This window comes from Paenibacillus mesotrionivorans (assembly GCF_046098205.1).
GTDB lineage: Bacteria > Bacillota > Bacilli > Paenibacillales > NBRC-103111 > Paenibacillus_AR > Paenibacillus_AR mesotrionivorans.
In genome coordinates this window covers 1-57,671 of the sequence record NZ_JBJURJ010000016.1, presented here as the reverse complement: position 1 = coordinate 57,671, position 57,671 = coordinate 1, and the positions used below count along the sequence as shown (strand labels likewise).

Genomic DNA, 57,671 nt, shown 5'->3' with positions numbered 1-57,671 from the left:
GTCACCAATGCCCGTGAGGAAAAGAACACCAAGATCAACCAGGCGCAGAAATATGTCAACGACCGCCTGCCCAAAGCCCGCGGTGAAGCCCAGGCGCTGATCGAAAAAGCCGAAGGGGAAAAGCAGTCCCGGATCTTGAATGCTCAAGGGGATGTATCCAAATTTGATGCCGTATATGCGGAATATGTAAAAAGCCCCAACGTCACCAGCAACCGTCTGACGCTGGAAACGCTGGAGAAAATCCTTCCGAAGGCAAAGGTGATTATCACCGAAGGCAGCGGCAATACCGTGAATTATCTTCCGCTTAACGATCTCCTCCGAAGCTCGACTACAGGCAATAACGCAGCAGGTACAGGCGGCACAGCCGGGACTCAAGGAGGTGGCAACCGATGAAACGTTGGATTGGCATAGCAGTTGGAGCATTGGTGCTGATTATTCTTGCGGCAAGCTCCCTCTTTATCGTAAAGGAAAGTGAATACAAGGTTGTACTGAAGTTCGGCGAAGCGGTACGCATTCACGAAAATCCGGGGATCAAGATCAAGATTCCGTTTATTGAAACAGTCTCTACGCTCCCCAAGTACCAAAAGGTCAGTGACAGCCAGCCGACCACCATCATGACCAAGGACAAAAAGCCCATTATCGTGGACAATTATACCGTATGGCGGATTAACAACTCACGCAGCTTCCTGCAGACGCTGAAGACGGTCACCACCGCAGAGAGCCGCATCAGCGACGCCGTGTATAACACCGTTCGCCGGAAGCTCTCGGAAATCGATTATGGCAGCATTATCAGCGAGGACTCCTCCCGCGGCAACCTGAATGACGATATCACCAAGGAAGTATCCGATATTGTCTCCCGTCAGAATTACGGCATTGAAGTGATCGATGTCCGCATCAAACGGACGGACCTGCCGGAGGAGAACAAGGAAAGTGTTTACAAGCGGATGATTTCCGACCGGGAATCCATCGCAGCCGGATATCTGTCCGAGGGCGATGAGGAATCCAAGAAAATCACTTCCAATGCTGACCGCCAGGCCCAGGAGCTTATTGCCCAAGCCGAGGCCGACTCCAAGAAGATTATCGCCGAGGGTGAGCAGGAGGCTGCACGGATCTATAATGATTCGTACGGCAAGGACCCGGAATTCTACAAGCTGTACCGGACACTGGAAAGCTACGTAACCACCTTCCAGGGCGAGCCTGTGATCCTCCTCCCCATCGATTCCCCGTATACGCGTATTCTGCTGGGACAATAAAAATCCAGCCCGTATAAAAGAAGAAGCCTTGACAGAGCGGTGCTCTGCCAGGCTTCTTCTTTGTTATTAGGATTCGAGTATGAACCGGTTCCACTTCTGCTGCCAGGCCTTATCCTGCCAAAAAAGATGGTGAGGCGCACAATTGGAGCATAGAATCATCCCCCAGAAGCCAAGCGCCATCCCCTTTTTGATGGCATATTCGGCAATATCCTTGCCCACCGGCCCCTCTTCAAAATAGGTTTGCCAAGGCGTATAACCCACATAACCTTCACCGATGACCATGGGCAGCCCCTTGCGCTCCGCCCACTCCGCCGCTTCCTCCAGCCGCTGGTCGATCTTCTCCCGCATGGCCACCCGGTGAGCGCCGTACCGGTCATAGAGGAACAGATCCCACTTCACCGGATCGCACCAGTCGTGCAGGTACAACAGCTTCAGGCCAACGGGATTGCCGTGAAGCCGCCATTCCTCCCCTTCCGGCAGCGTATATTCCGAGAACGGGGGTGCATCATCCCGAAGCAGCGCAGCTGCCGCAGGATTAGGGAACGCCTGGTCCACACGGTGCAGCGCCACCGCATCCGCCAACTCTTGCAAAACACCATTCAGATAAAGGTGGAAATGGGCCACCTGTTCATTTTCCGCCACATGCTCCTTGGGATAGGATTGGTTCAGGGTATAACAGCCGGTAATGAGGATATCCGGATGCCCCTTCTGCAGATAGGCCAAAGCCTCTTCCACATAAGGCTTCATATACGCAATGGTTTTGGGCGCGTTGCCGTCGGGAATCCCCGCATCCAGCGCCACCTGCGTCATCCGGCCGAATTCCAGCTCATTGTGCAGCTCCGCATAGGCAATCCGCTGCCCATAGCCTGCCTCCTTGACGGTGGTGATCAGACGGCTCATGGAGCGTGCGATGGCCATAAAACGCTTCTCGGGGGCAATGGCCAACAGTTCGTCGAACAGCTCTCTTGTCTTCAGGAAGCTGGGGCTTTGCTGGTATTCCCATGAGGACAAGATAATAAAGCAATTGTACTTGTCCGCCAGCCGGAACAGCTCCAGCAGATGGGCCACACCGTCCAGCTCGGCTCCCCCCTTGCAGTTATACCAGCGGGTCCGTACACCAACCTGGCCCAGATTACCGAAGGCCAGCTTGCCCGGTCTTGGTCCTTCCTCTGTAAACAATAGATAAGGCATGGCACAGATGCGGATGGTATTGTACCCAAGCTCAACCGCTTCTTGGAACCGCGCCTCCATATCGTGATAGGGCTCGCCGGGCATGGTCATGGTGTACCAGGAGAAGTCCCACATAGTGATGGTCAGTCGTTTCGGCAAATGGCCGGGAATGGATGTTTTCACGTTGTCTTCACCCTTTTGGACAAGTATTGTTATCCTCATGGTACCCTCCGCGGCTCCGTGGCGCAATGGATGATGGGCGTCTTATGATGGAGGATGTGTGGATTGGCTGCTCCAAACCAAATAGAAAAACGGGCCTTCATCAGAAAGCCCGCAAGGGTATTAAGAATATGATAAGTCCGGGATTCGTTCTTACAGCACTCTGCGGGCGGACACGTAATGGGTGTCCCAATACCCGGAGGTGATGGAGGAAATACCGACACCGTTCATGGACGGTGTATTATGTATGATTTTTCCGTCTCCTATGTAGATGCCCACATGATCAATGACTCCGGAGGAGCTTGTCCAGAAAAAGATCAGGTCGCCCTTTTGCAGATTGCTCCGGGATACCGCTGTGCCGGCATCCTTCTGATACTTGGTGCCCCACTTGAGGTTTACCCCTTCGATACCGAAGACAAATTTGGTGAAGGAGGAGCAATCCAGCAGAGTCGGCGGAAGATTGGAGCCGTACTTGTATTTGGTTACACCGATGAGATTATTGGCGTGATGGATCACACGGTCGGCAATGTTGGAGGCTTGCTCCGGCGGCGCTGGTGTTGGGGTTGGTGCCGGTGCCGGATTGGATGGCGCCGTAGCTCCTAAGCTGACATAATCGGTGGAGAGATACCCGATCTGACCGTTGATATTTGCCTTGACCCAGTATGAGTTGACCTTTTCCACGATCTGGAATGTGGTGCCTGCTTTCACCAAACCGATGACGGAGCTGGAGGTTGACGGGCCGGTGCGGAAGTTAACGCCTTTTTCCACCACACCCTGACCGGCAGCTGCGTTTCCGGGGGAGCTTGAATCGATCTTCACATAATTTGTGGAGAGATAACCGACTTGACCGTTGACATTCGCCTTGACCCAGTATGAATTAACCTGATCCAGCACTTCAAAGGTGGTGCCCGCTTTAACTAAACCGATAACGGAGCCGGATGTGGATGGGCTGGTCCGGAAGTTGACGCCCTTCTCCACCACACCTTGTGCGGCCAAGGCCGAAGATGAGATCGACAATGTGAGTACAGTTGCTGCTGCCAAAGTTATCAAAGTTTTCTTCATAACATCTCCTCCTGCTACAATTGTAGCCTCCGAAGGAAGATTATGCATTGAATAAATATTGGTAAGGTATAATTTTACAGGGCCTCTGCCGCTGCAGTGTCTTTTCCCGGCTGATGGACCAGACTGTACCGCTCCCAGCGCCTGCTTTTCCACCGGTGGATCATAATGACGGCGCGGGTCCATTCATCAGCCGCAATGGCCAGCCATACGCCGGCTACACCCAGGTCCAGGACAAACACCAGGAAATATCCCAGGGACAAGCTCATGCATACCATGGAGAAAATCCCGATCCACAGCGGATATTTGGCGTCTCCGGCAGCACGCAGCGAGTTGATCACCACAATATTCAGCGTCCGGCCCGTCTCCAGCACAATCCCCAGCAGCAGGAGCTGCGCGCCCAGGCGGATCACCTCCGGATCATCGGAAAACAGGCTCATCAGCGGAACGCGGACAAGGACGATCAGCACCAGCATGGCGCAGGTTGCCCCCTCCGCCCACCGCAGGCTGCTCCACACCCGGGAGTAGGCTTGGTCCTGGCGCTCCGCCCCCACCAGCCGCCCGACGATAATCGAGGTCCCCATACCGATGGCAATAGCGAACAGATAGATGAACATGGAGATGTTGGCAGCATACTGTCGGGCGGCCATGGAGGTTTCCCCCAAAAAGGTCACATAAAACAAAAAGGTCATCTGGCAGGCTTGGTACATAATTTGCTCGAAGGCCGACGGAATGCCGATTTTGAGGATCTTCACGATCCGTTCCTTGGTTAGACGGATATAGTCCATCCACTCCGGCTTCACTTCCGTTACCTTATAAAGCAGCCACAGGAAGGTGACTAGCGCCAGAGTCCGGCTGAGCACGGTGGATACCGCCGCGCCTTGAACACCCAGCTCAGGGAAGCCGAGATTCCCGAAAATCAGCGCATAATTCAGGAAAATGTGGACCACGTTCATGCCCAGGGATACCAGCATGGCCTGTTTGGTAAAGCCGTGCACCCGGATGATGGCAGACAAGGAATTGATAATGGCCTGCAGGAAGATGGCGCCGCCCACGATGGACAGATAACTCTGGGCAAAGGTGTAGATCTCACCGGTGAGATTCAGCGTACGCAAGAGCGGGCCGTTGAATAAGAGGAACAAGGCGCTGATGACAATGCCGATCAGGGTGTTCAGGGTCACCGCCAGGGCGGATATCTTCGCTGCCTCACGGGGCTGCCGAGAGCCCAAGAATTGCGATACCACGATGGAGGCGCCGTTGCCGATTACCTCCAGCACCAGAATGGCAATGTGCAGGTAGTTGTTGGCTGCGCCCACACCCGCTACTGCTTGGTCGGATATGGCACTAAGCATGAAGGTATCGGCAATGCCCAGGAGCATAAACAGGGAAATTTCCAAAAAAATCGGCCACGTCAGGCCAAATAAGCGAAACTCCTTGGCGGAGTCCATTTTAATCACCCGTTTCCTTAGGGCGTGTCTGAAAACTCGAGTTTTCAGACACGGCCTAATCTCGCTATCGCAAACACGGGAATCGTATCATTGAAAGCGTTCCGCATACTACAGGAAATTGATCACGGTTTTTAATGGGCTGAACTTATTTTTGAATAGGCAGACCAAAAAAAAGGACAACCGTAAATTGAACGGCTGTCCCGGAATTCCTGTATGTAAGTTACACAAACTTGATGCCCAGCACCTCATATTTCAGGATGCCTACAGGCGCTTCCACACTTACGGTATCTCCTACCTTTTTGCCCAGAAGCTCCTTGCCCATGGGGGATTCGTAGGAAATCTTGTTGGCGGTCACATCCGATTCCGCCGGTCCGACAATGGTATATTCCACATGCTCGGCAAATTCAATATCATTCAAGGTTACCGTTGAACCGATGCTGACTACGGATGTATCGATGGAGGACTCGTCCAGCAGCTTCACGTTGGTGAGCATTTTCTCGAGTACCTTAATCCGGGTTTCCATAAACCCTTGCTCTTCCTTGGCGGAATGATATTCGCTGTTCTCCTTCAAATCCCCGTAGCTGATGGCGACCTTCAGACGTGTGGCCATTTCCCGGCGTTTCACCGTTTTGAGCTCTCTTAGTTCATCCTCAAGCTTTTGCAAGCCCTCTTTCGTCAATAAAATCTCTTCGTCTGCCATTTGCCCATACAGCTCCTTATCCACTTCTCTGATACCCATTCTACCTGATTTCCGGACAATTAAAAAGACCCTCCCCTGAATACAACAGGGGGAAGGTCCTTTCCGTTCAAATTAATCGAAGATTTTCCCCGGGTTCAGAATATTCCGGTTATCCAGGGCAAGCTTAATCTGCTTCATCGCCAATACGGCTGCAGGATCGGCCGCCTTGCGGAAATACGGCTTCTTGGAGAGTCCGATGCCATGTTCACCGGAGGTTAGGCCGCCCAGTTCACGGCTTTTTCCATAGATTCGCGTCATAACTGCATGCAGGTCCCGCTTCCAGACTTCCGTTTCCCGGCCGCCACGCACAACGCACAGATGCACATTGCCATCGCCCGCATGCCCAAAGCTGATCAGCTGCACGCCGCTCTCCTGCTCCACCTGGTTGGCATACGCGATGAATTCAGCCGTCCGGTTGATGGGCACCACAATATCGACGGGCTCCTGCTCGGAGACGGCCTCCACCGCCTTCACCAGGGCACCGCGCACCCGCCACACCTCATCCTGCACCTGCTTCTCCTCGAGGAGAAGGAAGTCCAAGGCGCCGTTCTCCAGCGCCGCCTGCCGGGCCCGCTCCGCACGGGTGCGGACCTCCCCTTCCCCTGCTCCGTCAAAGGAAAGCAGAATATAGGCTCCTGCCTCCGGAAACGGAAAACGCAGGTTCATATACCGTTCGCCCAGCTCCACCACCTTGCGCTCCATAAACTCCATGGCGGTTGGCCCTGTATTCTCATGAATCAGACGGATGACGGCATCAATCCCCGTCTTCAGTGAAGCGAAGGGCACCAGGGCGCCCAGCACATACGCAGGCTTGGGCACCAGCTTCAGTACACACTGGGTGATGATGCCCAATGTTCCTTCGGAGCCGATAAGCAAATGCTTCAAGGACAGCCCGCTGCTGTCCTTCACGACCTTGCCGCCGGTGGTGATCACTTCTCCGTTGGGCAGTACCGCCGTGAGGCCCCGGACATAATCCCGGGTCACCCCATATTTCACCGCCCGCATACCCCCGGCGTTGGTGCTGATGTTGCCCCCGATGGAGGACTCCTTCTCCCCCGGATCGGGCGGGTAAAAGAGCCCCTGCTCCTCCACATGTGCCTGGAGACGGGAGAGCAGCACACCCGGCTCCACTGTAACCGTGAGCGTATCCGGATCCAGCTCCAGAATCCGGTCCATCCGGGATAGATCCAGCACAATTCCGCCCCGGTCGGGGACGGTGGAGCCCACCAGATTGGTGCCTGCGCCGCGGGGCGTTACAGGCACGGAATGGGCATACGCCCACTTCATCACGGCGCTGACCTCCTCCGTGCTGACGGGAAACACAACGGCGTCACACTGGCCCTTCAGCCTCCCCAGATTATCTGTCACATACGCTCCCGGAATGTCCGAGACCAACACCCGGCCAGGGTCGGTAATGATTGTTTGCAGCTCGTGCATACTGTTTTCCTCCTACCTCCGGGTAAACAACCGGGCGAACCAGTCTCCGATGAATTGGGCTCCTTGCACGATCACGATCAGCAGGATAACGGTCGCAAACATCACCCCGGTTTCGTAGCGGTAATAGCCATACTGAATGGCCAGGTCGCCTACACCTCCGCCGCCAACCAGGCCGGCCATGGCCGAGTAGCCGATAAGGCTGATGACGGTGACGGTGGTGGCCCGGATGAGCCCGGGCATGGCCTCCACAAACAGCACCTTGCGCAGAATTAAGCTGAGCTTGGCTCCTGTAGCGATGGCTGCCTCCAGCACACCTTTATCCACCTCGCTGAAGGCCGCTTCCACCAAACGGGCAAAAAAAGCGATGGATGCAAAGGCCAGCGGTACCGACGCCGCTACCGGACCGATGCTGCTGCCGGCAATAACCTTGGTGATGGGGATCAACAGCACCAGCAGAATGACGAAAGGAACCGAACGGATGATATTGACGATAATACCCATGATTGCATTTAATACCCGGTTGGGGAAAAACAGCCGGCTTGAGGTCAGATACAGCACCAGACCAATCAGCAGGCCAAATACCAGCGACGCCGCCATGGCGATGCAGACCATTAAGGCCGTTTCCCCCATGGCGTCCATTAATTCCAGGCGGAGAATATCCCAGGTGGTATTCATCGGCTTGCACCTCCATGTCCGTGGGCGGCAAGCTCCTCAATTTTGAACACCTGGCCCGCTATGTAAGCCTTGGCTTTTGCCGTTTCCTCCGGTGTGCCGCTCAGCTTGATCAAGAGAATCCCCAGCGGTTTGCCGTGGATATACTCAATCTTGCCGTGAAGAATGTCCACCAGCACGTCGAAGTCCTTGGACACCCGGCTGATCACCGGATCATAGGCCCGTTCACCGGTGTAGGTAATCTTCAGCAGCACCTCATCCGGACCGGTCACCAGATTCTCAGGAACCTCAATGTTCAGCACCCGCTCCACCAGTGAGCGTGTCATCGGATGCTGGGGCTCCGTAAATACCTGGTAGGTATCTCCCGTTTCCACAATTTTCCCCTCCGCCATCACCGCAATCCGGTCAAACAGCTTCTTGGCCACATCCATCTCATGGGTAATAAATACGATGGTGATGGGATTCTCCCGGTTGATCCTGCGCAGAATCCGGATAATCTCCTCCGTATTCTCCAGGTCCAGCGCCGACGTCGCTTCGTCGCACAAGAGAATTTCGGGATCGTTGGCCAGCGCACGGGCTATGGCCACCCGTTGCTTCTGTCCGCCGCTGAGATTAGCCGGGTATACCTGGGCCTTATCCGACAGATTCACCTGGGCCAGGAGCTCGGTGACCCGGGTATGGATCTTTTCCTTGGGGCAATTGTTGGCCTTCAAGGCAAAGGCGATATTATGGTATACCGTTGCCCCGCTGATCAGGTTAAAGTGCTGAAAGATCATGCCGATCCTAAGCCTCACCTTGCGCAGCTCCGCTCCCTTAAAGCGGGTAATATTCTGCCCGCCCACGATCACATTCCCGGAGGCGGGAGGCTGCAGCAGGTTAATCACACGGACCAGCGTGCTTTTGCCGGCTCCGCTGGGTCCAACAATGCCGAAGATTTCACCCTTGGCGATGGATAAGGAGGCATTTTCCACGGCGTTTAATTTCCGGCCCTTCTGCTTAAACACCACATTGATATTGTCCAGTACGATCAATTGCCGACACCCTTTCTTAAGAAGAAAGACTCAACTGTTCCGGTTGTCCGGTCACTTTTCGGTACGGCTCAAGGGAGTGGCTTCCACGAAGCTCCTGCTTCCGGCGGCCACTCCCTTGGACGTGCTGCACTGCAGCTTATTTGCCGTATTTGGCGGTATACCATTCCGGCTTGTCGAAGGCCTTGAAGATTCCGTTGGCATCCTCAATGGCCTTATGGAATTCCTCGGATTCCACGGCAGCCTTCAGATCCTTGCCCAACTGGCCGGTGATATCCGGGGTACGCACCGCTACCACGTTTTTGTAGTCCTCGGTCAGCTTCTCTACCGCAAGGGCCTTGGAGAAGTCCAGCTTGGCGGCGATGGCGAAGTTGCCGGGAATGAGCCCTACTGCCACACTGTCCAGGCTTCGGGAAATCTGTGCCGCATCCATGGTCACGAATTCCAGCTTGCGGGGATTGCTGGAGATATCATGTACAGTCGCTTTGGTGGCATCCACATCCGCCTTCAGATCGATCAGCTCCAGAGACTTCAGGAAACGTAAGGAGCGGGCCAGGTTGGAGGCGTCCACAGCGATGGCGACCTTGGAGCCGTCAGGGATTTCCTTCAGGCTTTTCACCTTGTTGGAGAATACCCCCATCCCGGCTGTAGGGACCGAAATCACCTTGCCGATATCCAGCTTGTTATCGGCTGCAAACTTGGTCAGATACACCGTATGCTGCATCAGGTTGGCGTCGATTTCCTTGCTGCCCAATGCCTGGTCAGGCTGGACATAATCGCTGAATTGAACCACTTCGATCTTGTAGCCCAGCTTCTCCATGTACGGGGCAATGGCCACCTTGATCATGTCGCCATAGGGCCCGGGGGATACGCCGATCTTTATATTTTTGTTGGCGGCAGGAGATGCTCCGGCTCCCGCAGAGGCTGCGGCATTGCCGGGTTCATCCTTTCCCCCGCATGCCGTCAGCAGCAGCCCGAACACGGATATCGCCAAAGCCAGAATCAGCCACCTGTTAGTCTTTTTCACCATGATGCTCTCTCCCTTATCTCTTTTTTGAAGTGGTCTAATAAGTGCATGTTTCTACTCTTAAATTCATACCTTATTAGTCGGTTTAATGTTTTAAAGTATAGTGGTCACCTTGTACCTTGTCAATCTTTTTTCTGAAAATAAAAAATCCCTCACGCGCGTTTTCCGCAGCATGAGGGAAGCTCAGCAGTGACTGGAACTTCGGGGATTAAGCCAGCCCCTAATGGCTTTTTATTACATGGGCCCATTTCGCCAATATTGCTTCGATATCCATCCGTCTGACGGGTTTACATATATAATCGTCCATTCCGGCCTCCAGGCAGATGGCCCTGTCCTCCCGGCGGGCGAAGGCGGTGATGGCAATAAATGTGGGAAGACTCCAGGGCAGCATCTCCCGTTTGATCAATGAAACCACCTCCAGACCGTCCATACGGGGCATCTGGATATCCAGGAGCACGATGTCATAAGGTGACTGGCGAATCCGCTGCAGCGCCTCCATCCCGTCCTCAGCCCAATCCGGATAATATCCCAGCCGTCCGAGGATGATCTTGAGAAGCATCCGGTTGGCCTCGTTATCCTCTGCCACCAGAATGCGCATGGGACCGTACAGTCCCTCCACCGGAACGGCAGGCTCCCGCCGCTCCGGCTTGGGCTCCGGACCAGCCGCAGGCCCCTCCAGAAAATCAAGCGGCAGTGTAAAGTGAAACACCGAACCCTTGCCTTCATCGCTTTCGACGCCGATGTATCCCCCCATCAGCTCCACCAGCTTCTTGCTGATGGCTAACCCCAGACCTGTCCCGCCGTATTTGCGGTTAATGGAGGGGTGCAGCTGGGAGAAGGAATGGAACAGCTGGTGCTGACGGTCCAGGGGAATGCCGATGCCCGTGTCCCGGACACGGAACTCAAGGAAGGCTTTGTCCTGATCCGTATGCATCAGCTCCACAGAGATACTAACGAAGCCGGAGTCCGTGAATTTTACTGCATTCCCCACCAAATTAATCAGAATTTGCCTTAGTCTTCCCTCATCCCCCGCCAATAGCTCGGGAATGGCCGGGTCAACTTCGGTGGATATCGTCAGGTTCTTGGATTCTCCCCGTTGCTGGAACAGATCCGCCACATCCGACAGAATCATAGAGACGGACATAGGTCCTGTATGGATGTCCAGCTTGCCTGCCTCCATTTTGCTGAAATCCAGAATTTCATTGACGATCTTAAGAAGGGAATGGCCGCTCCCGACAATGACGTCCACCAGCTCACGCTGCTCCTGCTGAAGGGACATCTCCGCCAGCAGCTCCGCCATCCCGATAATGCCGTTCATGGGCGTCCGCAGCTCATGACTCATAATGGCGAGAAACTCCGACTTCGCCTGGTCGGCCCGCTCAGCGGATTCCTTGGCCCGGATAATTTCCTGCTCCTCCGTCAAATCCCGGAAGACCACCACGACACCCCGGGCATGCTCCCGGTCCAAGGGGCTAACCTGATAGCTGGCGAAAAAGCTGGTGCCATCCCTCCGCCAAAAAATTCCTTCCTGGTTGCGTCTGGGAATGCCGTCCCGGAGTGCCCGGTCAATGGGAGTGTGGCCTTCCGGGAAAACGGATCCGTCGGGACCATGAACATTGAGCAGCGAGATCTGGCGCAGCGCCTCCTTCTCCTCGCCATGGTCGAAGCCGAATATTTTGGCCCCTGCAGGATTGATGAAGGTCATATTCCCGTTGGCGTCGAGACCGGCAATCCCTTCCGAAACCGCATTAAGCAACAGAGTCCGTTCGTCATTCAGCTTTTCAATCTGCTCCACATACCGCTTCTGCTCCGTAATGTCATTGGCAATGCCGTATACGCCGGCGACCTTGTCATCCACAATAATCGGCAGCAGGGTCAGGCTTAAATCGATCCAGCTGCCATTTTTATGCAGGATGGCGCATTCCGTGGTACAAGCGTTCCCTTCCCTTACCCGGATAAACTGTTTTTTGATCCGGTTGATCTCGCGGGGATGGATAATTTTGAGGAAGGAATGATCTTGAATATCGCTGACGGACCAGCCGGTCAGGGATTCCACATGGGGGTTGGCAGTCAGCATCCGCCCCGTCAAATCCATTTGGAACACACAAAAAGGATTATACTCAAATAATGACCGGTAACGCTGCTCGCTTTCCCGGAGCATACGCTCCATTTCCACCTTGCCGGTAATGTCTTGGGCGTAGCCGATGCAGCGGTGGGGCTTGCCGTCATCCTGCCACGTCATTTCCCATTGGACATGAATGACACGCATCTCATGGGCCGGCAGGAAAATGCGGTATGTGATTTCCCTCGGCACACCGGTTTCCGCTGTTTCACGCATACAATCCCGGAGACGCTCGCGATCCTCGGGATGCAAGACGGAGTACAAATGCTCCAGCGTTTCATCCTCCACCCGTTCTACCGCGTAGCCGAATATTCTGCGGGCTTCCTCGGAGAAATACAGCTTGCCCTCGGCAATATGCCAGTCCCACGATCCGATGTGGGCGATACGCTGGGCTTCGGCGAGGATATGCTCCACATTCTTGCGGCCGGTAATATCCCTCCCCATACCCAGCATAAGCTCCACATTGCCGCGTTCATCGAACATGTACTGGAAGGAAATTTCGAACCAAAGGTAATTGCCTTGCTTGTGGCGCAGACGGCGCTGCTTCACATCCCCGCCGGCATAGAACTCCTCCGGGGTTACATCCTTGAATTCATCCGGATGATAAAATTCGAACCGGCTTCTGCCGATCATTTCCTCCTGTCCATAACCCAGCAGCTCCTTGCAGGAGGGGGATATGTAGGTCAGGATTCCATCAGGAGTGGTAAAGGAAATCATGTCATGCTTGCTGTTGGTCATCAGCTGAGCCAATGCTTCGTTATTCTGGTTATTTTTGCGCTTCTCCCGTTCGAGGGTGACATCCCTCATCATAAAAAGCACTGCTTTTTCCTTCACTAGCGCGGACAATGCCCTCACCTGAATCCAAACGGGCTGCCCGTTTTTATGTATAAACTGCAGCTCTCCCCAATCCTCCTGCGGAAATGGGGCGCTGTTCTGTAACGCATTCAACCGCTCCGGCGTAAACATGCCCTGGTCGGCAGGGGCCAGCAAATCAACGGCGCGGCAGAGCTTCAGCTCTTCGCTGGAGTACCCAAGCATGGACAGCAGTGCCGGGTTGGCATCCATTAGCCTGCCGTTCACTGCAGAATATATCGAGATCCCTACGGGAACCTGCTCCCAAATCGCTTCCAGCATCGGTAAACGTTCCTCTGGGGGATAACCCATCGTATCTTCCTCCTGGCGGTTTCCCGCCTACGGCATGTATGTCTATTACTCTATTATAATAATTTCAATATAAAAGAACAGGTGAAATGATAAGAAAAAGCCCCGGATTGGGGCTTTTGTCTGCATATTGCGTTAGTATTCCGTCCGCTTCTGCGAAGAGCCGCGGACGATCAGCTTGGGGGCAAGCAGCTGCGGGGGAATGGGTTTGGTCGGGTCACCCATTTTTTCCAGGAGCAGATGGGCGGCTCTGACCCCGATCTCGAAGGTGTCGATATCCAGGCAGGTTAAGGCCGGTGTTGTATAGGGCGCAATGGGATAATCGTCGAAGGTGACCAGCCCAAAGTCCCGGGGTACGGCGATATCCGCTTCCTGCAGCGCCTTCAACGCGCCGAAGGCCACCAGATTGTTGATGCAGACCGCCGCATCTGGCGGCTCGGGAAGAGCCAACAGCGACTGCATCATGCTGTAGCCGCCGTTCTCATCGCTGGGTCCCGGCAGGCAATAGGGAAAAGGATCATCCCCGCCTGGGATCACCCGTTTATATCCTCTTAACCGGCTTTGGGCCAGAGGCTCGCCGAAGTCCCCTCCGATAAACCCGATCTTGCCGTAGCCTTGCTCCAGCAGATGTCGTGCCGCCATCTCTCCGCCTGTTTCGTTGTCCCCGTCCGTCCAGGCGATCACGCCCTCAGCAACGGGTTTCCCGATAACGGCATAGGGAAAGCCCAACCGCTCCAGCTCGTCGATGAGGGACTGCTCTGCGGTCAGCGTATGCAGGATCAGCCCGTCCATCCGGTTGTTGTAGACAAACCGCCGCAGGAGATCCATCCGGGTGTAGCTCCCCAGGCTGCGGATATTGGAGATGGCCAGGTCGTATTGATGGAGCCCCATCACACTCTCCACCCCGCCGATGATGCTGTAGAAGAACGGATTCAGGAAATCATCCTTACGGTCTATGTCAATCACCAGCCCCACCATAAGCGAAGCCCGCTTGGCCAGCTGGGTAGCCGCGCTGTCAGGGGTGAAATTCATGTCCTTCATAATCTGCAGGACCTTATTGCGGGTGGCCTCCGAGATGGTCGGTGAATTGTTTATGACCTTGGAAACTGTGGATTTGGCCACATTGGCGGCTTTGGCGATTTCGTTGATTGTAATCTTCATGAAACTGCTCACACTCCGTTTTTGAAGCTGCGTCTAAAGGCAGTACCGTTTTCATTATAAACATATTTCCCGCAAAACGGACAGTGTTTGACGAATCGCCGTTATAAATATTTTTGGGGGGGAGGATTGTATTGGAACATGAACTGTGCTATTCTGAAAGCGATTTAGGAAACCGGTTTCCTTATCTGAATCACATTGCGCTTATCACGTTAATGGGGGGAATTCCATGTTTAAAAAAACGGTTGGCGTTATTCTTTCGGCTGGTTTGGTGATGGCTCCGATTACAGCTTGCAGCTCTAATTCCGATTCCGCTTCTTCCCCGGCCGCATCCGGGGCCGCTTCACCCGCTTCCTCAGCCTCAACTGCCCCAAGCACCAGCAGCACTGCCGGTGCAGAGCTTCAGCCAGAGAAGGGCGCCGTCCTCACCCTGTGGGAAGACAAGGAGGCCAAACAATGGGCCACCGAGGTAGCCGCTGCCTTCAAGGCCAAGTATAACGTCGAGGTGAAGATCGAGGAGGTCCCGGCCCCAGACCAGGCAGGGCGCCTGACAACGGACGGACCGGCGGGAACCGGCGGCGATGTGGTGCTGTTTCCCCAGGATAAGCTGGGGGATGCGGCTTCTGCCGGATTGCTCCTCCCCAATGATGTATTCGCCAAGGATGTAACGGCCCGCTCCCAGAAAAACGCCATTGAGGCGTCCACCTACAAGGGCACCTTGTACGGATACCCCAAGTCGGTGGAAACCTACGCCTTGTTTTACAATAAGGACCTGGTTCCGAATCCGCCGAAAACCTGGGACGAGGTCATCGCCTTCGCCAAAATCTTCAACGACGAAAAAGCCCGGAAATACGCCATCATGTGGGAGGTCAAAACCCTTTATTACGACTATGCCTTTATGGCTCCGTACGGCGCTTACGTATTCGGCGGCAAGGGCACGGATTCCAACGATATCGGCCTGAACAACAGCGGAGCTGTCAAGGGCCTGACCTTTATGCAGTCGCTCCGGAGCATTCTTCCGCCCAAGGTCGCCGACCTGACCTTCGACATCAAAACCCAGCTGTTCGCCGACGGCAAGCTGGCCATGAATATCGACGGCCCCTGGTCCATCGGCAGCTTCAAGGATAAGATCAATTTGGGCGTAGCCCCCCTGCCTGATCTGCCGGAAGGCAAAAAGTCGGTTTCCTTCTCCGGCGTCCGGTCCTATTACGTGAATACGTACACCAAGTATCCGAAAGCGGCCCGGCTGTTGGCCAACTTCCTGACCTCCAAGGAGAACCAGCTGAGCTGCTATCAGAAGACGGGGATATTGCCTGCCAACCAAGAGGTTGCCAATGATTCTGCGGTCAAAGCGGATGCCTTGTCCAGTGCCTTCCTGACGCAATTCGCCAGCTCGGAGATTATGCCCTCCATTCCGGCCATGGCCAGTGTCTGGGCTCCTATGGAAGGTGCCGTCACCTCCATATGGGATACCAACGCGGATGTGAAATCCACCTTGGACTCTGCTGCCAAAACCATCAAGGAGCAGATCACCAGCGGCAAGAAGTAGGCTTGCACCGCATCGTGGAGTGCGGAATCATCCAACTCTGTGATTCCGCACCTCCTATCGAAAGGATGACTCGTTGTGCCGACCAAACATTCGCTGCGCGCTGCAGCCTTATCCGTTGTTTGTATGGGTTTGGGACAGTTTTATAACCGCCAGGTTGCTAAAGGACTCCTTTTTCTCCTGCTGGGCGTCAGCAGCATAGCGGCCTTCGCACTTTATTTGCTCCCGGGACTGCAGGGACTCATTACCCTGGGCACCACACCGCGCGGACTCATGATGGTAGATGGCATGTATCAGGCTGTGGACGGCGACCATTCCATCTATCTGTTGGTAGAAGGGCTGATCTGCCTTCTGGTGGCTGTTCTGCTGATTGCAGGATACGCCCTCAACATCCGGGATGCCCGGTTGAACGGGAAGCTGCGGGACCAAGGCAAAACCACCGAAACCTTCCGCTCTACCCTGTACCACCTGAATGAGCGGCATTTTCCATATCTGATTCTGTTTTTGCCGGGTGTGGCCATTCTGTTTTTAACCATTCTGCCCCTGTTGTTCAGCATTCTGGTAGCCTTCACCGATTTCGCCGCCCCCAATTTGCCTCCAGCTCATCTGATCAATTGGAACGGATTGCAAACCTTCGGTGATCTGCTGACACTGCGCACCTGGAGCCGCACCTTTTACGGCGTATTCATCTGGACCTGCGTATGGGCAATATTATCCACCGTGACAACCTACGCGGGAGGCATCTTCGTGGCGGTGCTGATTGAACAGAAGGGTGTGCGTTTCCGCAAATTCTGGCGCACTATCCTGGTCATCCCCTTTGCCATTCCCAATCTGGTGTCGCTTTTGGTCTTCCGGAATATGTTCAACGGCGAATTCGGTCCGATCAACCAGTTTCTTGGCTACCTGGGCATTGATAAGATCCCCTGGCTCACCGATCCCGTTTGGGCCAAAATCACCGTACTCCTGGTAAACGCCTGGCTGGGCATTCCGGTAATCATGATCCTGGTTTCCGGCATTCTCACCACCATTCCCCGGGATTTGTATGAATCGGCGGAAATAGACGGGGCTTCTCCCTTCAAAAGCTTCCGCATGATCACCCTGCCGCTTGTCTATTTCTCCACAGCCCCGGTGCTGATCATGCAGTTTGCCGCTAACCTGAATAATTTCAACGTCATCTATCTGCTTACGGACGGCAATCCGGTGAACCCCAAGTACCAATACGCGGGCTCCACCGACCTCCTGGTCACGTGGCTGTATAAGCTGACGCTGAACAACCAGCAGTACAATTTCTCTTCCGCCATCGGTATTATCATCTTCGTGATCGTTGCCGGCTTGTCCATCTTCAACTTCCGCCGCTCCAGGTCCTACAAAGAGGAGGATATGGTGCAATGAAGCTGCGGCTGACCCTTACCTATCTGATTCTGATCCTGCTTGCCGTGTGCTCGGTCCTGCCGGCACTATGGATTGTTATGTCCTCCTTTAAGGAAGGCAACAGCTTGTACAGCGAAACCTTCCTGCCCCGGCAGTTTACCCTGGAGCATTACCGGTACATGCTGGCCGGTGATAAATATCCGTACGTCAGCTGGTTCGCAAATACCCTGAAGGTGGCTGTTTCCTCCACGGTGCTGGGCACCTTTCTGACGCTGCTGGGCTCTTACGCCATGTCCCGTTTCCAGTTTAAGGGACGTAAAACCGGGCTGACTCTGCTGCTGGTTGTCAATATGTTCCCGAGCTTCATGTCCATGGTGGCCATCTACATTCTGCTGGCGCAGCTCAACCTGATGAACAGCCACTGGGCGCTGGTGCTGGTGTACAGTTCCGGCTCCTTCGCAGGCAATGTATTTGTGGCCAAGGGCTTCTATGACACGATTCCGAAAAGTCTGGAGGAAGCCGCCCGCATCGACGGGGCATCCCACTGGACGGTATTCGGGCGGATCATGCTCCCCCTCCTGCGTCCTATGCTTACCTATGTAAGCCTAATGATTTTTACAGGAGCATGGATCGATTTTATCTTCGCCAAGCTGATTCTCCGATCGTCGGAGAAGTATACCCTCGCCGTAGGGCTGTATGACATGGTCAGCCGCCAGAACTCCACGGAATTCACCAGCTTCGCTGCCGGAGCCGTGATGGTGGCCGTACCGATTTTAATTTTATTCATTTGGCTGCAGCGTTTTTTGGTTGCTGGCCTTACACAAGGTGCCAATAAGGGGTGATCACAATGCGGCTGGACTCCATCTTTCATACGTGCGATGCACCCTTTGCATTTGCCGTCAGTCTGCATGAATGGAAAGTAAGAATACGCTGCGCCAAAGGAGATGCGCAACGGGTATCCGTAGTGCATGCGGACCGCTATGCCGATCCGGGACGGGAAACCCCCATCCGGCTGGAGCAGGTTTTGTCCACCGGTCTTCACGATTATTACGAAGGAATCATTCCAACGCCAACCCGCCGTATCCGATACAGCTTTCTGCTGGAGAACAGCCAGGGAGAACGGGTGTGGTACGGGGAAAACGGCGCATCCGTCGAGCGCAAACATACCAATGTTTTCCATTGTCCCATTATTACTCCCTCCCAGGTACATAATCTGCCGGAGTGGGCGGCATCGGCCGTGGTATACCAGATTTTCCCCGAGCGCTTCCATAATGGGGACCCCATGAATGATCCGGAAGAAGCCCTGAATTGGACAGACGAAAGCTGCCCGGCTTGGGATTCCTTCTGGGGCGGAGATTTGCAGGGTGTCCTCGAGAAGCTGCCTTATCTGCAGGATTTGGGGATTACCTGCGTCTACCTGACGCCTATATTCCTCTCCCCCACCAATCACAAATATGATACGGTGGATTATTACACCATTGATCCCCATTTCGGTGATGAGGCGTTATTCCGCCGGTTAGTCGAGGAAGCGCACCGTTTGGGTATACGAGTGATGCTGGATGCCGTCTTTAATCATTCCAGCGACCGTTTCTTCGCCTTTCAGGATGTGCTGAAGAACGGGGAGGCTTCCCCCTACAAGGACTGGTTCTATATCCACGAGTACCCTGTGGTTCAAGAGCCCGTCGCCTGCTATGAAACCTTCGCCAGCAACCTGCCCTTTATGCCCCGGCTGAACCTGGAGCATCCCGAGGTCCAGCAATATATGCTGCAGGTGACAGCATATTGGATGGACCAGGCCCAGATAGACGGCTGGCGGCTGGATGTGGCTAATGAGGTGCCGCCTTCCTTCTGGCGGATGTTCCGGCAGCTGGTCAAGTCCAAAAATCCGGAGGCGCTGATTATCGGCGAGGTCATGCACGACGCCCTGCCGTGGCTCCGCGGCGACCAGTTCGACGGGACGATGAACTATCCCCTGCGGGATGTGCTGCTGGAGTTTTTTGCCCGGCAAACCATTGGCGCAGCAGCTTTTGTGGAGCAGATTTCCAACCTGTATATCCGCGGCACCGACAGCTCCGCTCTGGCGATGCTGAATTTGCTGGACTCCCATGATACGGAGCGGTTCCTCACCTCCTGCCGCAAGGGCGGCTGGGGCTGGCAGCCGGGGGGTGAAGCAGAGAACAGGCTGAAGCTTGCTGTGCTGTTCCTCATGACCTATCCCGGCATTCCGATGATTTATTACGGCGCGGAAATCGGCATGGAGGGCGAAACCGATCCGGGCTGCCGCAAGCCTATGGTGTGGGAGACGGCCGGCCAGAACCTGCCGCTACGACAATATGTTCAGCAGCTGACGGGACTGCGCCGGGAACGGACCGAGCTGCAAGCCGGCTCCTTTACCGTGTGGGTGGCGGATGAGTCGCAAAATCAAGCCGGGTTTATCCGGCGGAGCGGCGACGGGGAAATAGCTGTTCTGCTGCATAACAATCCCTGCGAGGCGGAGCTCGAGCTTCAGCTCCCCCCCTCCTTCCAGGGGCGCCGTATCCGGGATCTGCTAACCGGACAAACCTGGGAGGCGGCGGCTTCCATCCAGCTGCAGCTGGCTCCGTACAGCGGCTATCTCTTTGTTGCGGAGACTCCGGCTGGCGTCTAACGGCGGCCAAAGACCTTATTTAGCTAAATTATAGCCTCTTCACATTCTAACGGCGGCAGGAGACCTTATTTGGCCAAAACCGGAGTTTGTTCCCTCCTTTTGCCCCCAATAGCGTCTCTCACCGCCGTTAGGCTGCGAAGCGGTAATCTAGCTCAATTTCCTTCCCCTTTGATGTACCCCTTACCTGCCACAATAACCATGATTTGCGGAATTCCTGCCTGGTGAATAGCCGATTACACCATTCGCTTCCAGGTGTATACATCCAACGTGCGCGTTTTTTTCTGTTTGAATTATGCGGGACATGACAAAGTCCGAATTGAATTTGGTAATTCTTTTGCCCGTCTCTTTATCGAATCGATAGAGTTCCATTGATTTCCTCACTGGGGTTGTCGGATGTAAACCCTATTTTCCATTAAAAATATCAAGTTTTCTACCAATCGCACAAGAATTTTTTAGAGAAATAGAATAAATATGGAGGAGAAATAATCTGCATAAAAAACGGGGTGAGTTCATCCATGGCCATTCAATTACAAAACAAACTGTTAAATTGGAGCTTCGAATCAGGGCTTTCCTCGTGGTTTGGTGTTAACACGGTTATAAGTGCAAGGTCCAAGGAAGGGTTCAGCAGCGTGGAAATGATAGGCGGACAGGCAGCGACCTCTTTGCAACAATTGATAACTGCCGCTCCAGGTGAAGGATTGTTTATATCGGCTTCACTAGCGCGAAATCAGGCCGGACAGAGTCCCTTGGTTGCGATCTCCATTAATTTTTTCAACAACTCCGTTCAGTATCTGGGTACTGGTTTAACATTGCTTGTACGACCTAACTTTTTCACAAGCTTAGAGTGGCATACTTTCGAGGGCGTGACAACCATTGCTCCCCCCACTACCGCTTATGCCCAGCTATCCTTTAGTCTGGTGCAGATGGTGCCAGCCTGTAACATTCTGGTGGATGAGGTCATTGTGATGCAGGCACAGGATTTGAATGGAGGCAGCGGAGCAACGGGACCCACTGGAGCAACCGGGGCTACAGGAATAACTGGCCTTCCGGGCGTTTCTGGCAGTACAGGTGTTACGGGTCCTACTGGAGCTCCAGGCTCAACTGGGGTTACTGGGGTTACTGGGGCTACTGGGGTTACAGGCTCCACCGGACAGACGGGGGCTACAGGCATTGTCGGCAATATTGGGCCAACTGGCGCTACAGGGCCTACAGGAGCACCTTTTACACCGAACAACCGTATTTATGTTGCCAATATGGACAGCGATAATGTGACGGTGATAAACGGTTTGACCAATGCTGTGATTACTACCATTGCTGTAGGTGTACGCCCTTTAGGCGTGGGAATAAATCATTTAACCAATCGGGTTTATGTGGCAAACTCCGGCTCAGATAATGTTTCGGTGATTGACGGCTACTCCAATTCAGTAGTTGCGACAATTCCCGTCGGAAGCCGGCCATATGAAGCAGAGGTTAATCCCTTCACCAACCGGATTTATGTATCGAATAACAACAACAATACCGTTTCCGTGATCGACGGCTCTAATAATACCGTAATTGCAACGCTTACTGGCTTTGAGGCGCCGTTTGCCGTTGGAGTGAACACATCGACGAACAGCATCTATGTGACAAACCATTTTTTAGAGGTTGTAAGTGTAATTGATGGCATTACCAATACGGTCATCGCAACTATTCCCGTTGGTGATAATCCGGTAGGTTTAGAAGTGAACTCGGCTTCCAATAAAGTTTATGTAGCAAATTCGATCAGCAGCAATGTATATATCATTAACAGTTTAACAAACACCGTTGATAATATAGTTCCCGTTAACGGTGTAATAAGCTTAGGCGTAAATCCCTTAACCAATCGGGTTTATGCAGCAGGCACCAACAATATCGCGGTAATTGACGGGGTAACCGACACAGTGCTGACAGTAATACCACTCACTCTTTTTTCACCAGGAAACGAAGGAGTCGGAGTTAATCCGTCTACAAATTCCATTTATGCGTCCAATCAATTTGCGGATGCCGTATTGATTTTCAGCGGGTCAACGAATACGCAAATTTCATCCATCATGGTTGGGGATTCCCCTCAAGGAATAGGGGTTCTGCCATGAGGACATAGAACAAACCGCCTTCTGGCTTCAGCCCGGAAAGCGGTTTTTCTTATTTCTTGGATCTGCCGGCAGATTCTTTTCTAAGCCCCTCCCCCTCAAGCCTGCCCCGCCACATGGGGATCATAGTCCGCCAGGATCAGCATGTCGATATGCCGGGCATGGCGCAGGAGATAATGGATGAAGGTTTCCTTGAACAGCGTCCGCCATAGGGGCTTCCGGGATTGCCCGATAATCAGCTGCGTGGCCCGCACCTCGTTCATCCGTGCCAGCAAATGCCGGTGAAGGAGCTTGCCGCTGCCCGCCTCTGCCGTTTCCATCGTCCCCCCCAGCCGTTCCGTCAGCTGGCGCAGTGTGTCCAGCTGCTTCCGCTGTTCCAGGGAGAGCTCCCCGGTGCAGTGGGCATAATGGACAAACCATTCTGCCTTTAACCGGTGGGCAATGCGGAAGCCGCGGCGGATGAGCCGTTCTGCCCGGGGCTCCAGGTCTACACAAACGAAGATAACCTCCTGCCTGCTCCATGGCCCCCGCAAAGCGGCATCCCGCTCCCAAGCCTCCAGCCGTTCGTCCACATCATCGGCAATTTCCCTTAGAGCCAGCTCCCGCAGGGCGATGAGGTTGCCAATTTTGAAGAAGGATTCCAGCGCCTGGCTGATTTTCTCCGCCGCATAAATTTTGCCCTCCTTCATCCGCTCCTGTAGCATCTGGGGCGTAATGTCGATGAGCTCCACCTCGTTGGCCATCTTCAGGATATAGTCCGGCACCGTCTCCCGGACCCGGACACCCGTCAATTGGGCCACCGCGTCGTTCAGGCTCTCCAGATGCTGCACATTCACCGTGGTAATCACTGAAATCCCGTTCTCCAGCAGCCGGATAATATCCTCGTACCGCTTCCGGGTGGCGACTCCCGGAATGTTGGTATGCGCCAGCTCATCCACCAGCACTAGCTCGGGGTGCCGTGCAAGGATGGCATCGGTATCCATCTCCTCCAGCTGGACTCCCTGGTAGCCTACCTTCGCCCGGGGGATAAGGGGCAGCACACCGATCTGCTCCAGAGTCTCCTTCCGTCCGTGGGTTTCCAGAAGCCCAATGACCACATCAATGCCCCGCCCCAAAAGCAGATTACCCTCCTGCAGCATTTTGTAGGTTTTCCCGACACCAGGCGCAGCCCCGATATATACCTTGAAGGTGCCGTGGCGGATCGAATCCACCCGGTTCTGGATTTCCTGGGTGGTCAGCCGGTGGAAGCCAGGGGGCTTCTTGGACGTTGCCGACTTCACGGGCAGGATCCGCTCCCCTTCCTCCCTCGCCCGGTCAGCCATCAGGAACACATCGATATTGCGGGTTTTCCGCAGCACCCGGTTGGCAATGGAGCCCTGCCACTTTTCCTGCCAGCGGCTTTTTTGGGAATGGCCCATAACAATCCGCGTCACATTGTTTTCAGTGGCATACCGGACTAGAGCAGAGGGCAGGGCGCGTACACCGGGTAGAGGTAATTCCTCGAACCGGGCATCCACCCGCTTCACCAGCTTGCTGATGGATTGCCGGAATGCCTGCTGCTCCTTGGACAGCTTCCTCCCATCCAACACAAAGCTGACTACCAGCAGATCGCCCCCCAGCCTTTTGGCGATTTGCTGCCCCCTGCGGATATGCAGGGAGCCGTTCCAATGATACTGTGCTGAAACCAGAATCCGTTCCGTTGCCCCGGACGGGCCGATAAGGCCCTGCTCCTCCCTGTGCTTTTCCAGCGAATCGTTGACACCCTCCGCCACCAGGCGCAGGGCCACCTCCCGCAGCACCCCCAGATTGCCTCTGCGGGATAAGGCCGGATGCGCCTTGTCCCCCAGAATGCCGTCCTCCATCCGCTTCAGAATGGTTTCCGGGGATACGTCGATCAGCCGGATCTCGTCGGCCAGCTCCAGGGTGTTCATGGGAACCGTTTCGTCGGCCTTGATTCCCGTCAGCCGGAAAATCTCCTCACCCACACCCGCCAATTCATATACGTTGATGGTGGTAATCACACTGATGCCTTTGTCCATCAGATAGCGGATATCCTCCAGCCGGGTGGGGAAAAACGCCCCTTCCCGGTTGCGGTGGGCCAGCCCATCCACCAGCAGCACCTCTGGGTTGCGCTCCACCAGGACATCCAGCGGAAGATCCTTCTGCTCCTGTCCATCCTTCCACCAGTGAATGCTGGGCACCCGATCCAGCGCCTCCAGCTGCTGAACCGTCTCCGCACGCTGCATGGTAGAGACGGCACTGTATACCACATCGATGCCTTGCTTTTGCAGCAGCCTGCCTTCCTGCAGCATGTGATAGGTTTTGCCGGAGCCGCTGACAGGTCCGATCAGGATTTTCAGCCTGCCCCGGTGCAGGCGGTAGATGGAATCGAGAATTTCCTCCGGGGTCTTCCGCTTGTAGGGCGCCATCGGCTTAGCCTCCCATCCGGCGTTCCTGCACCTCAGCCAGCGAATCCAGAAACTGCTCCAGAAGCCGGTTAAACAGCTCCGGCTGGCACAGATTCCCCGGGGGGAGCGAATCCGGAAGCAGCTCCAGCCGCGCATGGGACAGCATAGCAGCCAACTGCTTCATATACAGCATATTCGGGCCGGAGTCTGCTGAAGCCAGACAAAGGACAGGCTGGCCGATTTTCTTCAGCTCCTCCCCGTAATCCACACCGGTCATCGCCAGTCTCTGCATATACAGCTCACCCGGCCGTTTCTCAAGCAAGCTGCTGCGGATCACACGGTATGCCTGCTCCCAACGCCGGTAAGACAGCCGGACAGAGGGCATAATCCAATCGCTTGGCGCGTAATAGGTCAGACAGCTGCAATAAGCGGCTGCCGTTTGCAGGGACCGGACCACAGCCGACGGATCATCCCGGTAGAAGCTGTCCGCCACCACCAGCGCTTTCACCCGATTAGGGTACGAATAGGCAATATGCTGGGCCAGCAATCCGCCATAGGAAACTCCGACGAATACCACATCCCGCAGATGAAGCTGGTTCAAGAGCATGATCAAATCGGCGCATTGGGTCTCAATGATCTCCTGCCGCGGCTCTGTGAGCTTGCCGGATTTTCCGTTTCCCCGCAGATCACATGAGATGACCTTGTACCGTCCCTTAAAAAAATCTATCTGGGGCTTGAACATGGCATGAGTCATTCCATGGCTGTGAATAAACACAACAGGCATCCCTCTGCCCTCGATTTCATAATAAATGGATGTGCCGTTCACATTGGCGACAGGCAAGTTAACGACCTCCCAACTCCAGCAATTCCAAGTTCAGCTTCAATACATTGACGCGGGGCTCCCCGAACAGCCCCAAATCGCGGCTTTCCGTATGGGAGGTTACCAAATGATCCAACTGCTCTTGGGAAATACCGGTTAAGGCGCTGATTCTCGGAATTTGAACCCTGGCGGATGCCGGTGTAATATGCGGGTCCAGCCCGGAGCCCGAATTGGTCACCAGATCGATGGGCAGCGTGCTAACGGCAACGTCAGGGTTGGCTGTTTTCCATTGTTCGATGGAATCCCTTGTCCGCTGCAGCATATCCGGATTGGAGGGCCCGTAGTTGTTGGAGCCGGAGGCTTCAGCTTTATATTCAATGCTGGAGACACGGCTTTGGAACAAGGCCGGATTCTCAAATTGCTGGCCGATCAGCTCGGAGCCCACAACCTGGCCTGCGCTGTTGCTCACCAGGCTGCCGTTTGCCCGTCCAGGCATTAAGACCTGGGCAAGCCCTGTCGAGGCCAACGGATATATCAAACCGCACAGAATAATAAATACGGCGCTCAGTCTTACCACTATGAACAAAAATGCCGATTTGGATACCGGATTATGGCTGATAACATCCGCCTTTGCATTTCCCATTGTTGTCATCCTCTCCCCTAAACTCCTTATTCCTACATCCAGATGTTGACGAACAGATCAATAAGCTTAATCCCGATAAACGGAACCAGAATGCCGCCCAATCCATACACGAAAATGTTGCGGCGGAGCAGTTTCACAGAGCTCATCGGCTTATAGGACACTCCCCGCATGGCTAACGGGATCAGCAGCGGAATAATGATGGCATTAAACACCAGCGCCGACAAAATCGCCGAGCTCGGGGAACCCAAACCCATCACATTCAGAGCATTGATCTCCGGAATCGCCAGGGTGAACATTGCGGGGATGATGGCAAAATATTTGGCAATATCGTTCGCAATACTGAAGGTGGTCAGTGCGCCGCGGGTCATCAGCAGCTGCTTGCCGATAGCTACCACTTCAATGATTTTGGATGGATCGGAATCCAGATCCACCATATTAGCCGCTTCCTTGGCGGCGGTGGTGCCGCTGTTCATGGCCAAGCCCACATCCGCTTGCGCCAGTGCCGGGGCATCGTTGGTCCCGTCGCCGGTCATAGCCACCAGCTTGCCTTCTTTTTGCTCCCGGCGGATCACCTCAATCTTGTCCTCCGGCGTGCTTTCGGCAATAAATTCATCCACACCCGCCTCCGCGGCAATGGTGGCTGCCGTCAAAGGATTGTCGCCTGTACACATAATGGTCTTAATACCCATCCGGCGCAGCTCGTCAAACCGTTCCTTCATCCCCGGCTTTACCGTATCCTTCAGATAAATCAACCCGTATATGCGGTCATTCACCGCCACCGCAAGAGGGGTGCCGCCCTTGCCGGCGATGCCGTTGGACTTTGGGTCCAGATCGGCGGGGATAATGCCGCCCTGGGATAATACCCAACGCTTCACAGAGTCGACGGCGCCCTTGCGGACCATCCGCCCATCTGTCAAGTCCATGCCGCTCATGCGGGTTTCCGCACGGAATTCAATGAAATCTCCGCCTTCCGCCAAGGTGCTGTCATACGGGTGCCCCAACTTTTTCACCAGTTCAATGACCGATCGCCCTTCCGGTGTTTCATCCAGGCCGGAGCTGACGGCGGCCCATCTGGCCACATCGGCTTCCGTTTCCTTGCCTACAGGCACAAATTCGCTTGCCATCCGGTTGCCAAAGGTGATCGTACCTGTTTTGTCCAGGATCATCGTGTTGATATCCCCTGCCGCCTCCACCGCTTTGCCCGACATGGCCAGCACGTTGAACCGGGTAACCCGGTCCATACCCGCAATACCGATGGCGGAGAGCAGCCCTCCAATGGTGGTGGGTATCAGACATACCAGCAGTGCGATCAGCACGGGAATTTCCAGGTCCACTTGCAGATAAGCTGCTATGGGGCGCAAGGTGACCACCACAATGAGGAAGATGATGGTCAGGCTGATAAGCAGCGTGGACAAGGCGATTTCATTGGGTGTTTTTTGCCGTTTGGCCCCTTCCACCAGAGAGATCATCCGGTCCAGGAAGGATTCCCCGGGGTCACTGGTGATTCTGACCTTAATCTGGTCACTGACCACCCTTGTACCGCCGGTGACGGAGTTGAAATCCCCGCCCGCCTCCTTAATGACGGGAGCCGATTCTCCGGTGATGGCTGATTCGTCAACTGAAGCAAGGCCTTCTATCACCTCTCCGTCGCCGGGGATCATTTCCCCTTGGCGTACAATAACAATATCCCCTTTGCGGAGCTCGGCGGAGGCAACCGTCTTTATGGCATCCCCTACCAGCTTGTTGGCCGAGATGTCCTGCTTGGTCCGTTTCAGCGTATCCGCCTGGGCTTTTCCCCGACCCTCCGCCAGCGCTTCGGCAAAATTAGCAAACAACACCGTAAACAGCAGAATGATAAAAACCGCCACATTAAAGCCTCTGGAAGCCTCCGCCCCGAATAATCCCGGCGCCAGAACCATCAGCAGCACCATAAAGGTGCCGATTTCCACTACAAACATAACCGGGTTCTTCATTAAGGTCAGGGGATTCAGCTTCACAAAGCTATCCTTCACCGCACTGCGGATAATTGGTCCTGTCAACAGCTTTTTCCTCGGTACCGTACTCATGGATGTTCTCCCTCTCTCTTAGGCTTAGCCTAACGTCAGATATTCGGCAACCGGTCCCAGCACGATCACCGGCAGGAAGGTCAATGCCCCGATAATAAGCACCGTTCCGATCAGGATCCCGGTAAACAGCCCGTTGTCGGTACGGAAGGTACCGATGGTTTCCGGCACCGGCTGCTTGCGGAGCAGGGATCCGGCCACCGCCAGCATGGCGATGATGGAAACATAACGTCCCAGCAGCATTACAAGCCCCGTGGTGATGTTCCAGAAGGGGGTATTATCCGCCAGCCCCTCAAAGCCGGAGCCGTTGTTGGCTGCAGCGGAGGTGAATTCATACAGCACCTGGGACAGCCCGTGATAACCTGGATTGGTAATAGAGCCCTGACCCAGATCCGTCAGGAAGGACAATGCTGTAGGCGCCAGGATAATAAACGGATGGACCAGTATGGCGATGGCGATCAGCTTCATTTCCCGGGCTTCAATTTTGCGTCCCAGGAATTCCGGAGTCCTGCCCACCATCAGGCCGCAAAGGAAAACTGCCAGAATGGCGTACATCAGCATATTGATCAGCCCCACACCTTTGCCGCCGAACACATTATTCAGCATCATCAGCGCAAGGGGAGTAATGCTACCCAGAGGAGTTTGGGTATCATGCATATTGTTCACACTGCCTGTTGTGGCAGCCGTGGTGACGGTTGTGAACAGAGAGGACTGCGGAATGCCGAAGCGCACCTCCTTGCCCTCCATACTGCCCTGCGACGCGTCAATCCCCATGGCATTGATAGCCGGGTTACCCTGGCTTTCCGCATAGAAATTCAGCGACAGCAGCACAATGAACAGCGTCATCATCGCAGCGAAAATCCCCCAGCCCTGGCGTCTGTTATTGGCAAACCGCCCGTACATGTAGGGAAGCGCCGCCGGCAGCATCCACATGGACAAAATCTCGATTACATTGGTCAGAGGAGACGGATTCTCGAAGGGGTGAGCTGCATTGGCTCCAAAAAAACCACCACCGTTGGTTCCCAGATGTTTGATGGATTCCAAAGAGGCTACCGGGCCGATGGCAATCTGCTGGGTGGTTCCCTCGAGAGTGGTGACCTGTAGCGTCGGCTTCAGCGTTTGCGGCACTTGAAGTGCTACAAGGATAAGGGTTACAACCAGAGCCAGCGGGAGAAATACCCGGACATGGGCCTTCACGAAATCCTCGAAGAAGTTGCCCAAATTCGGTCTTCCGGTTATCCCTCTCACAAAAGCCACCGCCACCGAAAAACCGCTGGCTGCAGAGGTAAACATCATCATCGTGATCACAGCCATTTGGGATAAATAAGTAAGGCCTGATTCTCCGCTGTAATGCTGGAGATTCGTATTGGTGATGAAGCTGATGACCGTGTTGAAGCTCAGGGTTTCCTCCATACCCCCTGCTCCGTTGGGATTCACGGGAAGCGCCCCCTGCAGCCGCAGGATAAGATACCCGAAGGCGACCAGTACCAGATTGGTTGCCAGAAAGCTGACCGCATATTTCTTCCAGGACATCCCCTCGCGGCTGCGCAAACCAACCAGCCTGTAAATTCCCCGCTCAACCCCGCCGAAAATCCGGTCCGTACCGTTGGCTTCGTTCGAAAACACATGATATAAATAAGTCCCTACCGGCTTCACCAGAAGCACGAGAATGGCAATGACTGCAATGATTTGTACTACGCCCACAACAAGCCCTCCCACATATTTACTTTAGAATTTCTCCGGGTGAATCAATGCATAAACCAGATAAAGAAACAGAAAGAGTGTGGCAATCAGCACCAAGGTCATGGCTCTTCCCTCCCCTTACCGTCCACCAGCGCTTCACACCAGCTGGAGAAGGCGTAAAACAAGCCGAATACCGCAGCCAATACAGCCGCCATATATACATCCATCATAGGGTTTGCTCCTTTTGTTTGATCTTCAACAAGCGTACCATTTCTCTCATTAATGAAGGATTAGGATATGCCGACAAGAATTAAGATCGCATTAAGATTCCTCCCAGAATCCTCATTCCTCCCGGTTCCGCTGTTCGTAAAGCTCCTCTGCCGTCAACCTGGACAGCTTTTTCCTGTCCATATAAAGCAAGCAGGCTTTGGCCGTGTTCAGCACAATCAGCCCCACACCGATAAACCCCGATACCCGCAGCAGCACATTCATTTTGGAAGTCTCCTCTCTTCGGTTCACATTATCTTGCTGCTTGTAAATCAGCTTAGCACTGTGGCCATAAGCATGGGGTTAGGGTTTGGCGCGGGGAATAAAGATGGCCTTAAGAATCACGAAACGCAAAAAAACCGCCACTCACGTGACGGTTTTGTGTATGGACTATGTTAGAGACTCATACATCCTCACTGACCTGCAGCATCCGGTAGCCGATACCGATATGGGTCTGAATCAGCTTCTGGGACGAACCGCTTTCAATTTTCTTGCGGAGTGTCGCCATAAAAACCCGCAGGGCGGGCACATCATACGGGTGGCTCCCCCAAATCTCATGCAGGATATAGTTATGGGTCAGCACCTTCCCCACATTTTTGGCCAACAGGCATAGCAGCTTATATTCGCTGGGGGTCAGATGAATTTCCTCGCCGCCCAGGTACACCACTCCTGCCGCATAATCAATCCGCAGATTCCCGTTGTTGAAGCTGGAGGCATCCTTCTGCAGCTTATCCCGGTCAAACTGAATACGCCGCAGACTCACCCGCAGCCGGGCAAGCAGCTCCTCCACACTGAAGGGTTTGGTCAGATAGTCGTCCGCTCCGGCATCAAGGGCTTCAATCTTATCCCGGTCCTCACTGCGCGCACTCACGACAATAATGGGCAGATTGGACCAGCTCCGCACCTTCCGGATGATCTCCACCCCGTCCATATCCGGCAGACCCAGGTCGAGAATCATCAGATCCGGCTGCCGCGACACCGCCTCCATAATCGTCATTTCCCCCGTAGACGCCTCCAGGTACTTGTAGCCTTGGGTCTCCAGTGTGGTTGTGATCAGCTTGCTGATGGGTCTGTCATCCTCCACCACCAGAATAACAGGCTTATTCATAGACACTCACCTCCGCAGCCGGCAGGGTAAAATAAAATACGCTTCCCTTCGGCCAATTATCCTGAACGCCGATCATGCCGTCATGGGCATGAATAATGGATTTGCACAGGGATAAGCCCAGACCCAACCCCCTGCGGCTGTCCCCGCGTTTGATCTCCGCCGTATAGAACATATCGAATAAACGGGCTTTGGCCCCATCCGGAATACCCGGCCCGTCATCCGCTACCTGGAGCCGGATCATCTGCTCCTCCCGTTTGGCGGAAATCCGGATCAGGGAGCCGTCCTGAGTGTACTTTACCGCATTATCGATGAGATTGATCAGCACCTGCACAATCAGCCTGGAATCCATCCGGGCCATAAGCAGCTCATCCTCCAGATCAACCTGTATCCGGTGCTCCTCCTTTTTCTTGGACACATGCTGCAGAGCCTCCGCAATCACATCCTCAATCAGCTCGCCCTGAAAGTTCAAATTGAGGGTTCCGTTTTCAATCCGGGTTATGGACAGGAGGTTCTCCACCAGATGGATCAGCCAAATGGAGTCATCGTAAATATCGGTATACAGACTTCTTTTCTGCTCCTCGTTCAAAACCTGGGAATTGCCGATGAGAATGCCCGCATTGCCCGAAATACTGGTTAAGGGGGTCCGCAGGTCATGGGAAATGCCGCGCAATAAATTGGCCCGCAGCTGCTCCTGCTGAATCTGCAAGGAGATTTCCTGCTGCTGCTCATTCAGCCGTGTTTTCTCCAGCGCTAATCCGCATTCACCCAGCATGGCGATCATAAGGCTCTTTTCGAATACCTCAATAGGCTGCCCCTCATCCAGCACCACGGCCACCACCGCAAAAACCGTCTCCCCGCCGCGTACAGCCAGATACATGCAGCGGGCACCGGAGAAGGTATCCGTTGTTGCCCCTGCCCGTTTATTGTTTTTGTACACCCAGTCGGCTACAGCCCGTTCATTCTCGTCCGTGAACATAACCATGCTCTCCGGCGGCTCCTGGCCGGTAAACATCCTCGGCTGTGACAACCGCCCATCCTCCGCCGTATAAAAAATCACGGTCCGGTCCAGCAGCTTCACCAGCTGGCGGGCGGTCTCCTCGATAATGGCTGGAGCGTCCTGCGCCTGCTGCAGCTTGCGGCTGGTCTCCAGGAGCGCCTCCGTCCGGTATGCCTTCTGGGCGGCTTGCCTGGCCTGCTGCTTCACCCGCATAGTCAGGGTGCTGGTCAGGAAGGAGGCCCCCAGCATCAGGAAGAAGGTAACCAGATAGTTGGAGTCGTAAGCCCGGAAGGAATAACGGGGATCGGTGAAGAAAAAATCGAACACCAGCACACTCAGAACAGAGGCCGCGGCGCTGTAGATCCGCCCTTGCGTCATCGTCGCCAATAACAGAATGCCGACAATGTAGACGGTAATGATATTGGCTTCCCGGTAGCCCATCCGGTGAAACCAGAATCCGATCAGCGTGGATACGATTAAAACAGCAGCCGTTTTCCCTGCGTCAGCCAAGGACAGCCGGGGTGCCTTCAAATATAGAAATAACCTTTTGCGGACGGAAGCCTCCGGATAAGGAATAATATAGGTTTCCACATGAGGTGCAAGCGCAATAAGCTTATCCACCACGTTTCCTTTGGAAAAACCCCGTTTCTTGGCCGGTGATCGTCCCAGGACGATTTTGGATACGTGGCCGGTTCTGGCATACTCTGCTATTTGCGCAGGCACATCTTCCCCGTATACGGTTGCAATCTGCGCACCCAATTGCTCGGCGAGGCGCAGATTATCCCGAAGCTCCGTCTTATCCTTCCATGCCAGCTCGTTGGATTCCGAGGTCTCCACATACAACGCCGTGAACCGCGCATGGAACACCTCCGCCATCCTCGCCGCTGTCCGGATCACCTTCCTGTTGGAGGCTGCGGCGGACAAACAGACCAGAATATGGTCCTTAACCTCCGATTCCTCCCGGTTCCCCTGGATCCGAAGCCGTGCGGCGATCCGGCTTAATTGAGATGCCGTGATCCGAAGCGCAATTTCCCTAAGGTGGGTCAGAATTTTCTCGTCATATTCCCCATTTGGATACCGGGAAAGCAGTTCCTTCGGCTCAATGTCCACCAGCTCCACGAAATCCGCATTATCCAGCACATTGTCGGGAATCCTCCTGGTTTCCGGAAAACCGTCCGTGAATGGGACCATATCGGTCAAGCTTTCCAGCTGCTGCACATTCAAGGTGGTATACACATCCATGCCCGCCCGGAGCAGCTCCTCCACGTCCTGGTAGCGCTTCTTATGCCTGCATCCCGGAGGATTGACATAGGCCAGATCATCCAGCAGGATGATATCCGGTTTGATGGCAAGGGCCCGGTCCAGGTCGAAGATCTCTTGATTGTCTGCCCCTCTTGAAGAGGCTCCCGGCGGCAGAAACTCGATGTTTTCCAGAAGGGTTAGAATCTCCCTACTGTTTTGTTGCTGAACAGAGCCAACCAGCACCCTTTTTCCTGCTTTATGCTCCTGGTTGCCAGCTTTCACCATCGCCAATGTCTTGCCTGCGCCCGGAGAATAACTCAGGAAGACTTTTAACGATCCCCGCCGTTTGGGAGTGGGATTATGATTTCGCCCGTTCACGCCGACACCATCAACTTGTTTGGCAGCCATGTGGGTTTCCCTGCTTCCTTCGTGTCTCCCCCCCAACCCCGGTTACGTCGAAGGCTGGAGGTTTTTTGTAAGTATATCATGTACAAAATCAGCTTCGCATTACAACTTTTGCTCCAGTATTAAGATTGCATTAAGATGGCTCTGCATTTAACCTATTACCTTAACCGCTTCTCCGCTGCATACAGCTGCCCGCAGGCCGCATCAATGTCCGACCCGAATTGGGTCCGAACCGAAGCATGAATACCTTTGGATGTCAGCATGGTAAGAAACCTATTGACCCGATCCGCCTCCGCTTGCCGGTAGCTGCTTCCGATGGCCTCCGACCGGTTAAAGGGAATCAGAGTAACATGATAAAGCTGCCCCTTCTTTACCCTATCCCGGAGTAAATGAGCGAGAGCTTTGGCATGCTCCTTGGAATCATTAATGCCATGAAGAAGAATATAGGCAATATACACCTTTCTTCCCGTGAGCCTGATGTGGCGGTCGAGGGCATCCATAACCTCCTGCAGCGGATACCTTTCATTAATGGGCATCAAGCTGCTGCGTTCCTCGTCAAAAGGTGAATGAAGCGAAAAGGTCACATTAACCTGCGGGAATTCCTCTGTTAATCTGGCTATCCCCGGCAAAAGGCCAATGGTGGATACGGTCAGTCTTCTCAGCCCCAAAGCGAACAGCCGCGGATCAGTCAGCTGCTTCAACGCTTCGAACAGATTGGGATTGGCTAATGCTTCCCCCATACCCATAAAGGCGACACTGTCTAAGGAATGTCCCTCAAGATGAAAATACAGCAGCTGATCGGTTATTTCATCGGCGGTCAGGTTCCGTTTGAACCCGATGCTCCCGGTGGCGCAAAACCGGCACGCGAAGCCGCATCCGCACTGGGAGGAGATGCAGTATGAGTCCCAGCCCCGCTTGTAGCTGAGCCTTACTGCCTCAATATGTTCACCCCCAGGGAGAGCAAACAGCAGCTTGCTCACCTGCCGGGAGAGCTTTTCCTGGGCAGGCTTAATCCCGAGGATGGTTTCACCCAGCTCTTGGATCAAAACGGTCCTCAGGGATTGCGGCAGCATGGTCATCCGGTCGAAGTCCCCGATACGGTGCCGGAATACGGCATCCGTAATTTGCTTAAAGCGGTAAGCTGGCTCTTTCAAACCGGACAATATATGTTGGATGGCTTCATATTTGGATATAGGCTGCATTTGTTTTTCTCCTTATCCAGCCCCGGAGAAAAACCCAAGAGAACCGGCCAGAACCGGTTCTCTTGGCATTCGGCCTTTTCCTGCTATCCGCTAAGCGGCATAATGGTTTATCATTCGCTGCTCATTCAATCGCCGACAGTCAGGTGAGGCTCCGGCGGCTGTGTATTGTAAATCGTGAACCGTCAACAGCAGCGGTGTCGGACAGCTCACATGATCATCTACAGCAACGATCTTCTCCTTCATTTCATACATCCTCCTCTATTCAACCAAATTTGCTAAAGAGTTACCGTTTTGGTAGCAATATTCTCCACAAACTCACGGTCATGCTCCACGAACAAAATGGTGGGCTGATGCTCCAGCAGCAGCTCCTCGATCTGCATCCGGGAAACCACATCAATAAAATTCAACGGTTCATCCCAGATATGCAGATGGACCTGTTCACACAAGCTTTTGGCGATCAATACCTTCTTCTTTTGGCCACCGCTGAAGGCGGACATATCCTTTTCGAACTGGAGCCGCGAGAAGTCCAGCTTCCGCAAAATAGCCTTGAAGAGGCTTTCGTCAATGCCATGCTCCACCGCATAATCCGTTAGATTGCCCCGCAGATGGGAGGTATCCTGGGAAACATATGAGATTTTCAGTTGGCTGCCGATCCGGCAGGTGCCCGAGTAACGGATATCCGCTCCACAAATGAGCTTGATAATACTGGATTTTCCCGAGCCATTTTTACCCGTTAAGGAAATGCGGTCCCCCTGCTCAATCGTAAACCCGACACCCTCACATACTGTTTTGTCCCCATAATAAATTGACACATTCTCCAGCTCCACCAGTTGGTTCTTATGGTACGGCAGCTGTGCAATCTTCAGGCTTTCAGCGGATTCGATGTTCTTCAGCAGCTTGGATTTTTCGTCTATGGCGCTGTGCTGGCGCTGCTCCATGGATTTGGAGCGTTTCATCATCTTGGCCGCCTTGTGCCCCACATAACCCTTGTCGACCTTCGAGCCGGAATTACGTGTGCCGTTCTTCGTCTTCTCCACCTCATCTGACCAGTGACTGGTCCGTTTGGCGGCTTCCGACAGACGTTTGATGTCTTTTTTCAGCTTATCGTTTTCCGCCAGCTCGAAATTATCCTGCCGCTCCTTGTTTTCCCACCACTCCGAGAAATTTCCCTTCTGGATCTCAATATTGGTTTTGTTGATGGACAGGATGTGATCCACACAATTGTCCAAAAACGCCCGGTCATGGGAAACCAAGATAAAGCCGCTTTTGCCGCGGAGATAATCACTGACCAGCTTACGGCCCGCCATATCCAGATGGTTGGTGGGTTCATCAATCAGCAGGAAGCGGTTTTCCTTCAGGAATAAAGCCGCCAGCAGCACCTTGGTCTGTTCCCCGTTGGATAAGGAATCGAAGGGACGGTATAAGGTGTCCTCCCCGATCTTCAGGAGCGTCAGCTCCCGCATCAGCTCCCAATGGACATAATCCGGATAGATCGCTTCGATCACATCCAGCGTATTGTTCTCCGGGTGGGGAACCGGGAACGGGAAGTATTCGAAGCCCACATTGGCCGAAATATGGCCGCGGTATTCGTATTTGCCCAGCAGCAGGTTCAGGAAAGTGGTTTTTCCTCTGCCATTGCGGCCTGTAAAGCCCAGCTTCCAGTCCGTATCGATCTGAAAGCTCACATCCTCAAAAATATTGTCATAGCTGCCGTCATACCCAAAGGTCAGATCGGTCACCCGAATCATAGACATACGCATAACCTCCACAAAAAAAATATGAGCTGCAAGAAGAACTTCTTCTCACAGCTCATACCTATACGCCAAACCATACCCGCACCGCGGCATATGGAAGAGGTTATATGGTCGTGAGTGAAAAGAAGAAGAAGTAACCTTCTTGCAGAAAGAACGTACGCAATAAAACAAGCGGCAACATCCGCATGCTGTTTTAAAGGCATTCCATCTGAGCAAGAACATTACTTCCGCATCTTTTCACTTCCAATCGATTTGTTAGTTGTACTATACCATAGCCTTTGGGAAATCTCAATTGGCAGTCCGGAAGTAATAAATCAATGATCTTCACATAGTTTTTTATAGTAGAAAGGGTCAAAGGAGGCAAACCACGGACAATGCCCAATCTTGACGAATCAAACGAAGAACATTTTTACCATTTTGGGACCTCCACAGCGATAAATGAAGATGGGATTTGGGAGCACCCGGAGCAAATTTCCATCGGCAATTCCGTTTTTTTGGAACGCGGCTACCACATGAAGGTCCAAGAAATGGAGAATTGTACCTCCCCCAAAATTATCATTGGAGAAAACTGCTGGTGCAACCGGTATTTCCGGATAACCGCCGCCAATCGTGTGGAACTGAAAAAGAATGTTCTGATCGGACCCCATGTAACCTTGACGGACATCATGGATGACGGGGGGACTGGCCGGATTGAATTGGGGGAAAGCTGCTGGCTGGGAGCCAATGTTGTCGTTAAGGGAAATGTGCGGATCGGCAAAGGAAGCGTAGTTGGCGCCCACAGCGCGGTGCTCCAGGATATCCCCGATTATTGTGTCGCCACTGGCAATCCCGCGGTTATCTCGCGGATTTATGATACTGTAAGCGGAGAATGGGTGCGTGTGAAGGAGTTGGATAAACTGAATCAGGTGCTGGCCAATAGACGCAGGCAGCCGCTGCTGTCCATTTGCCTGTCACCCTTCCAACATCCCGCGGCTCTGGAGCAATGCCTAGAATCCATTTATGATCAAATAGACGCTTGTGAGCTGTTTGAGATCTGTGTAGCCGAAGGTGAGGCCAATCCGGAGAGCAGAGTTTTGCTTGATCGGTTTCAAAAGCAATATGCTAATTTGACGTGTATATCCATAACGAACTCACCGGCTCCCCCTATAGTTCACCTCATGAATCAGGCAAAAGGCGCTTTTATTATGCCTCTATTTCGGCCATGCCGATTCGAACCGGATAGACTCATTCCATTCTTGAATGTCATTCATCACCACCGAACATGCTCCTTCATTTGGATCAATGGAAATCCACAATCCCCTCTTACACCCGTTCCGGTGACCCAGCAAATGCAGGGGTTTGAAGCCTTTGCGGTAGCCCTCTCCCGGTTTGGTGCGAAGTCCGCTTCCCTTGTATTGGAACGGACCTCATGGCAGAGATTGCAACCGCTTGATCCTTCCCAGGAGCAGGATGTTTCTCTTATCCCTTGGGTCCGGATTCTGCTCAATCTGAACCACAACTTCTGTTTGTATGACGGCTCTGCGTCCACCGGGGCCATATAGTCCATTTAGTCCAAAATCGACAAAAAAACAGGCAAGGACGGGAAAGCGCGTCCTTGCCTTTTGGGTTTGATTATTGAAGACGGAGGATTTGGATGTTGTAGTTGCTGAAGTACAAGGATTCGGCGTCATCATTGTCAAACCCTAATGATATTGTAGTGCCGGCAGGAACATTCGCCAATATAGCTCCACCAGAGAACGAAACTAATGTATCGACTAGAGTTGTGACAGATTCACTGCCGGGAATAGGAACTGTAGGTGCTGAGTTGAAATATCTTAAACTTATTGTTGTTGTCCCGGATCCATTGGGTTGACCGTTGAGGAAATAAGTGACAAGATAAGTTCCCCCTGCTGGCAGGGTAAAAGTATTGTTTCCTGTTAGGGTTATTCCTCCGCTTTGTTGGCCCTGAGTAGCGAAGGGAAGATTGTTAATTTCAACTTGCTCACCGGGATTTCCTCCAATTGCTGAAATAAACTCAAGGGCAAAAGCAGTTCCTGTTATGCCTGTCACACCTGTTACACCCGTGACACCTGTTACCCCTGTTTCACCCGTAACACCCGTTAATCCAGTCAAACCGGTTACTCCAGTTACACCGGTTACACCGGTTACGCCGGTTTCTCCTGTGGCGCCAGTTACACCTGTTTCTCCGGTAGGCCCCGTTTCACCGATGTCGCCGGTAACCCCAGTGGGACCTGTTACACCCGTCACACCAGTTTCGCCAGTGGGACCCGTTTCACCCGTCACACCGGTTTCACCCGTCACACCGGTTTCACCAGTGACTCCTGTTACGCCTGTTTCCCCGGTCACACCGGTTTCACCAGTCACACCGGTTTCCCCGGTTACACCTGTTTCGCCAGTCGCACCGGTGTCACCTGTTTCTCCTGTCGGACCGGTCAATCCTGTAGGGCCCGTTATTCCAGGCGTGCCCGTTTCTCCGGTTGGCCCTTGAATTCCTTGTGCACCAATAGGGCCGGGAGGCCCCCCTGGAGGGCCAGTCTGACCAGTTGGACCTGTAGGACCGAGCAAAGCAGTGGCGTTAAGAACGGTTTCCAGCTTGTTCGTAAGAATCCATTCTTTCTTAACAATGTCCCGCAGTGTATTCCGGACACTTTCGTTCACAGCAAGAACGTCGCTAATGGTTGCATCAGGCGCATCCACACCGGGAAGAGTCCCGAGAATATATTGCAGCTTTTCCCCTTCTGCATTAATAATATGACTGAGGCCCAATTCCTCCATTGCAATAGAGGACAGCAGCAAATTTACCGCATCGTCACGTGTGACTGTGATGCTTGGTGTAATATTGGGCATATTCGCTTGCGACATTCTCTCATCTCCTGTCTGGTTTTTCGTTGGATTGTATCTTCTAATCCAGCCTTACAATAATAATTTTGGCATTTGCATCTGTAATTTCTGCTGAAGCATTCCGTAAAGCAAGTCGGTTTGGATCTGTATTTGTCAAACGGAATATACTTCCACCTTTAACCAAATTAATACCTGCTTCAAGTCCTCCAATAGCAATACCTGCTGGAAGAGTAGTAGTTGTGCCATTTAAAGCAAGAGCTACCTCTAAAGTATTGCCTGCTGTGGTGGTAGCTTCAACCCAATAAAGGACAAGATATGCAGAGCCTACTCCGGGAGCGGACTCCGTATACGCTAATTCAAAATCCAAATTTCCCGCGTTATATACAACTCCTCCAAACTCATAAACAACCGTTGTAAATGGGATATCATCCCCAGTCGCTAGTGTTACTGGTGCTGTTGCCGGCAAGTACCTATTCGCCACATCAGGCGGGGGGCTTCCTGTAATACCCGTAACTCCGGTTACTCCGGTTATTCCAGTTACTCCTGTTTCACCTGTAACGCCCGTCACACCAGTAACACCGGTTACTCCCGTTTCACCCGTAACACCTGTTTCCCCGGTTAAACCAGTGACTCCTGTCAGACCGGTCACGCCAGTTTCACCGGTAGCCCCGGCTGTTAATCCGGTTTGCCCTGTCGGGCCAGTTGATCCTGTAATACCAGTAGCACCCGTTGGACCGGTAACCTCACTTGTTGCACCCGTAACACCCGTAACCCCTGTTTCTCCTGTCGGTCCCGTAGGTCCCGTAGCGCCAGTTAATCCGGTAAGCCCGGTCACACCGGTTTCACCGGTTACTCCTGTTTCACCTGTTACTCCTGTTTCACCTGTTAATCCGAGAATTCCAGTAAAGCCTGTGGGACCCGTCGGACCGGTGTCGCCGGTATCGCCTTGTTCCCCAGCCTCCCCCATCTCACCTGTCAGCCCACGTGGTCCAATTAATGGCCCCGTCGGACCTGTCGGCCCCGTCGGACCATAATCCACCGGAGCTGCGAAGATACTTTCAAGCTGATTAATCATTATCCATTCACTCTTCGCACTTTCCCGCAGGACATCCCGTACGCTGTCGCCTACTTCGAAAATATTAGTAAGATTTACAACAGGTGCGTCTACGCCTGGCAAGGTGCCTAGCGCATACTGCATCTTTTCCCCTTCAGCATTAATAATATGACTAAGCCCCAATTCTTCCATGGCAATTGAAGCTAATAGCATGTTTACTGCTTCCGCTCGTGTTAAGGTAATGACGGGAGTAATATTAGGAATATTGGACTGAGACAAGCAGCCTCGCTCCTTTCTTAAATGGAATAACATATTATATGGCCCCCTTCTATTTCGGTTTGGGCTAATACCACGTTGTATTAGGGATTTTTCAAAATCTTTGAAAACAACAAAAAAAAGCTGCCGGATTCGGCAGCTCAAATTGATTTTGCTCTTTTTTTTGTTAATTTAATGAAATGAAGGTAATTCTAGCTGTTTTAACTCCATTCATGAGTCCTGGGAAGTCACTTGTGATTCGGGTCCCTTCATATAGTACGGCCAATTGGAAAGTAGTGTCATTATACGAAAAATGCATATCCATACCCTCTAAAACAATGGCGTCAAGCGAAGCAGCACCAGGTACCTGTGAAGAGTATCTGGGAGTTCCATTCTTAATTAATTCAATGACTGGTGCAAAATCTGGACCAGATTGAACACAAGCCTGGAACAGAATTAAATAGTGATGGCCCGCTTTCAACGTAAATGTAGTATTTCCGTCATATGTGATCTGATCACCAAAGCCATTAATTAATATAAAGTCTCCGATCGGGTAATCAGGATGAGTCGCCACTTCATCAACGATTTGGCTGCTGTATTGCGCAAAGCTGTAACTCATGCTGCCGGTTGCTCCAGTGGCTCCACTTGAGCCACTAGCCCCGGTTACTCCCGTTTCTCCAGTTGCTCCGGTTACTCCGGTTGCTCCCGTAGATCCAGTAACTCCCGTTGCTCCAGTAACTCCGGTTGTTCCAGTAACTCCGGTTGCTCCGGTTGTTCCAGTAACTCCGGTTGCTCCAGTAGTTCCAGTAGCTCCGGTTGCTCCACGAGGGCCAACGGATCCATTGTTTCCTTCGTTGCCCTGTGGTCCTTCTGGTCCCATTGGTCCTTCTGGTCCTGTGTCGCCTTTGTCTCCAGTAGTCCCAGTAGTCCCAGTAGCTCCGGTAGATCCGGTCGGACCTGTTGGTCCTGTGGCACCTGTAGAGCCAGTAGCAGCTGTTACACTGCCAGTATCTCCGGTTGGACCTTTGTTGCCAGTCTCACCTAGTGCTCCTGTAGCTCCGGTAATCCCAGTAGCACCTGTTTCACCTGTAACGCCCGCGACTCCAGTTTCACCCGTTACGCCGGTGACGCCTGTTTCACCCGTGATACCGGTGACACCTGTTTCGCCCGTTTCACCCGTTATACCGGTGACGCCAGTTTCACCCGTTACGCCAGTGACACCTGTTTCACCCGTTACGCCCGTGACCCCAGTTTCGCCCGTGATACCCGTGATGCCAGTTTCACCTGTAATACCCGTGACGCCTGTTTCACCTGTGACACCTGTTTCGCCCGTTACACCCGTGACTCCAGTTTCACCCGTTATACCAGTAACGCCAGTTTCACCTGTAATACCCGTGACGCCTGTTATACCCGTAACACCAGTTTCGCCCGTTACACCGGTGACGCCAGTTTCACCCGTTACACCCGTGATGCCAGTTTCACCCGTTATACCGGTGACGCCAGTTTGACCCGTTATACCGGTGACGCCCGTTTCACCTGTGATACCAGTGACGCCAGTGACGCCTGTTTCACCAGTTATGCCAGTGACCCCAGTTTCACCTGTGATACCCGTGATGCCAGTTTCGCCTGTGATACCCGTGACGCCAGTTTCACCTGTGATACCAGTGACGCCAGTTTCACCCGTTACACCAGTGACCCCAGTTTCACCCGTTACACCCGTGACGCCTGTTTCACCCGTTACGCCAGTGACCCCAGTTTCACCTGTGATACCGGTGACGCCAGTTTCACCCGTTATACCAGTGACGCCAGTTTCACCTGTAATACCCGTGACGCCTGTTTCGCCTGTTATACCCGTAACACCAGTTTCACCTGTTACACCAGTCTCACCCGTTATACCGGTGACGCCAGTTTCACCCGTGATACCTGTAACGCCCGTTTCACCCGTGACGCCAGTGACCCCAGTTTCGCCTGTTACGCCGGTGACCCCAGTTTCACCCGTTACACCCGTGACGCCCGTTTCACCCGTGATACCGGTGACCCCGGTTTCGCCTGTGATACCCGTAACACCAGTTTCACCCGTTATACCGGTGACGCCAGTTTCACCCGTGACGCCGGTGACCCCAGTTTCACCCGTTATACCGGTGACGCCAGTTTCACCTGTGATACCCGTGACGCCTGTTTCACCCGTTACTCCAGTGACACCTGTTTCGCCCGTTATACCAGTGACGCCTGTTTCACCTGTGATACCAGTGACGCCTGTTTCGCCTGTTACGCCGGTGACTCCAGTTTCACCCGTGACGCCGGTTACGCCTGTTTCACCTGTAATACCAGTGACCCCAGTTTCGCCCGTTACGCCGGTGACCCCAGTTTCACCCGTTACACCCGTGACACCTGTTTCGCCCGTTATACCAGTGACGCCTGTTTCACCTGTTATGCCAGTGACGCCAGTTTCACCCGTGATACCCGTAACACCAGTTTCGCCTGTGATACCTGTGACGCCCGTTTCACCTGTGATACCTGTGACACCTGTTTCACCTGTAATACCCGTAACACCAGTTTCACCCGTGATACCCGTAACACCAGTTTCACCTGTAATACCCGTGACGCCAGTTTCGCCTGTAATACCGGTGACGCCAGTTTCTCCTGTTATACCGGTGACGCCCGTTTCACCAGTTTCACCTGTTACGCCAGTGACCCCAGTTTCACCCGTTACACCCGTGACGCCCGTTTCACCCGTGATACCGGTGACCCCGGTTTCGCCTGTGATACCCGTAACACCAGTTTCACCCGTTACGCCGGTGATCCCAGTTTCACCTGTGATACCAGTGACCCCTGTTTCACCCGTTACACCAGTGACGCCTGTTTCACCCGTTACCCCAGTGGCGCCCGTTTCACCTGTAATACCCGTAACCCCAGTTTCACCCGTGATACCTGTAACGCCCGTTTCACCCGTGACGCCAGTGACCCCAGTTTCGCCTGTTACGCCGGTGACGCCAGTTTCACCCGTTATGCCAGTTTCACCTGTTACGCCGGTGACCCCAGTTTCACCCGTTACACCCGTGATACCTGTGACCCCGGTTTCGCCTGTGATACCCGTTTCACCTGTGATACCAGTGACCCCAGTTTCACCCGTTACGCCTGTTTCACCCGTGATACCTGTGACGCCTGTTTCACCCGTTATGCCGGTGACACCAGTTTCACCCGTTACACCCGTAACACCAGTTTCGCCCGTTACACCGGTGACACCAGTCTCACCCGTTATACCGGTGACGCCAGTTTCACCCGTTATACCGGTGACGCCAGTTTCACCCGTTATACCGGTGACCCCAGTTTCACCCGTTACACCCGTGACGCCTGTTTCGCCCGTTACGCCGGTGACTCCAGTTTCACCTGTTACGCCGGTGACTCCAGTTTCACCTGTTACGCCAGTTTCACCCGTGACGCCAGTGATCCCAGTTTCACCCGTTATACCGGTGACCCCAGTTTCACCCGTGACGCCGGTGACTCCAGTTTCACCTGTTACGCCAGTTTCACCCGTGACGCCAGTGACCCCAGTTTCACCCGTTATACCGGTGACCCCAGTTTCACCTGTTACGCCGGTGACCCCAGTTTCACCCGTTATACCGGTGACTCCAGTTTCGCCCGTTATACCGGTGACGCCTGTTTCACCCGTTATACCGGTGACGCCTGTTTCACCTGTGATACCCGTGACACCTGTTTCGCCCGTTATACCAGTGACGCCTGTTTCACCTGTGATACCAGTGACGCCTGTTTCACCTGTGATACCAGTGACGCCTGTTTCGCCTGTTACGCCGGTGACTCCAGTTTCACCTGTTACGCCGGTGACTCCAGTTTCACCCGTTATACCTGTGACGCCAGTTTCGCCCGTTATACCAGTGACGCCAGTTTCGCCCGTTATACCAGTGACGCCTGTTTCACCTGTGATACCAGTGACGCCTGTTTCGCCCGTTATACCAGTGACGCCTGTTTCTCCTGTAATACCCGTAACTCCAGTTACACCCGTGGCACCTGTTGCTCCTGTAGGGCCGGTTCTACCAGTAGGCCCTCTATCGCCTGGGTCGCCTTTGTCTCCTGACAGCCCCGTTGGTCCTGTTGGTCCTGTTGCTCCTGTTGGCCCTGTTGGCCCTGTGATCATGATCTCACCTCCGAATTTTTCATTATACCCATGTCACTATTTCTGTCTTTGTGGCATGTCATCAATGAGCCGCGGATCTTTTTAAACTTGTTTGCCTAGAATCTTTTTATATTTGCATGTCGTAGTCTCAAAGAAATTAAATTTTAGATAAAAGAGGGAAAGGGTAAGGCACGACCCTTCCCCTCCCTGGAATTCCTTCGTTTAATCCAACGCTATAATCGTAATAAATGCTTTCGAAGATGCTGTTCTTGCACCAAGAATATCTTGCGAGGTCTCCACTCCCGCTTGCGCCATTGCAAGCTGTATCGAATAGTTGCTTGCTGTAACGTACAAAATCGTAGAGTTTCGTACAGGTATAGTCGGCCCCAGAGGTGAACCATAATCAGCTGTGCCCCCTAATGCACCCGAAAAAGTTAATGTCCTGCTGATGGGAGCACCATTTCTGGTCAACACAAGGCCCGGCGCATTCGTATTTTCCGGAAACGTAATATTGGCTTGGAAATCCACGTAATAATGATGTCCTGGCGCCAAGTTAAATGTATTTCCACTGGACAGGGAAATTAAGTTGCCTACTGTTGTGACAGCCTCAACGAATCCTCCAATAGGGAAATTGTCTGAATCTGCGGCCGTGACAGCATTAGAATAATAAGAGCCAAAGCTTCGGGAAAATGTTCCCGTGGCTCCTGTTGCGCCGACACCAGTAATACCCGTGGCTCCTGTTACACCGATCCCAGTAACGCCCGTAGCTCCCGTTACGCCGACACCAGTAACACCCGTGGCTCCTGTTACGCCGACACCGGTAATACCCGTGGCTCCTGTTACGCCGACACCGGTAATACCCGTGGCTCCTGTTACGCCGACACCGGTAACACCCGTGGCTCCTGTTACGCCGACACCGGTAATACCCGTGGCTCCTGTTACGCCGACACCGGTAATACCCGTGGCTCCCGTTACCCCGATCCCGGTAACGCCCGTGGCTCCTGTTACGCCGACACCGGTAACGCCTGTTCCTCCTGTAACCCCTGTAACTCCCGTGTTTCCGGTTGCTCCTCTGCCTCCAACTGATCCGTTTACACCATCTGTTCCGTCTTGTCCGGTTGCTCCTGTAGGTCCTGTAGGTCCTGTTATCATATATTTATTCCCTCCCACTGATCATCGTTTTGCAACTTAACCTTCCAAAACAGTCGCTCTGAAGTTGTAATATCTCATTGTTCCTCCACCTGGACTAGAGTTGGTTATTACTTGGAGTTCATACACCCGGGTTGAATTTTCCCCAATTTCATCCACCCAATTAACCAATATAGTATTGTCTAGAACGGCACGTCCCCAGCCATAGCTTATCGTATCTGAATGAACCACTACATTATGATCCTTATCCACAATTTGATATCTAAAATCATAGTAGTCAGGTCCAGTAGTACTGCCTAAATCAGTATGAATACTGGCAAGAAACTCAAGAAAAACCTTTTGTCCTGCACGGACAGGGAGTCGCGGAAGCGTCTGTACCGGCCACCAAAAAAGCCTTATTGGCACAAAATTCGACGCTGAATTTAGGTTTCCTCCAAACCGCTGTGGGGAATAATTCGCTCCCTTTGGCCCCTTGCTACCGCTCCTAGGATTGGGTGCACCTGTGGGTCCTGTGACACCCTCGCCGCTTCCTGTTGGACCTGTTGGGCCCCTGAGACCGGTTTCCCCTGTTGCTCCAACGCTGCCAACTCCGGTTGGACCCGTGGCTCCTATCCCAGTAGCTCCGGTAGCTCCTGTCCATCCATGTCCGGTAGGACCTGTTGGACCTGTAGCTCCAGTTATAGCTATCCCGCTGCCGGTTAAACTGGTCGTACCGGTTGGACCTGTATCTCCAGTGGGACCTGTAGGACCCGTTGGGCCGGATACACCGGTACCCACTGTCCCATGATCGCCAGGGTCGCCCCCTTCACCTTTGGCGCCAGTGCCCCCAGTAGGGCCGGTTGGACCGGTTGGACCTGTAATACCATCACCGATTACCGAAGTTTCCGCCGGAAATCTTGCCCCAATTTGCGGTTTTCCCAGAAGAGCATTGTCCGTAATATTGTTGAAGGCTACCACTTGAGCCTTCAAATTGTAGACATGGGTGCCTGCTCCGATGCTGTCGACGACATCAATGACCTCGCTTAGTAATTGCTCTTCTCCGGCTGGCGCAATAAAGGTCATGGGGGACACCTGCTTCGCCACTAAAACATCACCACGCCAAAGCTCCCATTCGATATACAATGCTCCAGCTCCAGATGCCTGGGTGGACGCCTTCACGGGGACCCGGAAGCTGAGCAGTGCGCCGGGTTGATCATTATCCGTTACCAAGGTGACGGTCAGATGAACCTCTGGACCCGGTCTTCCCAGCACAAGAGGTGTAAACGACATAGCTCACCGCTCCTCCTACAAAATTCCTTATTCTCAGAGACTTTGAATATATTTAGCTATTATCAGTGTTCTAGATTGTATACAGTTAAACTAAATGCAGCTTGGGTAACAACAACATCAAAGCTAGTCACTGGGTTATTATTTTGTATTACATAATAGAAATTCAGATCAACACCATTATATTGATTGGTAATGTCCATACGAATAGGCAGCACAATTTCCAGCAAATCCTGCCCGACTAACCCGTAGAATACTTCGTTAATTTGCCTCTCACCAGCGAATACCTCATAACCCCCTCTAAACAGAGCAGGCCCGGTATAAGGTGAGTTTTGCGGTTTGATTTGTACTTGAATATAACCGTCCAGGGTCCCAGGAAACATCATAAAACGATAGGGGAAGGCGAATAAGTTGGTAACCCCCTCTTGTGCTGTCACTGGAGCCGGCAAAACTGAAGAATACACGACTTGTATCTGTGGAAGTGCCTCTCCGGCAAACCCTGTGGGGCCGGTGGCGCCGGTTGGCCCTGTTGGCCCAGTCGGCCCCGTTGCTGAGGTGGTTCCATATCCAATAGGACCCTGGAGTCCAGGAGCGCCAGTAGGGCCGGTGAGTCCATATCCTGTTGGACCCGTTGGACCTGGTATCCCAATACCTGTTGGACCCGTGTTTCCTGTTAATCCAATTCCACTAGCGCCTGTGGCACCTGTAGTGCCTGGCAGTCCATTTCCGTAACCGGTAGGGCCTATAGGACCCGTAAGACCTGTGAGACCGCCTGGACCTGTACCTCCCTTTCCACTACCACCCTGGCTGCCATCAGGACCTGTATCACCTGTAGGACCTGTAGGACCTGTAGGACCTGTGGGTCCTGTGGGCCCGATGGGGCCGGCAAGAACAATGGGGCCCGGGCCAGTCTGCAGTAGCGGGGTTCCTGCAAGTACCTCTGAAGCGAGATTCACCGTCTGTCGGATGGTAGCTTGAATCTGATAGGTATGAAGCCCTGCTTCAAGAGGGTGCACATATTTGACAATCGCGTCTGTCTGAACCTGCTCTCCGGCAACAGCCTGCCCCTCAAGAGCCACATTACGCAGCAGCAACGGAACTCCATTCCTGCTGATGACATATTCCATAAGCAGCCGGTATCTCCCCGAGGACTCGGTACGCAGCAGTAACGGGAGCACAAAGGTCACCTCTGCAAGAGGATATGTCACTTCCGCCAAGAGCGTAACTTCTTCCAGAACTGCGCTCGCGCCGCTGATGACGGGAAGGGATATATAGTTCGGCATCCTGCACAACTCCTTCGCATACAGCATTATCAAAACTCCAAGAATCTGTATTGTTAATTAATCTGCGCTGTAGATCACACTTGCAGTAAAGGACTGTTTCTGAGTATACACGCTGTGCGGAATCCCTGACGCCAGTCCAGACCTTGCCTGAATAATATATTCATGCGCGCCTTGAGCTGCTGCCAAATCTACATGATAAAGAGGTAACCAGAAGTTGATATCCATAGCGGAACTCGGATTAGACCGGACATCATGATAACGGAAGGATTGAATTTCTGATCCGTCACGCAGAATACGATAATCCACAGTAACATCCACAGGAACATTTTCACTAACTAAATAGAGGATTCCAAAACTGCCCTTCAGAATGACCGCAGGTTGAAGTGGTTGTTGCTCCGGAGGAGCAGGAACTACGATGTTGGAGATTCGCCCAATTTCTGTCCAATTCCCAGTAGATAGATCAAACTGAGTATAGCCTTGAACGTAGCCTCCGGGAAATCCCGGTCCTGGCCCGGTAAAGGCGGGTCCTGTCGGTCCTCTCCAGCCCCAATCCGTACCTGTTGGACCTGTAGGTCCTGTGATTCCGCCGGGTCCGGTATCACCCCTAGCTCCGGTTACCCCTGTGGCTCCTGTAGGACCTGGCAAACCAACACCGGTAGGACCTGTGATACCGTCACCGGTAGGACCTGTAGGACCGGTAGCCCCTTCGCCTGTTGGGCCTGTAGCACCTGTCGGACCTGGATCACCTCCGCTGAATACAAACGGTCCAGTAGGACCGGTAACGCCCTTGTTGCCTGTTGCTCCCGTTGCCCCAGTACCAACATCACCCCTTGGCCCCGTAGCCCCGGGAGGACCTTTAGGGCCATCATCCCCGTATGGCCCCGGAGGACCGGGAGGGCCTTCAGGCCCCACATCATCCGCTTCAGACGACAAGTGAAGTGATGTAGCCGGATATCCCGCCTCCGGATGCGACTGCACATTCTGATAAGCCAATACCCGTACCCGCAGCTCGTATTGATGTGTACCTACTGCTAATGCCTCCAGAACGTGGAAGTCAATCTCACCAGCGACCGTCTCGTTGGCGGCTCCGGTTCCGGTATAGGGGTCTGTAACAGTCTTTATTATCTGGCCGTTTTTCAATAGCTCAAGACCCAGCACAAGCAAGTAGCTGCCTGAATTCTGAAGTTTGAAGCGAATGGGAACGGTGAAATTAATTTGTGTGAGCGGCTGATTTTCCGCCTGCTCTACACTGGCACTAAAGCTGATTGCCGCCCCTGGGTTCCCCAATAGAATTGGAGTAAATAAAGGCATCCCACACAACTCCTCTTCCAAGTGAATTTCTAAGACAATTGCCCTCCGGCTTTGGCAATCTCCTACAATGATCAGACCGGCGCATCCCCCCTTTCGTTGGAAAATACTTAACTGCTTTCTGACAAAGTGTTTAGTTGTTTCCTCCCCAAGCCCCGGTCAAACTGCAACCGAATCCCGCTTTCCTGCACCAATGCTCCAGGCGGCAGGAGGAATTCCTCCAGTTGGGGATTCCAATCCGCAATCGCAGCTTTGCGCACCAGCCGGTTGCGTGTAACCGTCCAACCCGTTGAATCGTCAGTTTCCGGATTGGGCCAGCTTAACTGGAATGAAATTGCATCCATTTTCCTGCCGTCTTGTGCATCCAGCCATTGCCGCAACGCATCCAGCTCCTGCGAAGCCTCCGGGGTCAGACGATCCGCAGGATGAAGCCATAGAAAATATTCGCAGGATGCTGTTTCGCGGAGAACGATTCCCGGTTTAGCCCATTCGGAATTACTGTTGTTGTAAACAACAAGTTGATGAGCATACCGGCGGGCAACCGCTTTTTCCTCCCGCTGCAGACCGCAGTCCACAATCAACCATTCATCTGCATAAGCATCCCATTCTTTCAGCCATTGATCTAACCGGTCCGGCCCGTTTCCCCCTGGAATTAACATTGTCCCTATGGTCAACCGGGCGGCAATAACTACAGGATAGGGGTCGGCTATGGGTTGCATAGAATCTGGTAGAAAAGCGGACGAGCTGGAATCAACTAAACACGATATGCTATGTTCTGAAGCTCTTACCCGTTCCAACTCCTGCCTGGCTTCCGAAAAATGGGGAGATCGCTCTAGGGCTTTTACGTACATCTGGCTTGCTTTGTGCGGGGCTTTCAATTGGGCATAGCACAAACCAAGATAGTAGAAGGTGTAGAAGGAACCGGCGCCTTGCAGGGTCATATAATGGGGATGTACATCGCCCAACCGCAAACATTCCTCAAACGTAGGAAGTGCTAATTCTGCCTTACCCAACTGGAGCAAGATGCACCCTTTGTAAAAATGTAAGTCCACATAATCCGGATAAAGCAAAATCGCTTTATCAATGCCCGACCACGCGGCTTCAAATTGCTTTGCTTCAAGCAACGAGGCATATTTCAGCTTATAAAACAACGGTGGAGGTAGCATTCCCTGGGCAAGTGCCATGCGGATAGCCAAATTGAGCTGATCGATGGCAGTGTTGTAATCCTTCTTCCGGTAATACTCACTGGCCAAATGGTACATCAGCCAAGGATCGGGTTCGTGCATCTCGGCCAGCTTCTTTTGCAGGATGCTGAAATTTCGTGAGAATTTATGCTTTGTATCGGCAACTGCCTCCAAATAACCGTAATGAAGCACCGTAACAGGCAGAATCTCACACTGTTCCACCTCCTGTACCATATCCGTACGGGAATTGGATAATTGCTCATGAATGTCTCCTGTAAAGTAAAAACCCTTGCCATTTCGGAAGAGACGATGATGGACCATGCGGTATGCTTCGTCAGGGTGAGGATGTAAGGCCCCATTGAAATGGATCATTTCCACGGCCAGCAAATTACTCTTCTTATATTGGTGCAGCTCCAGCAAGTGACTTGCTTGTTGTACATCTACTTCTTCATCCGCATCCAACCACATGATCCATTCTCCAGTTGCATGCTCCAGACCGAAATTCCGGGCATCAGCGAAGCTTCCCGTCCACTCGAATGGCAGGATACGTCCCCCCAAGGACTGGACAATCCCTGCTGTTTGATCGTGGGAGCCCGTATCCACTACGATAATTTCTCCCGCATAAGGGCGGATGCTGGCAAGGCAGCGGCCAATCCATTGCTCCTCATCCTTTACAATCATACAGACGCTTAACTGGACCTTATTCAGAAGACGCTCCCTCCTCTCGTCCACGGCATCCATTTCATGTGGACTTGATGGACTTTGCAGACATAGCAGTCCGAGCCCATTTTTTGCACTATGAGCTATGTATATGCTTCCGCCCAGAAGTTAGAAACTTGTCATATAAAGAAGGACAGGAAAATATAACTCAGCCTGTCCCCTTATTTTCCAAGTCTGAATCCGGCACTTCTTCATACATACTATAAAAAGGCTTCCGAAGGAGGTAACCTATAGCATGTCTCCTATTGACATCTCATTAAGAAATCGGCTTTGTTATCTTGGAGTGAATGCCACAATATCCGATGACGGCTACTTCAATTATCCCGAAGAAGTTTGGATTGGTGATCACACCTCCATCGGAGATGGGTATTGGTTCAATGTGGCCACACCGGGGATAGGTCCCGTCCCCAAAATCTCCATTGGCGAAGGTACCCGATGCGACCGTGATGTATTAATGTCTGCCATCAACCGCATTGAAGTCGGTAAAAATGTGACAATAGGCCCGTATGTTTATATCTCCGATACGGATCACCAATTCCGGGAAATCGGCATTCCCATTGGGCTGCAAGGAACCACTACCCGGGACAATCAAGTGATAATTGGAGATAACACTACTATTGGCGCCCATGCAGTCATCGTTGGCAACGTGAATATAGGAAGAGATTGTATTGTGGCCCCTAATACAGTGGTGACCAAGGATATTCCTGATGGCTTCCGGGCAATGGGCGTTCCCTCCAGAGCTTCTCCCATCTGCTCATAATAAGGCGCCGCAAAGCTGTGTGTGATTAACAGCTTTGCGGCGCCTTTTATTCGACGGTTTTTTTTACAATTGGCTTCTGAAATAAGCGGTATCAGGTGACTTGATAGCGGTCTGCGGATCCACCTTATGCAAGCTTTTTGCGGTCAAATATCTGGCGCCATTCTCGAAGGAAACAGTAACGACGTCATATCCGGGATATAAGGATTTCTTCAACCCGGCCATTCTTCTTCGTGAGGAGGTGTCCAGAATATCTCCCGGCTCCAGCCATAACAGATAATCACCCGAGGCTAATTGATACATCATCTCAGGCTCCAACTGAGGTGAACCAGCACTTTTTAGAGCAACCACTTTATTTGCATATTTTCTGGCTATATCCACGGTTCCATCTGAGGAATTCATATCGACCACAATAATTTCCTCGACTGCTCCCTGGAATGAAGAAAGCGTGGCTTCCAATATCTCTTCACTGTTGGAAGTAATGAAACAAGCACTGATACGGACAGCGGGTGAATACAACAGTTCATGGACAGGAAGACCCCATTTTTGGAGAGACTTTTCGCGGTTAATCTGCAACAGGTTCCCTAAGCTTGCTGATTCTGACTGGCCCATGCTCGCATGGCCAATATGGTGGATAAATGATCCCCAAGCAATTAGCAGCTTGTAGCCGGCTCTCACTGCCCGCAGACACAAGTCGTCATCCTCATAATTCCCTAATCCATACCGTTCATCGAATACGCCAATGTCCTCAAGCAAGCTGCTCCTGGCCATCAGACAAAAACCGACAATTCTCCGTACCTCCTGCATATCTCCTTTATGCTTCTGCATGTGGGCCTTTGCGAAGGGCTCCATATCGCCAATATGCGTATAGGGTACGGGAATCTTCTGCTGGCCGCTAATGTAATTCGTAACAGGTCCCACAATTCCGACATCGTCATCACTGTATAAAGCCTCAACCATGGGTTCAAGCCAACCTGGGGGCAGAATGGTATCGTTATTCAGAAATAATATTTGATCCCCAGTAGCGACCTCCGTGCCTTGATTGCAGCCTTTGGCAAAACCTAGATTATACGGATTTTCAATGAGAATGATCCGGTCACCTAAATTTCTTAAATAATCAATTGTCCCGTCCTTTGATCCGTTATCCACCAGGATAAGCTCATAAGGTGTGGACGTATTCTTCCAGATGCTCTCCAAACATTGGATGGTAAGAGGAAGCTGGTTAAGCGTTAATATCACGATACTGGTTTTCATACGCTTTTCCCCTCAGCCGCTTGCACCAGGTCTTCATTGAAAGACACGAAGGATTCTCCCAGCTTGCCTTTGTAATAAGTGCGGTTATACAGCATACTGGGATGCGTCGGATAATACATCAATGCCATTTCATTGTGATAATTCGCTTTGGTAAACAAACCCAGCTTGTCGTAGCACAGGCATAATTGCAAATGAGGCACCCAATTCGTCGAGGTCATATCCTGAAGCCCCATGGTTTCACGCTTCGGCAGCTCAATGGCAGTTTTGAACCAATAAATCGCTTGATTAATTTCATTGGTGCTCAGGAAATAATAGCCCATCTGGCAGCAAAATTCCGAGCGCGGCATGTCATAACGCAATGTCTCACACAGGGCTTGGATGCGCGCTTTTGTATTGCCCAGCTTTTCATAACAGGCAGCAAGCTTCAAGCATGCTTGAAAATTATCCTCTATCCAGCCCTGCTCTGTATCGAGAAAGCGTCTGTAATATTTCACCGATTCCTCATATCTTGCATGCTCTCTTAACTCATTGGCAAAATAATATAGGTCCCGCGGCGAAAAATCTTCCCCCTTCTTCTCCCGGTTCAGGTAAATCTGCAGGTTACGGTCTGTGTACTCCTTGTCTTTCTTATGGGTGATGCATACGTCACTTGCCAACGTATTGCCGCCTGCAGCCAGATACTCATGCACCGGACCAATCCATTGGAAGTTGCAATCCCTTCTTACCAAACGGTTGCGCCGCAAGCTGCTAATGACTTTTCCCTCGGAGTCAAAAGCCAGGTTGTACGCCATGCTGACTGACTGATAGTCCGGAGATAACGTGGCCTTAAGCTGTTTGAAGAGCTCTCTGTCCTTCTCTTCTATCGTATCATCGGCATCCAGCCACAGAATGTATTCGCTGGTTGCTTTGCTGAAGGAATAGTTCCGGGCAGCTCCAAAATCCTGGATCCATTCAAAATCGTAGATTTTTGCTCCATACGATTCTGCAACTTCTTTGGTGTTGTCTGTAGAACCCGTATCCACGATAATAATTTCATCAGCAATATCCTTCACTCCGTCCAAGCAACGGCCCAGACTTTTTTCTTCGTTGCGAACAATCATACAGAGACTTATTGTAATCATGTTTCTCCTCCCATTTTCAAACCAATTAAGAATTCATGGATTTTTAATCCCATAACACTGCCAGTATATGACTCTCCCCGTTTATAGAGACCCTGCGCAACTCATTCCATTCCAAATTCAGCTTAACCGCCAACAACGAAAAGCCGTTCTAGGCTCTGCTCTGGCAGGCACCAGCTAGTACAGGAACCTCTTAATCCATTCTGGAGTATATCCCTGTTGTATAGCGACTCATTAACCCTCCCTTCCAAAACGGACCGAGTGGATTTGATGGCCTAACCGGACGTTAATTTTACTGTATGCACACGCCTTTGGGTTTAGAAACGGAAATCTGCAGGATGACGAGTGAACTTAGTCGGGAGTGCTTAGTGAGGAGGGTGCTGTAAGTATGGGGGATAACGGGGGAATATAATGGTTAGTATTCATGTATATATTACAGATGCAATCCGCGGCCACTATCCAGCAGAACAGCTTGTCTGTCTTGGATTGTGTGGAACAGCTTTGGTCCGTAAGCGCCAATGAAAGGAGAAGTGTTTCATGTCTCTTCCGAACATACCGAACATAACACCCATCATAACATTGACACGACAAGAGTCGATTACATTGTTGTTATCATCCATTGCTCTTGAAGAAATCGCTCTTTCTCATATTTTGAATGCGGAAGGCGAAAAAATTCAGCGCCTACTTCAGAACGAGGCGGTCACTTTGGACGATATGCTTCATATTAACCGCAGTGTGGAACGAACACTTAGAAACATCATCAAAAACCAAATGCTTCTGCAGATGAAGCTTGAGGATGTTTTGGATCTGGAGCATAGGACATCCAGAGATGAAGATGAAGAAGAAGATGAAGACGACGATGATCCCAATTGTCATAAATCAGAAGAGCCGTATGACGAATAGCCACTTTCCTGATGCAATAGATTCCATGATCTTAATGGAGCAGGCATTTCCGCGTTTATGGGAAGGGTTGTATATCCTACTGCCGGATCCTCAAACGGCTTACTCCTACGCTGTTTATGATAATCCGGACAAATTAGCGGCTCTGCTCAATGAGTGGTGCCTTACATGCCATTCCTTATTTTATTTACGGGGAAGCCTGATCTTCAACCAATCGCGTCTAAATACAATTCAGCTTTTTTGCAGTCAATTCGAAGAAATAAATACGAAATTATCTGTTCTGCATGACATCATTAAACAAACGAACGCCTCAGGTATAGATCATATTGCCCGCACTCTCGCAAAACTAGCGGAACTCACCATTATTGTATACAGGGACGAAAATCAATGGCTGGGAGAGTATCTGCTGCCCGTTTTCAGTAATTTCATCAATTACAGTATTATAAAGCTTGAAGGTATTGCCCTCACTAAACTTTGGTGGTCAACACTTCTCCGTTTTGCTCCATATGAAAATTCAGTGCTTACCCAAGAAGTTATGCCAAAATCCGAACAATCCAAAAAGCTGCACAGCTATCTTTTTATGCTCATTATGGAAATCAGCAAGTGGGATCAATCCTCAAGCAGAGACTCCCAGATCATACAAGTTATTGAGGAATTTAATACCTTCCTTCATCGGTTTACCGGAGACATCCATAAAGAGCCGGTTATCATTCATTGGAAAAACCCAACACCCAGCCCGGGTAAACCCTGGATTAACGTTAAGAATAAGGTTAGTCCTCCAAAACATAATTGAGCGACCATGGTTACGCAGGCAAGTAATCTTATTGGTTTCCAACATTGCGCCTAAGGTTATCGCGAACACGCGGTGCCAATTGGCGTTTTTTTATTTTGTTTCATCATGCAATCATCTATCTCTTGCATAATACCTCCAACTTCTTAGAGATACTATGCATCTCCGCAGCGAGGGCATGCAGGGTCAAAAGAATCGCTTGGGAATCTACTTCCTTCTCCATTTTTGTTGATATGTCTTTCTCTTGTGTTATTTTTCCACCTGACCCATTTTCTTCTGATGCCTCTTTCTTTCTATTAAAGCCCTCCTGCTCCAACTGATGCCTGATGCTTTTTAACCGATATTTTTCGTTTCTCAATTCACTAATCCGTTTGAGGACTTCGACTGTCTCAAATTGATAATAATCTAAATCTCCCTTTCGGATAGAAGGAACACAATCTGAAAAATACTCCAGCCACCGCTTAACTGTTGTAGGCGGAAGCTTACTTAAAATAATAATTTCGATTTGACTGTATAATCGGTTACAGGTTGAATTCATATGTATATTGCCTCCAATGCTAGGCGTTTATTATAACGTATTCACCGAATACGGTTTAAATGAGTAAAATTACCCATCAAAATAATGGCAAACTTTTATCTCCCTCCTCTAACAGGAGAAGACCGCCGCGCACATGCTGAATGACAAAAAAGACTCCAGCATAAAAGCTGAAGTCTTTTTTGTCTAATGAGTAGTGCGGTCGAGAGGACTCGAACCTCCACGGAGTATTAGTCCACTGGAACCTGAATCCAGCGCGTCTGCCAATTCCGCCACGACCGCATATGTATGGTGGGCGCTGAGGGGATCGAACCCCCGACCCTCTGCTTGTAAGGCAGATGCTCTCCCGGCTGAGCTAAGCGCCC

At 52.4% G+C, this 57,671-nt stretch carries 44 protein-coding genes and 2 tRNA genes (1 of these 46 running past the window's edge); 11 read left to right on the top strand and 35 right to left on the bottom strand.

Annotation, left to right across the window (positions count from 1 at the left end; genetic code table 11):
* Together hflK and hflC are read left to right on the top strand one after the other, a co-directional pair.
* Positions 1 to 393 carry the 3' end of an FtsH protease activity modulator HflK gene (hflK, locus tag ACI1P1_RS22215; protein WP_416218638.1) on the top strand. Its footprint begins 648 nt before the window's first position, so 393 of the gene's 1,041 nt are visible here — the last part of the coding sequence; the start codon falls outside the window, past its left edge; its stop codon occupies positions 391 to 393.
* The gene (gene hflC, locus ACI1P1_RS22210; RefSeq protein WP_416218637.1) at positions 390 to 1,253 is read left to right on the top strand and encodes a protease modulator HflC; all 864 of its coding nucleotides are present in this window, start codon (positions 390 to 392) and stop codon (positions 1,251 to 1,253) included. The genes hflK and hflC overlap by 4 nt, the downstream gene beginning before the upstream one ends.
* 66 nt (positions 1,254 to 1,319) lie before the next feature.
* On the opposite strand, the gene ACI1P1_RS22205 is transcribed toward hflC, so the two are convergent.
* The 10 genes from ACI1P1_RS22205 to ACI1P1_RS22160 all read right to left on the bottom strand — a co-directional run bounded on the left by ACI1P1_RS22205 (position 1,320) and on the right by ACI1P1_RS22160 (position 14,496).
* A complete protein-coding gene (locus tag ACI1P1_RS22205; RefSeq protein WP_416218636.1) occupies positions 1,320 to 2,645 on the bottom strand; it encodes a cellulase-like family protein in 1,326 nt (441 codons plus the stop codon).
* A gap of 150 nt (positions 2,646 to 2,795) precedes the next feature.
* Positions 2,796 to 3,704 (bottom strand): C40 family peptidase, encoded by a 909-nt coding sequence (locus ACI1P1_RS22200; protein WP_416218635.1) that lies wholly within the window; start codon positions 3,702 to 3,704, stop codon positions 2,796 to 2,798.
* 74 nt (positions 3,705 to 3,778) lie between these two features.
* A complete protein-coding gene (locus ACI1P1_RS22195; RefSeq protein WP_416218634.1) occupies positions 3,779 to 5,149 on the bottom strand; it encodes an MATE family efflux transporter in 1,371 nt (456 codons plus the stop codon).
* A gap of 220 nt (positions 5,150 to 5,369) precedes the next feature.
* A complete protein-coding gene (greA, locus tag ACI1P1_RS22190) occupies positions 5,370 to 5,849 on the bottom strand; it encodes a transcription elongation factor GreA (protein WP_416218765.1) in 480 nt (159 codons plus the stop codon).
* A 111-nt stretch (positions 5,850 to 5,960) separates the two neighbouring features.
* The gene (locus ACI1P1_RS22185; RefSeq protein ID WP_416218633.1) at positions 5,961 to 7,325 is read right to left on the bottom strand and encodes an FAD-binding oxidoreductase; all 1,365 of its coding nucleotides are present in this window, start codon (positions 7,323 to 7,325) and stop codon (positions 5,961 to 5,963) included.
* Positions 7,326 to 7,337: 12 nt separating this feature from the next.
* Positions 7,338 to 8,000: a methionine ABC transporter permease gene (locus ACI1P1_RS22180; protein ID WP_416218632.1), complete on the bottom strand. Its 663-nt coding sequence runs from the start codon at positions 7,998 to 8,000 to the stop codon at positions 7,338 to 7,340.
* The gene (locus ACI1P1_RS22175; RefSeq protein ID WP_416218631.1) at positions 7,997 to 9,028 is read right to left on the bottom strand and encodes a methionine ABC transporter ATP-binding protein; all 1,032 of its coding nucleotides are present in this window, start codon (positions 9,026 to 9,028) and stop codon (positions 7,997 to 7,999) included. The genes ACI1P1_RS22180 and ACI1P1_RS22175 overlap by 4 nt, the downstream gene beginning before the upstream one ends.
* Positions 9,029 to 9,164: 136 nt before the next feature.
* Entirely contained in the window at positions 9,165 to 10,055 is an 891-nt protein-coding gene (locus tag ACI1P1_RS22170) for a MetQ/NlpA family ABC transporter substrate-binding protein (RefSeq protein WP_416218630.1), read from the bottom strand.
* A gap of 217 nt (positions 10,056 to 10,272) precedes the next feature.
* Positions 10,273 to 13,338: a PAS domain S-box protein gene (locus tag ACI1P1_RS22165; RefSeq protein ID WP_416218629.1), complete on the bottom strand. Its 3,066-nt coding sequence runs from the start codon at positions 13,336 to 13,338 to the stop codon at positions 10,273 to 10,275.
* A gap of 132 nt (positions 13,339 to 13,470) precedes the next feature.
* Positions 13,471 to 14,496, bottom strand: a complete 1,026-nt coding sequence (locus tag ACI1P1_RS22160) for a LacI family DNA-binding transcriptional regulator (protein WP_416218628.1) — start codon at positions 14,494 to 14,496, stop codon at positions 13,471 to 13,473.
* A gap of 226 nt (positions 14,497 to 14,722) precedes the next feature.
* On the opposite strand from ACI1P1_RS22160, the gene ACI1P1_RS22155 reads away from it, so the two are divergent.
* From ACI1P1_RS22155 to ACI1P1_RS22135, 5 genes are all read left to right on the top strand, one after another.
* Positions 14,723 to 16,042, top strand: coding sequence for a sugar ABC transporter substrate-binding protein (locus tag ACI1P1_RS22155; RefSeq protein ID WP_416218627.1), 1,320 nt, complete (start codon positions 14,723 to 14,725; stop codon positions 16,040 to 16,042).
* A gap of 123 nt (positions 16,043 to 16,165) precedes the next feature.
* Positions 16,166 to 17,431, top strand: coding sequence for a carbohydrate ABC transporter permease (locus ACI1P1_RS22150; RefSeq protein WP_416218764.1), 1,266 nt, complete (start codon positions 16,166 to 16,168; stop codon positions 17,429 to 17,431).
* The gene (locus ACI1P1_RS22145; RefSeq protein ID WP_416218626.1) at positions 17,428 to 18,252 is read left to right on the top strand and encodes a sugar ABC transporter permease; all 825 of its coding nucleotides are present in this window, start codon (positions 17,428 to 17,430) and stop codon (positions 18,250 to 18,252) included. The genes ACI1P1_RS22150 and ACI1P1_RS22145 overlap by 4 nt, the downstream gene beginning before the upstream one ends.
* Before the next feature lie 5 nt (positions 18,253 to 18,257).
* Positions 18,258 to 20,057: a glycoside hydrolase family 13 protein gene (locus tag ACI1P1_RS22140; RefSeq protein WP_416218763.1), complete on the top strand. Its 1,800-nt coding sequence runs from the start codon at positions 18,258 to 18,260 to the stop codon at positions 20,055 to 20,057.
* A 515-nt stretch (positions 20,058 to 20,572) separates the two neighbouring features.
* Complete coding sequence (locus ACI1P1_RS22135; protein ID WP_416218625.1) at positions 20,573 to 22,168, top strand: NTTRR-F1 domain; 1,596 nt, start codon at positions 20,573 to 20,575, stop codon at positions 22,166 to 22,168.
* 95 nt (positions 22,169 to 22,263) lie between these two features.
* Here the strand turns inward: ACI1P1_RS22135 and ACI1P1_RS22130 are convergent, their stop codons facing one another.
* The 12 genes from ACI1P1_RS22130 to ACI1P1_RS22075 all read right to left on the bottom strand — a co-directional run bounded on the left by ACI1P1_RS22130 (position 22,264) and on the right by ACI1P1_RS22075 (position 36,757).
* Positions 22,264 to 24,594, bottom strand: coding sequence for a histidine kinase (locus tag ACI1P1_RS22130; protein WP_416218624.1), 2,331 nt, complete (start codon positions 24,592 to 24,594; stop codon positions 22,264 to 22,266).
* A 4-nt stretch (positions 24,595 to 24,598) separates the two neighbouring features.
* Positions 24,599 to 25,414, bottom strand: a complete 816-nt coding sequence (locus ACI1P1_RS22125) for an alpha/beta fold hydrolase (RefSeq protein WP_416218623.1) — start codon at positions 25,412 to 25,414, stop codon at positions 24,599 to 24,601.
* Position 25,415: 1 nt separating this feature from the next.
* Positions 25,416 to 26,036, bottom strand: coding sequence for a potassium-transporting ATPase subunit KdpC (kdpC, locus tag ACI1P1_RS22120; protein WP_416218622.1), 621 nt, complete (start codon positions 26,034 to 26,036; stop codon positions 25,416 to 25,418).
* A 32-nt stretch (positions 26,037 to 26,068) separates the two neighbouring features.
* Positions 26,069 to 28,102, bottom strand: a complete 2,034-nt coding sequence (kdpB, locus tag ACI1P1_RS22115) for a potassium-transporting ATPase subunit KdpB (RefSeq protein ID WP_416218621.1) — start codon at positions 28,100 to 28,102, stop codon at positions 26,069 to 26,071.
* Between the two features lie 24 nt (positions 28,103 to 28,126).
* Positions 28,127 to 29,803 (bottom strand): potassium-transporting ATPase subunit KdpA, encoded by a 1,677-nt coding sequence (gene kdpA, locus ACI1P1_RS22110; RefSeq protein WP_416218620.1) that lies wholly within the window; start codon positions 29,801 to 29,803, stop codon positions 28,127 to 28,129.
* A 24-nt stretch (positions 29,804 to 29,827) separates the two neighbouring features.
* Positions 29,828 to 29,905, bottom strand: coding sequence for a K(+)-transporting ATPase subunit F (kdpF, locus tag ACI1P1_RS22105; RefSeq protein ID WP_416218762.1), 78 nt, complete (start codon positions 29,903 to 29,905; stop codon positions 29,828 to 29,830).
* Between the two features lie 219 nt (positions 29,906 to 30,124).
* Complete coding sequence (locus tag ACI1P1_RS22100) at positions 30,125 to 30,274, bottom strand: hypothetical protein (protein WP_416218619.1); 150 nt, start codon at positions 30,272 to 30,274, stop codon at positions 30,125 to 30,127.
* 178 nt (positions 30,275 to 30,452) lie between these two features.
* Positions 30,453 to 31,157 carry a response regulator gene (locus ACI1P1_RS22095; RefSeq protein WP_416218618.1) on the bottom strand — a complete coding sequence of 235 codons (705 nt, stop codon included), beginning with the start codon at positions 31,155 to 31,157 and terminating at the stop codon, positions 30,453 to 30,455.
* Positions 31,150 to 33,804, bottom strand: coding sequence for a DUF4118 domain-containing protein (locus tag ACI1P1_RS22090; RefSeq protein WP_416218617.1), 2,655 nt, complete (start codon positions 33,802 to 33,804; stop codon positions 31,150 to 31,152). Before ACI1P1_RS22090 ends, ACI1P1_RS22095 begins: the two co-directional genes overlap by 8 nt.
* A 155-nt stretch (positions 33,805 to 33,959) precedes the next feature.
* Entirely contained in the window at positions 33,960 to 35,003 is a 1,044-nt protein-coding gene (locus ACI1P1_RS22085; protein ID WP_416218616.1) for a Cfr family 23S rRNA (adenine(2503)-C(8))-methyltransferase, read from the bottom strand.
* 90 nt (positions 35,004 to 35,093) lie between these two features.
* Positions 35,094 to 35,246, bottom strand: a complete 153-nt coding sequence (locus ACI1P1_RS22080) for a hypothetical protein (protein WP_416218615.1) — start codon at positions 35,244 to 35,246, stop codon at positions 35,094 to 35,096.
* 32 nt (positions 35,247 to 35,278) lie between these two features.
* Positions 35,279 to 36,757, bottom strand: coding sequence for an Lsa family ABC-F type ribosomal protection protein (locus tag ACI1P1_RS22075; RefSeq protein ID WP_416218614.1), 1,479 nt, complete (start codon positions 36,755 to 36,757; stop codon positions 35,279 to 35,281).
* Positions 36,758 to 37,131: 374 nt separating this feature from the next.
* Between ACI1P1_RS22075 and ACI1P1_RS22070 the strand changes: the two genes are divergently transcribed.
* Entirely contained in the window at positions 37,132 to 38,298 is a 1,167-nt protein-coding gene (locus ACI1P1_RS22070; RefSeq protein WP_416218613.1) for a hypothetical protein, read from the top strand.
* Positions 38,299 to 38,368: 70 nt separating this feature from the next.
* Here ACI1P1_RS22070 and ACI1P1_RS22065 read toward each other — a convergent pair whose 3' ends face one another.
* From ACI1P1_RS22065 to ACI1P1_RS22030, 8 genes are all read right to left on the bottom strand, one after another.
* Entirely contained in the window at positions 38,369 to 39,619 is a 1,251-nt protein-coding gene (locus ACI1P1_RS22065; protein WP_416218612.1) for a collagen-like domain-containing protein, read from the bottom strand.
* Between the two features lie 40 nt (positions 39,620 to 39,659).
* Positions 39,660 to 40,931 carry a hypothetical protein gene (locus ACI1P1_RS22060; RefSeq protein WP_416218611.1) on the bottom strand — a complete coding sequence of 424 codons (1,272 nt, stop codon included), beginning with the start codon at positions 40,929 to 40,931 and terminating at the stop codon, positions 39,660 to 39,662.
* A 163-nt stretch (positions 40,932 to 41,094) separates the two neighbouring features.
* Positions 41,095 to 45,063, bottom strand: coding sequence for a beta strand repeat-containing protein (locus ACI1P1_RS22055; protein WP_416218610.1), 3,969 nt, complete (start codon positions 45,061 to 45,063; stop codon positions 41,095 to 41,097).
* A gap of 201 nt (positions 45,064 to 45,264) precedes the next feature.
* The gene (locus tag ACI1P1_RS22050) at positions 45,265 to 46,194 is read right to left on the bottom strand and encodes a collagen-like protein (protein WP_416218609.1); all 930 of its coding nucleotides are present in this window, start codon (positions 46,192 to 46,194) and stop codon (positions 45,265 to 45,267) included.
* A gap of 36 nt (positions 46,195 to 46,230) precedes the next feature.
* The gene (locus ACI1P1_RS22045) at positions 46,231 to 47,460 is read right to left on the bottom strand and encodes a collagen-like triple helix repeat-containing protein (RefSeq protein ID WP_416218608.1); all 1,230 of its coding nucleotides are present in this window, start codon (positions 47,458 to 47,460) and stop codon (positions 46,231 to 46,233) included.
* A 62-nt stretch (positions 47,461 to 47,522) separates the two neighbouring features.
* Complete coding sequence (locus ACI1P1_RS22040; RefSeq protein WP_416218607.1) at positions 47,523 to 48,740, bottom strand: collagen-like triple helix repeat-containing protein; 1,218 nt, start codon at positions 48,738 to 48,740, stop codon at positions 47,523 to 47,525.
* Between the two features lie 57 nt (positions 48,741 to 48,797).
* Positions 48,798 to 50,051 carry a collagen-like domain-containing protein gene (locus tag ACI1P1_RS22035; protein WP_416218606.1) on the bottom strand — a complete coding sequence of 418 codons (1,254 nt, stop codon included), beginning with the start codon at positions 50,049 to 50,051 and terminating at the stop codon, positions 48,798 to 48,800.
* A 107-nt stretch (positions 50,052 to 50,158) separates the two neighbouring features.
* A complete protein-coding gene (locus tag ACI1P1_RS22030; RefSeq protein ID WP_416218605.1) occupies positions 50,159 to 51,913 on the bottom strand; it encodes a glycosyltransferase in 1,755 nt (584 codons plus the stop codon).
* Between the two features lie 274 nt (positions 51,914 to 52,187).
* Between ACI1P1_RS22030 and ACI1P1_RS22025 the strand changes: the two genes are divergently transcribed.
* A complete protein-coding gene (locus tag ACI1P1_RS22025) occupies positions 52,188 to 52,712 on the top strand; it encodes an acyltransferase (protein ID WP_416218604.1) in 525 nt (174 codons plus the stop codon).
* Between the two features lie 63 nt (positions 52,713 to 52,775).
* Here ACI1P1_RS22025 and ACI1P1_RS22020 read toward each other — a convergent pair whose 3' ends face one another.
* The gene (locus tag ACI1P1_RS22020; protein ID WP_416218603.1) at positions 52,776 to 53,963 is read right to left on the bottom strand and encodes a glycosyltransferase family 2 protein; all 1,188 of its coding nucleotides are present in this window, start codon (positions 53,961 to 53,963) and stop codon (positions 52,776 to 52,778) included.
* On the bottom strand, positions 53,960 to 55,084 hold the full coding sequence (locus tag ACI1P1_RS22015) for a glycosyltransferase (protein WP_416218602.1): 1,125 nt from the start codon (positions 55,082 to 55,084) through the stop codon (positions 53,960 to 53,962). Before ACI1P1_RS22015 ends, ACI1P1_RS22020 begins: the two co-directional genes overlap by 4 nt.
* Before the next feature lie 534 nt (positions 55,085 to 55,618).
* Between ACI1P1_RS22015 and ACI1P1_RS22010 the strand changes: the two genes are divergently transcribed.
* Both ACI1P1_RS22010 and ACI1P1_RS22005 read left to right on the top strand, forming a co-directional pair.
* On the top strand, positions 55,619 to 55,984 hold the full coding sequence (locus ACI1P1_RS22010) for a hypothetical protein (protein WP_416218601.1): 366 nt from the start codon (positions 55,619 to 55,621) through the stop codon (positions 55,982 to 55,984).
* A complete protein-coding gene (locus ACI1P1_RS22005; protein WP_416218600.1) occupies positions 55,911 to 56,774 on the top strand; it encodes a hypothetical protein in 864 nt (287 codons plus the stop codon). The genes ACI1P1_RS22010 and ACI1P1_RS22005 overlap by 74 nt, the downstream gene beginning before the upstream one ends.
* 115 nt (positions 56,775 to 56,889) lie before the next feature.
* On the opposite strand, the gene ACI1P1_RS22000 is transcribed toward ACI1P1_RS22005, so the two are convergent.
* The 3 genes from ACI1P1_RS22000 to ACI1P1_RS21990 all read right to left on the bottom strand — a co-directional run bounded on the left by ACI1P1_RS22000 (position 56,890) and on the right by ACI1P1_RS21990 (position 57,671).
* Positions 56,890 to 57,309: a MerR family transcriptional regulator gene (locus tag ACI1P1_RS22000; RefSeq protein ID WP_416218599.1), complete on the bottom strand. Its 420-nt coding sequence runs from the start codon at positions 57,307 to 57,309 to the stop codon at positions 56,890 to 56,892.
* A gap of 194 nt (positions 57,310 to 57,503) precedes the next feature.
* Positions 57,504 to 57,588 (bottom strand) — tRNA-Leu (locus ACI1P1_RS21995).
* A gap of 7 nt (positions 57,589 to 57,595) precedes the next feature.
* Positions 57,596 to 57,671, bottom strand: a tRNA-Val gene (locus ACI1P1_RS21990).

Excerpts from the sequence above, each read along its gene's own strand:
- hflC (WP_416218637.1), top strand. The coding sequence starts at position 390 with ATGAAACGTTGGATTGGCATAGCAGTTGGAGCATTGGTGCTGATTATT.
- ACI1P1_RS22205 (WP_416218636.1), bottom strand. The coding sequence starts at position 2,645 with ATGAGGATAACAATACTTGTCCAAAAGGGTGAAGACAACGTGAAAACA.
- ACI1P1_RS22200 (WP_416218635.1), bottom strand. The coding sequence starts at position 3,704 with ATGAAGAAAACTTTGATAACTTTGGCAGCAGCAACTGTACTCACATTG.
- ACI1P1_RS22195 (WP_416218634.1), bottom strand. The coding sequence starts at position 5,149 with ATGGACTCCGCCAAGGAGTTTCGCTTATTTGGCCTGACGTGGCCGATT.
- greA (WP_416218765.1), bottom strand. The coding sequence starts at position 5,849 with ATGGCAGACGAAGAGATTTTATTGACGAAAGAGGGCTTGCAAAAGCTT.
- ACI1P1_RS22185 (WP_416218633.1), bottom strand. The coding sequence starts at position 7,325 with ATGCACGAGCTGCAAACAATCATTACCGACCCTGGCCGGGTGTTGGTC.
- ACI1P1_RS22180 (WP_416218632.1), bottom strand. The coding sequence starts at position 8,000 with ATGAATACCACCTGGGATATTCTCCGCCTGGAATTAATGGACGCCATG.
- ACI1P1_RS22170 (WP_416218630.1), bottom strand. The coding sequence starts at position 10,055 with ATGGTGAAAAAGACTAACAGGTGGCTGATTCTGGCTTTGGCGATATCC.
- ACI1P1_RS22165 (WP_416218629.1), bottom strand. The coding sequence starts at position 13,338 with ATGGGTTATCCCCCAGAGGAACGTTTACCGATGCTGGAAGCGATTTGG.
- ACI1P1_RS22160 (WP_416218628.1), bottom strand. The coding sequence starts at position 14,496 with ATGAAGATTACAATCAACGAAATCGCCAAAGCCGCCAATGTGGCCAAA.
- ACI1P1_RS22155 (WP_416218627.1), top strand. The coding sequence starts at position 14,723 with ATGTTTAAAAAAACGGTTGGCGTTATTCTTTCGGCTGGTTTGGTGATG.
- ACI1P1_RS22150 (WP_416218764.1), top strand. The coding sequence starts at position 16,166 with ATGGGTTTGGGACAGTTTTATAACCGCCAGGTTGCTAAAGGACTCCTT.
- ACI1P1_RS22145 (WP_416218626.1), top strand. The coding sequence starts at position 17,428 with ATGAAGCTGCGGCTGACCCTTACCTATCTGATTCTGATCCTGCTTGCC.
- ACI1P1_RS22140 (WP_416218763.1), top strand. The coding sequence starts at position 18,258 with ATGCGGCTGGACTCCATCTTTCATACGTGCGATGCACCCTTTGCATTT.
- ACI1P1_RS22135 (WP_416218625.1), top strand. The coding sequence starts at position 20,573 with ATGGCCATTCAATTACAAAACAAACTGTTAAATTGGAGCTTCGAATCA.
- ACI1P1_RS22130 (WP_416218624.1), bottom strand. The coding sequence starts at position 24,594 with ATGGCGCCCTACAAGCGGAAGACCCCGGAGGAAATTCTCGATTCCATC.
- kdpC (WP_416218622.1), bottom strand. The coding sequence starts at position 26,036 with ATGGGAAATGCAAAGGCGGATGTTATCAGCCATAATCCGGTATCCAAA.
- kdpB (WP_416218621.1), bottom strand. The coding sequence starts at position 28,102 with ATGAGTACGGTACCGAGGAAAAAGCTGTTGACAGGACCAATTATCCGC.
- kdpF (WP_416218762.1), bottom strand. The coding sequence starts at position 29,905 with ATGACCTTGGTGCTGATTGCCACACTCTTTCTGTTTCTTTATCTGGTT.
- ACI1P1_RS22100 (WP_416218619.1), bottom strand. The coding sequence starts at position 30,274 with ATGAATGTGCTGCTGCGGGTATCGGGGTTTATCGGTGTGGGGCTGATT.
- ACI1P1_RS22095 (WP_416218618.1), bottom strand. The coding sequence starts at position 31,157 with ATGAATAAGCCTGTTATTCTGGTGGTGGAGGATGACAGACCCATCAGC.
- ACI1P1_RS22090 (WP_416218617.1), bottom strand. The coding sequence starts at position 33,804 with ATGGCTGCCAAACAAGTTGATGGTGTCGGCGTGAACGGGCGAAATCAT.
- ACI1P1_RS22085 (WP_416218616.1), bottom strand. The coding sequence starts at position 35,003 with ATGCAGCCTATATCCAAATATGAAGCCATCCAACATATATTGTCCGGT.
- ACI1P1_RS22080 (WP_416218615.1), bottom strand. The coding sequence starts at position 35,246 with ATGAAGGAGAAGATCGTTGCTGTAGATGATCATGTGAGCTGTCCGACA.
- ACI1P1_RS22075 (WP_416218614.1), bottom strand. The coding sequence starts at position 36,757 with ATGTCTATGATTCGGGTGACCGATCTGACCTTTGGGTATGACGGCAGC.
- ACI1P1_RS22070 (WP_416218613.1), top strand. The coding sequence starts at position 37,132 with ATGCCCAATCTTGACGAATCAAACGAAGAACATTTTTACCATTTTGGG.
- ACI1P1_RS22065 (WP_416218612.1), bottom strand. The coding sequence starts at position 39,619 with ATGTCGCAAGCGAATATGCCCAATATTACACCAAGCATCACAGTCACA.
- ACI1P1_RS22055 (WP_416218610.1), bottom strand. The coding sequence starts at position 45,063 with ATGATCACAGGGCCAACAGGGCCAACAGGAGCAACAGGACCAACAGGA.
- ACI1P1_RS22050 (WP_416218609.1), bottom strand. The coding sequence starts at position 46,194 with ATGATAACAGGACCTACAGGACCTACAGGAGCAACCGGACAAGACGGA.
- ACI1P1_RS22045 (WP_416218608.1), bottom strand. The coding sequence starts at position 47,460 with ATGTCGTTTACACCTCTTGTGCTGGGAAGACCGGGTCCAGAGGTTCAT.
- ACI1P1_RS22040 (WP_416218607.1), bottom strand. The coding sequence starts at position 48,740 with ATGCCGAACTATATATCCCTTCCCGTCATCAGCGGCGCGAGCGCAGTT.
- ACI1P1_RS22035 (WP_416218606.1), bottom strand. The coding sequence starts at position 50,051 with ATGCCTTTATTTACTCCAATTCTATTGGGGAACCCAGGGGCGGCAATC.
- ACI1P1_RS22030 (WP_416218605.1), bottom strand. The coding sequence starts at position 51,913 with ATGATTGTAAAGGATGAGGAGCAATGGATTGGCCGCTGCCTTGCCAGC.
- ACI1P1_RS22025 (WP_416218604.1), top strand. The coding sequence starts at position 52,188 with ATGTCTCCTATTGACATCTCATTAAGAAATCGGCTTTGTTATCTTGGA.
- ACI1P1_RS22020 (WP_416218603.1), bottom strand. The coding sequence starts at position 53,963 with ATGAAAACCAGTATCGTGATATTAACGCTTAACCAGCTTCCTCTTACC.
- ACI1P1_RS22015 (WP_416218602.1), bottom strand. The coding sequence starts at position 55,084 with ATGATTACAATAAGTCTCTGTATGATTGTTCGCAACGAAGAAAAAAGT.
- ACI1P1_RS22010 (WP_416218601.1), top strand. The coding sequence starts at position 55,619 with ATGTCTCTTCCGAACATACCGAACATAACACCCATCATAACATTGACA.
- ACI1P1_RS22005 (WP_416218600.1), top strand. The coding sequence starts at position 55,911 with ATGAAGATGAAGAAGAAGATGAAGACGACGATGATCCCAATTGTCATA.
- ACI1P1_RS22000 (WP_416218599.1), bottom strand. The coding sequence starts at position 57,309 with ATGAATTCAACCTGTAACCGATTATACAGTCAAATCGAAATTATTATT.